Raw genomic sequence first — 56,528 nt, 5'->3', positions numbered from 1 at the left:
AATCTTGCGAAGGCGACCTATCCGACGAGGTTCGTGCCGCTGCCCGTGGCGCGCAGGAGCGCCTTGTGCTGAGGCGGGGCAGTGCTGCCGCGGACGATGAGGCTGACCTCGACCTCGGCCATGGCGATGATCGGCTCGCCCTGCAGGCGGCGCACGATATAATCGCCCGCCATCGCCCCGATCTGCTCGGCCGGAATGCGCAGCGTCGTCAGCGGCGGGACGAGATGGGCGGCATAATCGAGGTCGTTGAAGCCGGTGATCGAAATCTCGCCGGGAATATTGACGCCGAGGGAGGTCGCTTCAATAAGGCCGCCGAACGCGAGTTGATCGTTACCGCAGACGACGGCCGTCGGCCGATCGTCGGAGGCGAGGAGCGCGCGCATGGCGAGCCTGCCGTCGAGAATGCGGTACGGGTGTTCGACGACGAGCTGGGAACGGAGCTTGAGGCCGTGCCGCTTGAGGCTTGCCTTTATCCCCGCCACGCGGGCGGCCGCGCGATCGTTCAATTGCGTTCGGCCCATGATGGTGCTGATGTCGGTGTGGCCGAGGCCGACCAGATATTCGATGATCTGTCCCGCGGCCTTCTCGTTGTCGAAACCGACACAGGGCTTGTCCGCGGTCAGCGTCCATGTTTCGACGAAGATGGTGCCCGTCCGCTCGAGCATGGGCATGAGATGGGGATCGTGATGGTCGCCCACCAGAACCAGTCCATCGACGCCATGCGTCAGCAGCGCCGTCACCTCCCGCAGTTCGACCGCCGGATCGTAGCCGCTGCTCGCCAGGAGCAGGGTATAGCCGGCCTGCTCGATGCGCTTCTGGAGAGCGGCAATGGCCACTGCAAAGCCACTGTTCTCGATGGCCGGGACGACGGCGCCGATCGCGCGCGTGCGGCGTGAAGAGAGGGCGCGGGCGGCGCCGTTGGGCACGTAGCCGAGGTCGGAACAGGCGCGCTCGACCCGCTGCCGGATATCGTCGCTGACCTTCGCCGTTCCATTGAGAACCCGGGAAACACTGGCGATGGAGACTTCGGCCAGCCGGGCGACGTCCTCCAGTCCAACCGTGCCGTCCGGGCGTCTCAGCGGCCTGCCGGAATCCGATTTCGCCATGTGTCTGTCCTTAAGAGCGTCTATCCTTGAGAGCGTCTGTCCCTAAAAGCGTTCGACCCTGCTGACGTATCCCCGGTTCCATAACCATGGGGCGCCGTCCGGGTAAACCACCTTTTCCTCTATCCCGACATTATGCCTTCTCCCTCCCCGGTTTGCAGCGGCGTCCGACCGGTCAGAGCTTGCGGTAGGAATCCAGCCACGGCACCGCGTTCTCGAACGCCGCGCTCGCGCTCAGAACCGCGAAATCCCCGTGCCGCGGACCGACGATCTGCATGCCGACCGGCAGGCCGTCGGGCGTCAGGCCCACAGGCACCGAGGCGATCGGGTTGCCGGTGAGATTGAAGAGATAGGTGAGGCTCCAGCCGATCGTGGGGTTGACGGGCTGATCACCGATCTTCGAGGGGCCGAACGACTCGCCGAACGCCCCGGCGTTCGGAATCGCTGCGACGAGATTGGTGGGCGTCAGAAGCAGGTCGTACTTGTCGAACAGGCCGTTCACGGCATCCATGACGCCGGTCCGCTCGTGGTTATAGCCCTGGAAGGTCATTGCCGACATGCTGAAGCCACGATCGATCAGCGTGAGGAAGCTGGGACTGAGCAACTCCCGCTGCGGGGAATCGATATCGAACCCGAGGCCGCGGAGACCCTTGGCGGTATCCGCCGCAAAGACATCGTACAGGCCACCCCAGATCCGCTCGATATCGGTATAGTGGTAGGGAATGGCCGCGCCGATGTCCTCCACCTCCGCCCCTGCGGCCGCGAAGGCCGCGGCAGCGGCGCGAACCCGCGCATCGACGTCCGGGCTGGGCGTGAGCTCGCAGAGCCTCGGCGCGAAGGCGACCCGCAATCCCTTGAGGGTGCCCTGAAGCGCCCTCGCGAAGCTTTCCTTCGGCGCCGAGGGGCCGAACGGATCCGTCGGGAGGGGCTGTCCCATGACATCCACCATCACGATGGCATCGGCGACGCTGCGCGCGATCGGCCCCTTGTGGGTGAATGGCGTCAGGGTGCCGAAGGCATTGGGTCTGTTCGTCCATGGAATCTGTCCGAACGTGGGTTTGAAACCGTAGACGCCGCAGGCGGCGGCCGGAACGCGGATCGATCCTCCCCCGTCCGACCCGAGACCGATGGAAACCATGCCCGCCGCTGCCGCCGCGGCACTGCCGCCCGAGGAGCCGCCGGCGTTATGGCCGATGGAGAACGGCGTGCTGGTCGGTCCCACGACATAGTTGTCGGTGGTGTTCTTGTGGCCGAATTCGGACGTATTGGTCTTCCCGATAGGAATCGCGCCCGCATCGAGGAGCCGCTGCACGTGGTCTGCCGTGCGCGGCGCGACGAGATCGGCGAAGGCGCGGCAGCCGTAGGTGTTGCGCACCCCGGCAATGGAATCCGACAGGTCCTTCAGCCCGATCGGCACACCGAAGAGCCTCGGCAATTCGGCGGGGCGTTGCCGGAGTTCCGCTTCCTGACGGCGCGCCGTCTCAAAGGCCAGCTCCGCCGTGACGGTCACGAACGCGTTGATCGCCTTGTCGCGCGCCCCGATCATGGCGAGGCTGGCATCCACGACATCGACAGGCGACAGCTCCCCGGCGAGATAGTGCCGGTGGAGGTCGGCAATGCTGAGGTAGGCGATCTCTTCATGCTTGCTCATCGAACGACCCTCGTTGCTAGAGCGTGTTCCGGTCAGACAGAATCGTCTGATCGATAAGAATTCGCTCAAAATCAAAAACTTGGAGCATGTCATCGTTTCTGTGAAACGGTGACATGCTCTAGCGGACAATGATCACGCAATGCGCGGGATTGATGCTCATCGTGACCGGAGAGGAAACGGCATATCGATCGGTCGGCGGACGCCGGACGACGGCAGGCCCCCACGGGGCATTGACGACATACTCGATGAAGTCGCCGCTGAAAGTCGCTGCCGCAATCTCGCAAGGCCAGCTATTCACGCCCGTCGTGGCGCCGTGCCCCGCCGTCAGCTGGAGATAGACGGACCTGAGCGCGAGCAGGGGCTCGCCGGCCGAGCCCGCGGGGCGATTGTCCAGGGCGCGGATGCGCGTTTCCCGGGCGGTGACGAAATCGACCTCCCGGCCCGATCGGGTCGCCTCGTCGACCCGCCCCTCGACCAGATTGGCGGAGCCGATGAAATCGGCGACGAAGCTGTTGTTCGGGAAGTTGTAGAGCTCCTCGGGAGTCGATTCCTGCTGGATCTCGCCCTGCGACATGACGATGATCCGGTCCGACATCGTCAGGGCCTCCTCCTGGTCATGCGTGACATAGATCGACGTGACGTGCAGCTTGCCCTGCAACTCCTTGATCTCGTTGCGCATCTGAACGCGGAGATTGGCGTCGAGATTGGAGAGCGGCTCGTCGAAGAGGATGACGTTCGGCGAGAAGGCCACTGCCCGCGCCAGGGCGATGCGCTGCTGCTGGCCGCCGGACAGCGCCGAGGCGCGCCGTTCGCCGTATTGCTTCATGCGCACGAGATCGAGCGCCCAATCGCCCTGCCGCCGGACCTCGTCATTGGGCCGCTTGCGCACGCGAAGACCGTAAACCGCGTTCTCGAACGCGGTCAGATGAGGCCAGATCGCGTAGGACTGGAAGACCATCGACATGTTGCGCTTCTCGGCCGGAACGTCGATTCCCCGTGCCGACGAGTAGACGACGGTGCCGTCGACCTTGATCTCGCCGGAACTCGGCCGTTCCAGGCCGGCAATCGAGCGCAGGATCGTCGTCTTGCCGCAGCCGGAAGGCCCCAGCAGCGTCAGGAATTCACCACGCCTTATCTTGAAGCTCACTCCCTTCACAGCCGTATAGGCGCCGTATCGCACGACGAGATCGGTGACTTCGACGATGTGATCATTTCCTGCCTTCGCAGCAGTCTTGGCTGTCGCCATGATTGCGTTCCCCATCAAGATTCCAGCCGGCGCCATCCATCGCGCGACCTTCCGATTGGCTTCATTGCTAGAAAGTCTCGCGCCGGGTGAAGCGGAGCATCACCACCAGGGCGAGCAGCAGAATGACGAGCTGGATCACCGCGAGCGTCGCCGCCTGCTCCCGTCCGATGACCTGATAGGCCTCGACAATCGATGGCGAGATGACCTTCGAATTCGGCCCCACCAGCAGAATGGATGAGCCGAGTTCGCGCACGCTGACGATGAAAAGCAGGACCCACGCGGCAATCAGGCCCGGCTTGAGCAGCGGAACGGTAATCGTCCGCAGGTGATAGAAGCGCGAGGCGCCCGTCACCTTGGCCGCCTCCTCCAGGCTCTTGTCGAGCTGGAGGACCACGCTTGCGATGGTCCGCACGCCGAGCGGCAGGAACACCGTCAAGTATGCAAGCCACAGCAGCCACAGGGTGCCGTACATCTTGCCGGGGAACTGCAGCCACGCCCAGAGCAGGCCGAACGCGAACACGAGGCGCGGAATCGCGACCGGAACCATGACCATGTATTCGACGAAGCGCCCCACCCGCGGCGGCAAGGGCGACCGATAGATCACCCAGACCACGAACCCCATCAGCATGATGCCGGTGGTCGCCGTCGACACGCCGAGAATGAGGCTATTGACCATGCTGTCCCAATGATCGGCCGAGTTGAACACCTGGATATAGTTGTTCAGCGTCCAGACTGAGGTCGAAAAGTAGATCGTCGACAGCCGCTGGAAGGAGTTCACGACCAGCATCAGCACCGGCAGAACGACGGCGACGAACCCGTAAAGCAGCACGAGCATGAACAGGCCGGACCGGGACCGGCCCGTCTCGATCGCCGACATGCGATAGGCCTTGCCGGTGACCGTCGCGAAGTCCCTGTTGCTGAGCAGCCGGAAGTAGACGAACATGAGCGGCACGACGATCAGAAGCAAAGATATGCCGAGCGCCGCCGCCTCGCCGTATGCGGGCGGATAGGAACCGGCGAGCAGGTAGATTCGGGTGCTGATGGTCTGGATGTTGTCGGTCGCGCCCAGGATGAGCGGCTCCGCGAAGGCGCCGAGCCCTTCGGCGAGCACGAAGATCGTTGCGCTGAGGATAGCCGGGCGCATGAGCGGGATGGTTACCCGCCACAAGGTCTGGCGCTTCGACGCACCGAAGACCTGGGAGCATTCTTCCAGGGAGGGATTGAGGAGCTGCATCGCAGCGCCCATGATCGCAAAGGCGACGGCGCCGCCGGTGAAGGCCATCACGACGGCTATCCCCGTGAGGCTGGAAATGTTGACGAGCGGGCCGTCGAAGCCGAGCCGCATCGCGATCTGGTTGATCAGCCCCGATTGCGGCGCCGCGAGCGCGAGCCACGCAAGCGCGGGCACCAGCGGGGTGACATAGTAAGGCATGACCAGAAGCCGCTCGAAAAAGCGTTTGCCGGGAATATCCGTCCGGTAGACGATCCATGCGGCGAGGAAGCCGCATGGAATGGCAATCGCCGTGGAGATGACGGCGAGCGCGATCGTGTTGAAGATCGTGTCGACATTCCGCGACGAGAAGATCAGCGAGAAGTTGTCGAACCCGTAGCGTGCAGGCTCGTTCGGCGCGCTGACCCGCAGGGCCACCTCGACGAGGTAGACCATTGGATAAGCAACCAGCAGCACCACGACCAGCAGGGCGGCGTAGGCTATCAGTTGCTGCACCGACAATTCGCCCTTCAGACGGTTGAAAAGGGCCGAGGCCATCGAAAACTCCTCGCCAGGGGCCGCCTACTGGCCAAGAACCTTCTGCCAATCGCTCTCGAACGTCCGGCGCCTCTCCCCCATCGTGTCCCAATCCGGCACAAGGAACTTCACGCTTTCCGGCGCTCCGGAATTCGGCGGAGCCGCGACATCCGTTCGCGGGGAGAAGTAGTGCATCTCGCGCACGATGACCTCCTGACCCGCCTTGGACAGTAGGAAGTCGACGAGCAGGCGGGCGGCCTGCGGATGCGGTGCGCTCGCCACGACACCGACGCCTTCAAGCGTCGCAGGAACGCCGTCGTCCGGATAGAGGATTTTCAGCGGAGCGCCCTTCTCGATATACTGCATCGCGCCCGAGATCTGGCCGTTGATGGCGACCGTGTCGGCCCCCCCTACCAGCCGGTCGAACTGCTGCGTGAAGGAATCGAATGCGATCGGCTGCAGTTCGGCGATCCCTTCCGTCCAGTATTCCCGGCCGTAGATGTCCGCCAGGGTCGCCCACTGGGCGAATTGCAGGCCGGAGGTCGTGTTCTTCAGGCTTGCCTTGCGGCCCTTGAAGCGCGCGTCTCCGACAAGGTCCTTCCATCCGACAGGCGGGTTCTCGCCGATCGTCTCGGTGTTATAGACGATGGTCGTGGCCACGAGGCCCCACGAGGTCCAGTAACCATCGGGTTTGCTCTTCACGTTCACGTCCGTGTAGTCGGCCAGTGCCGGCGAGACGTAGTGAGCGAGAATTTCGCTCTTCTGGAAATCGTTCAGAAGCGTCGGGTCCGAGAGAACGAGCGTATCGACGAGGGTATTGTTCGTCTTCACCTCCTGCTCGACCTTTGCGAAGAGCGCACCCGTCTGCGCCCACACGGACTGAACCCGGATCTCGGGAAACAGCTTGTTGAACTCGTTGAGGACGGCGAGCTGCTGGGCCTGTCCGGCCGGTGCATAGAGCACCACCGTGCCTTCCTTCTTGGCGGCTTCGACATCGGCGCAGGTCAGGAAGCCCTGCACCTCGGTCGGCGTATCGCAGGCACCAGCTCCCTGTGCATAGGCCGCGCCGCCCGCGCCGGCCATCAGCATGGATGCAGCGCATGCCAGAATTCCCGTAACATGTGATTTTTTCATTCCGAGTCCCTCTCTGTTATGCAGTATTACGCTCTTGCAGCGTCACCATTTCTTGCCGGATGCTATCGAACAGCTCTTCTGGTTATCCTATCGCCATACAGGCCCGAACCCTTCGGCGCGGGATATTGCCCATCGGTTTCCGGACCGAACGCCCGGCTGCGCGCCTGCCTCCTTTCTCATTGCTGCGCGAAGACCATGCGGGGGTTGTCAATGAGGATGGTCTCGAGTTGCTTATCGGTGACGCCGTGCAACCTCAACCGTGGAACGAAACTCCTCAGGATATGGCCGTATCCGAACCCTCCGTATCTCACGAGCATCATCTTGAGGAAGACGTCGTGTGACAGCAGGATCCGCGACAGATACCCGGCATCGATCAGCCGTCGCACTGCGATCGCATTCTGCTCATCCGACGGTGCCTGCGCGTTCTTCTCGGCGAAGAAGAAATCGATCCCGATCATGTCGTAGCCGAGGTAGGCTCCCCGCGCCGCCAGACGATGCTGATATCCGACATCGTCCCAGCTCGGATTCATGTGGCAGAGGATCGTATGGCGCGGATCGGCGCCCTCCTCCTCCACGATATCCAGAACCCGCTCGCCGAAGCGGAGCCACCCCGGCAGGTGGATCGACAAGGGCACCCGCGTGCGCCCGGCCGCCCGCGCCGCCGCGCGCAGGCATTTTTCCTCGTCCGGCGTGAACTCGGGCGACACGCCCATTTCGCCGATGATCCCCGCGAGGACGCGCGGCCGCTCCGACAGCCCGCCGACGTCGTACATGATCTTTTCAGCCAGGCTGTCGACCGTGGCGTCGCGCACGTAGGCGGGATGCGACGCTTCGAGGTAGAAGCCGGAACCCATGATGATGTTGAGCCCCGTGCGGCGGGCGATCCGCTGCAGGGCGGCCGGATCGCGGCCGACCCCGACGTTCGTTGCATCCACCACCGTGTCGCCGCCGAGTTCCCGGAACTTCATGAGCTCCTCGGCGGCAAGGTCCACGTCGAGCAGCATGCAGTTGTCGCGGTTGCCGACCGGATTGAGGCGAAGCTGGCCGAGAATGTCCTGGGTGACGGGCTGCAACGCGAAGTGAAGTTGCGAGCAGTCGCAGGGCGGTTGCCACTTTTTCGAAGCATCCAGCAGGATGTGCTCGTGCGTCAGCGTGACCCCGAGCTGCGAGACCGGCACTGGTCCGAGAACCGTCATCGCGAACCCGCTGTCCACGCCGACGGGCAGCGGGTCCGGATGACGGAAAATGGAGGCGAGCGGCATGTCGGTCTCAACTCGGACGTCGAACGGGGCGGCCGAGCAGCCATGTATTGAACCAGATGGCCAGGACGATGATCAGGCCCGTGGCGATCTGGGTGTAATAGGGCGACACGTGCGCCAGGATCAGGCCGTTCAAGATCATCGAGATCGCGAGCGCTCCGAAGATCGTGCCGATTATGGACCCCCGCCCTCCGAAAAGACTGGTGCTGCCGAGAACGACCGCGGCGATCACATCGAGCTCGAACATCACGCCCTGGTTTGCGGATCCGCTGCCGAGCCGCGCGGTGAAGATGAGACCGGCCACGGCCGCCGCGGCGCCGCTCCAGACGTAAACCAGCGTCCGGATCTTCCGGATGCTCACGCCCGACCGGCGGACGCCCTCCGCATTCGAGCCGACCCCCGTCACATAGCGGCCGTAGCGTGTATGGTTGAACGTGATATAGGCCACCACGAGCGTGACGCAGGCGAGGACGACGGGCGTCGGAATGCCGAAGATCCATCCTCGCCCGAGGAACGCGAGCAGGCTGTCGGCGGGGATGGGAATCGAGTAGCCCTCGGTGATGAGCAACGCCACGCCCCGATAGATGAAGAGCGAGGTGAGCGTGACGATGAAGGGTGGAATTCCCTGAAACGCCACCAGATAGCCGTGGACCAGGCCGATGCAGGCGCCCACTGCGATGGCGAGCGCGATGGCCGGGACGGACGGGAGGCCCCAGCTGTACATCGCCGTCGCCGCAAGCACGCCCGCCACGGCGCCGACGGAGCCCACCGACAGGTCGATGCCCGCGGTCGTGATGACGAACGTCATCGCCGCGGCCACGATGCACAGCGGCGCTGCCTGTCTCAGGATGCTGAGGAGGTTGTGCACCGTCAGGAAGTTATCCGTCACAACAGAGAAAATCCCGGCAATGACGATGACGAAAACGGCAATGCTGATGACGCCGGGATAGTTGGTGATCGCGTTCTTCCAGAAGGACTGCTTGACATAGCGAAGACCGAGCGCCTTGCCCTCTATGGTGGTGGACATCGACATTCCCTCTCTCATGCGCGGGCTGATGCGGCCTCGAATTTGTGGCCAACAATCAGTTCGACGATTTCGGCGAGGCTCGTTTCCGACGTTTTCGGGGTAGAGACGTTGTTTCCCTCGTACATGACCATGATCCGGTCGCAGACCAGGAAGAGATCCTGCAGACGGTGCGTGACCAGGATCACGCTGACGCCCATCCGGCTGACGTTGCGGATGATCTCGAGAACCGCCTCCACCTCCGCGACGGCGAGAGCCGCAGTCGGCTCGTCCATGATGAGGACGAGCGGATCGAAGGAGATCGCGCGAGAGATGGCGATCGCCTGGCGTTGCCCGCCCGAAAGGTTCCCCGCGAGCGCATGGGTATCGGGGATGCGGATGCCGAGCCCCTGCAGCATCTGCTGGGCGCGGGCATGCATGGCCTTGTGGTCGAGAAGCGGAACGCCTGCGATCGACCGCGTGATCTCGCGGCCCATGAACAGGTTCCCGGCCACGTCCACCGTATCGCATAGAGAGAGGTCCTGGTAGACCATCTCGATCCGCTTTTTCCGGGCATCCGCCGGGCTGTTGAAACGGACCTCCTGCCCGTCGATGAGGATCTTGCCGCTGTCGGGAAGCACGGCTCCCGACAGCACCTTGGTCAAGGTCGACTTGCCCGCCCCGTTGTCACCCACCAATCCGAGCACCTCGCCCGGCGCAAGCGTGAGGTCGACACCGCGCAGCGAACGGATGGGGCCGTACGTCTTCGTGATACCACGCATTTCCACGCGCGGACGGTCGGGCACGGCGACTTCGATGTCACTCTGCATCGGCTTCCACCCCTACTTGAAGCGCGCGCGGAATTCGTCCACGTTGCTCTTGCTGACGAATGAGACAGGCACGCTCACCGTCTCCGGAATGGTCTTCCCGTTCAGGACATCGACAGCCGCCGCAACGGCCGTGGCGCCCATCTTGTAGGCCTCCTGCTGAATGACGGTGTCGATCCAGCCCTCGTCGATCCCCTCGATCACCTGCGCATTCAGATCCCAGCCGAACAGCTTGATCCTGTCGGTCGCGTTGCGCGCCTTCAGGGCAGCGATGACGCCGACAAGGGCAGGCTCGCCGGTGGCGTAGACGACTGCGAGGCCCGGATGGGCCGCCAGCAGCCCCTCCGATGCATTCTGGGCGATGTTCTGAATGTTCTGGCCGTCGACCGAGCCGACAATGCGCGCGTCCGGCGCCACTTCGGCCAGTCCCTCCTTGAAACCATCCATCCGCAAGTTCTGGATGAACGAGTTCAGCGCGCCGACAACTCCGACCTCGTTCTTGCCGGTCGATTTGATGTACTCACCGACGCGACGGCCGATGTCCCTTCCGGCTTCCCTGTTGTCGACGCCGACATTGGCAAGGTTCTTGCCGTCGACCACCGTATCGACGGCGAGAACCGGAACCCCCGCCTCCACCGCATCCTCGATGGACGGCTTGATGGCGTTGGCATCGATGGCGAGAACGAGAATGGCATCGACCCTGTCGTTGACGTAGGTCTCCATGGCATCGTTCTGCCAGGCGGGGTTGTTGTTGGCGTTGTATATTGTCAGTCCGACGCCCAGTTTCTTGGCCTCATCTTCCGCCCCTTGATTGAGATCGATGCGGAAACGGGATTCCTGGTGGGCCTGAACGAGAGCGATCCGCTTCTGCTGTGCCGAAGCCGATGTGGCAACGAGAAGCGCAAGCGCAGCAGTGGCCGCTATGCGTGCCGTAAATGACGTGATTTTCATCGCACCCTCTGGATATTTGATATTATTGAGTATTTTTTGAGACTATTTGAGCGGCAGTCATGCGGATCCCGCTCGCGGTTTGTCATCCCGACCCAATGCCTTGTCGGGCGAACCTGCCTTGCGACAAGTCATGTAAACGCTTTCAGAACGGTCAGTGTGCATGATGGCCCGGACCCTGTCAACATGCTCGCGATGCTCGTCGCGCCGAAAGATTCAGCTCCCCGATCGCCTTGCAGCGGCCGGAAACCAGTCTATCTGCCGGCCGCGGGACCGGCGAGTGCGACCGCCGCCCGAAAAAGAACGTTGCAGCCCGCCTCGAGATGCTCGGGCGCCGTGTACTCCGAAACGTGGTGGCTTATCCCGTCCTTGCTCGGCACGAAGACCATCGCCGTAGGCACCACTGCCGATAGCGGAATCGCATCGTGACCCGCTCCGCTCACCATGCGCCGTTGCCTGAGGCCGAGCGCGGAGGCTGCCGCCTCCAGCGCTTCCACGCACTGGGGAGCGAAGGTGCGCGGCGGGACAGTCCAATAGGGTGTCATGGTGTAGTCCAGGCCGCATTCTGCGGCGACCTCCTCGACGATCCGCTTGAGCCGCCGGGTCATCACATCGAGCTCCGCGGGCGACCGGTGGCGGCAGTCGGCGGTGAAGACGGCCTTGCTCGCGACGACGCTGCGGGCATTGGGTTCGACCAGGATCCTGGCCACCGTGGCGCGTCCATCCGGTTCGAACTCCAGAGCGAGCGCGCGGACCTCGGTGATACAGCGGGCCGCGCCGTAGAGGGCGTCCTTCCGGCGGGCGACCGGCGTGGTGCCGGTGTGGGCCTCGCGGCCGATCAGGGTGACGGTATAGCCGTTGACACCGACGGCCCCCTGGACGATGCCCACGGCATCCCCCTGTTCCTCGAGGATCGGGCCTTGCTCGATATGCCCTTCGAGATAGGCGCTGGCCGTCAGCGCGATCTCGGCGTCGCCCCTGTATCCGATGCGGTCCAGCGCCTGTCCGAGGCTGATACCGTGCTCGTCCTCGGCGGCGAGCCCCGCTTCGAGCGGAATGTGCCCGGCGGCCACTTCGGCACCGAGACTCGACGGCTGGAAACGGCAACCCTCCTCGTTGGTCCAGTTGACGATCTCGATCGGCGCCTCGGTCTCGATGCCCGCGTCGTTGAGCGTGCGGACGATTTCAAGCCCCGACAGGATGCCGAATGCGCCATCGAACCGTCCGCCGGTAGGCTGGGAATCGAGATGGCTGCCGATCAGAACCGGAGCCCGGGACCCATCCCGTCCCGCCCGCCGCGCGAACATGTTGCCGATCTTGTCCACCCGGACCGACAGTCCCGCGTCCGCGCACCAGCGGGCAAAGAGATCCCGCCCGGCCTTGTCCTCTTCGGAGGCTGCCAGCCGGCACACCCCGTCGCCCGGAATACGGCCCACTTCCGCGAGCGCCATATGGGCTGCCCACAGACGGCTCCCGTTGATTTGCGGCAATGTCGTCACGGCAGTCCTTTCGCAATAGGGTTATAGTCACGCAAGCCTCAGGTCCGGCACTGGAACTGGACGAGCTGGAGCTGGGTATCGCCGATATTGCGAAAGTAATGGGGAACACCCGGCGGAATCCAGATGCAATTGGAGGCATCGAGGGCGTACTGCCATTCGTATTCAGTCCCTGCCAGCTTCACATGAGCGATCGCGAAGCCTGCGGAGATGGTATAGACGCTTTCGTGTGCGGCGAAATCGGACGGCGCACTGCTTTCGTCCTCGGCGATCGTCATGCGGCGGCATTCGAGGCGGCTCAGAAGCCGAGACTGGTCCTCCGGCAGACAATCGCCCGGCTGGGCCTTGTACCCCCTCTCCGGTGGGCGATCGCCGATGGCCGCACCGATCAGGATGTGCTCCAGAACATCCTTGCCCGAATTCACCACATGATGCTCGATGCCCGTCGGAATGGCGACAGCGCTTCCCGGCCCGACGTCGACATAGGTATCGCCGAGGAGGACTTTTCCGCGACCGCGGCGGAAGTAGATGATCTCTTCCGTCGGGCTCTCGGCATGCACCGGTGAACTGCCCGAGGCGAAGTAGATCGACTGCTCCACCCCCATGATGTTGCTGTCCACGAGGTCACTGTTCGAGAAGACGACGCGGACAAGCCGATGGTTCTCGTTACGCTGTGGAGGAGTCGACAGCGAAGCCAACTTCATGAGCGTTCCCATTGTGTCTCCACCTTCCGTTCATCAATCGCCGGGCCCATGGCGCCGGCGATGCGCCGCACGGCGCGATAAGAAAACGCTTTCAAGCTTGCGCGACGAGGAGAGGCTTGTCAACCGGCCTGTCCGGACATTATCGTCTGCGGGCCCGACAGCCACTGCCGCCCGGGAAACACCGCCGCATCTGCGAAAAGCCGCAAATCCATGGCTGCTCAATGGTCCGCAAGCGCAACACCGACTCGATCTTTCGCCGGGAGACCCCGCCCGCGTGCCTGCCGCTACCGCTCGGAATCGCTTGACATCCCGGCGGGCGGTTTTTAGAGTTTTTTGTAAGCGCTTTCTCAGCCGTCGCTGCCCCATGGACGAGGACCTCTCCGGGGTGGTCTCATCCTCTCCTGTCACATCAGCTCCAGGCGAAGGGAAGTCATGAGCCGTTTCAACGCAATTCTGATCACGGGAGCCGCGGGCCAGATCGGAAGCGTCCTTCGCGACGCTCTGCGCCCGCATTGCCGCCTCCTGCGGTGCAGTGACGTCAAGGATATCGAGCCGCAGGCTCCACACGAGGAATCCTGCGCCTTCGACCTGAGCGATCCCGAGGGTGCGATGAAGGCGATGGAGGGGATCGACATCGTCTACCACCTGGGAGGAATCCCGCTCGAGGACACGTGGGAGAACATCCGCAACGTCAATATCGACGGGACATACAACATCTACGAGGCCGCCCGGGTGAAGGGCGCCAAGCGGGTCGTCTTCGCCAGTTCCAATCATGCCATGGGCTTCTACCGCCGAACGAGCACCATCGGACAGGGGGAGCCGCCACGGCCGGATTCCCGCTACGGCATCAGCAAGGTGTTCGGCGAGGCCGTCGGACGTCTCTACGCCGACAAGCATGGTATCGAGACCATCAGCCTGCGCATCGGCCAGTTCAGGCCGCGGCCGACGAACCGGCGGATGCTGAGCCTCTGGCTCAGTCCTGCCGACATGGGCCGTCTTGCCCTGAGTTGTCTGACCGCCGAGGACATCCACTTCGAGGTGGTCTACGGCATCTCGGCGAACAAGCGGGTATGGTACGAGAACCCCGGAGGCCGGAAGATCGGCTATGCGCCGCAAGACTGCGCGGAGGACTACGCAGCCGAGTTGAGCGAAGACGCCATGCGGGAAGACCCTGTCACGGCGGTTTTCCAGGGTGGCCCCTTCTGTGCGGCAGAGTTCGATGGATCGATCGACAGAATCAGTTAGCAAGGCCACGCGTGCAGAGGATTGCGGTGTGTCACAGCACGAAACGAACCTCGATTGCGCGGGGGCGGGTCTCCGGCCGGCCGACCTGAGCACGCCCGTCGCTCCGGTTCATGCCGCCACGCCGTCGCCGCGCTGGAGCCATATGCTGTCGCTCGACGACTTCGAACGCGCGGCGCATTCCTATCTTCCGCGGATGATTCGCGGCTTCATTGCCGGCGCCGTCGAGACGGGGGCCGCGATGCGCTGGGCCGCCGAGGCGTATGAGGACTATACCTTCGTTCCGCGCGCGCTGCGCGATGTCGCCGGCAGGGACACGAGCGTGACCCTCCTGGGGCATCGCTATTCCGTGCCGTTCGGAATCGCGCCGATGGGCGGCGCGGCCATCGCCGCCTATTGCGGCGACCTGGCGTTTGCCGAAGCGGCAGCACGGGTCAACCAGCCCATGATCATGAGCGCCTCCTCGCTGATCACCCTGGAGGAAGTGCGGCACCGATATCCGCGGGCGTGGTTCCAGGCTTATCTCGCCGGTGACGAACGCCGCATTGTTCCGATGGTCGAGCGTGTCGCCCGGGCAGGCTACGAGACCCTGGTCCTGACCGCCGACACGCCGGTGCCCGGCAATCGCGAGAACAACGTTCGCAACGGCTACAGCATGCCGATCAGGATCACGCCGCGCGTGGCGCTGGACTGCGCCCTGCATCCGCGCTGGCTGATCGCCACTCTCTGCCGCACCTTTCTGAACCGCGGGATTCCGCACTTCGAGAACATGGAGGCGGAAAGAGGCCCGCCGATGTTCTCGCGCAACCTCGTGCGCAACTTCAGCGACCGCGACCGGTTTTCCTGGGACCACGTCAGATTGATCCGCCGTCTGTGGCGCGGCACGCTCGTCATCAAGGGCCTGCTTCGCGTGGACGACGTCCGGCTGGCGCGTGAGATCGGAGTGGACGGGGTGATCCTCTCGAACCATGGCGGCCGCCAGCTCGACTATGCGCTGGCCCCCCTGAACGCGCTCGAGCGCATCCGGGATGCGATGCCAGGCCTGCCGATCATGATCGACGGTGGCATCCGGCGGGGAAGCCACGTGCTCAAGGCCCTGGCGCTGGGCGCGGATACCGTTTTCGTGGGCCGGCCATATCTCTATGCCGCGGCTGTCGGCAATGTGGAGGCCGTCGTTCACGCAAGCAGCATCCTGCAGGAGGAGGTGAGTCGCGACATGGCGCTTCTGGGGCTTAACGCGCTTTCCGAGCTCGATGCCGACTATCTTGCGCCGCGGCACGACAAGCGAAAACAGGACAACCGGAGGGAAAGCATATGACCGACGCAGTGATCATGATGAGCGGGTTTGCGCTTCAGAAAGCGATAGAACCGGTGATTATTCCTGCCTTCGAACGGGAAACCGGCGTCCGGGTCGATGCGCGGTGGAGCCCCACCACCCTGATCGTGAAGGGGATCGACGAGGGGGCCGAGGGCGATGTCGTCGTGCTTGCGGACGAAGCGATCGACGATCTTGCCGCACGGGGACTGCTCATCCCCGAGACACGCTTCGCTCTCGCGGACGCCACCGTGGGGCTTGCGGTGCTGGGCGGCCAGCCGAAGCCCGACATCGGCACGACCGACGCGTTCCGTCAGGCTATCCTGTCCTGCCGGGCCGTGGCCTATTCCAGGGCGGGAGCGAGCGGCATCTATTTTGAGAAACTCATCGAGCGCCTGGGCATCGCCGACGCGGTCCGGCAGAAGGCCGTGGTCATTCCCTCGGGGTTGACGGCGGAGAAGCTGGTGAGCGGAGAAGCCGATCTCGCGGTCCAGCAGATAAGCGAACTGACCATGGTGGACGGCATCGACGTCGTGGGTCCGTTCCCGCAGGAAATTGCCAGCGTCACCGGCTTCTCCACCGCCGTCCTGCGCTCGTCCCGGCGGCCGGAAAACGCGAAGCAACTGGTCGCCGCCCTGTCGTCCGCTGCGGCCATGGCGGCCTACACGGACGCGGGTTTGTCGCCGCGCCGATAACGCGCCTGCCGGGAGACTGAAATGGCACAGCCGCGGATCGTCCTTCTCCATGCCACACCGGTCGCCATGGCACCGGTTCAGGCGGCTTTCGCCTCGGACTGGCCGGAAGCCGAAACCGTCAATCTTCTCGACGATGGCTTGACCATCGATCGCGCCAGGGAGGCAGACACGCTGTCCGAGACGCTCATCGAGCGCTTCGTGGCCTTGGGGCGATATGCCCACCTCATTGGCGCGGACGGCATCCTCGTGACCTGCTCGGCGTTCGGCCCGGCGATCGAGCGGCTGGCGGACGCGCTTCCGATCCCGGTCGTGAAGCCCAACGAGGCGATGTTCGCGGCTGCCCTGGAACAAGGCAGCCGCATCGGCATGCTGGCGACATTCGGCCCCTCGGTTGCGACGATGGAAGCCGAATTCTCCGCCTATGCCGGCGGCCGCCGTCCCGACGCCAGCCTCACCACGATCCTCGTGGAGGCGGCCATCGACCGCCTGCGGCAAGGCGACCGGGAGACCCACAACCGTCTCGTGGCGGAGCGCGCGCCGGAGCTTAAGGACATGGACGCCATCATGCTCGCCCATTTTTCAACCTCGGTCGCCGCCGAGGCCGTCCGGGCGCGGGTCACCACTCCCGTGCTGACGGCGCCCCAGGCGGCGGTCCAGCAGATGAGGCGCCTCGTCACGCAGCGGACCGGCGGCAAGCCATGTTGATCGGCGTCATCGCGGACGACTTCACCGGCGCGAGCGATATCGCCAACACCCTCGCCAAGGGGATTGGAGAAGAGGGCGGGCTGCGCACCACCCTGTATCTCGGCGTGCCGCAGGAAAATCCCGGGCCGGACGAGGAGGCATGCGTCATCGCCCTGAAGAGCCGGTCGATTCCGGCGGCAGATGCCGTGACACAATCCCTCGCCGCGCTGGAATGGCTGCAACGCAACGGCTGCCGGCAGGCCGTTTTCAAGTACTGCTCGACGTTCGATTCCACGCCCCAAGGCAACATCGGTCCCGTCGGCGAGGCCCTGGCGGGGGCCATGGGGGTGAGCGGGGTCGTCGCGTGCCCGGCCTTCCCGGCGGCTGGCCGCACGGTCTATCAGGGCCACCTGTTCGTTCACGACAGGCTCCTCAATGAATCCGGCCTCGAGAACCATCCCATCAACCCGATGACCGACGCCGACATCCGGCGGTGGCTCCGGCGGCAGTCCGGCGCGCCCGTGGGTCTGGTTCCGGCCGGCGTCGTGTTCCATGGTGCGGAAGCCGTCGCGGCGGCCCTGGATGTGGCGGCCGGGGGCGGAGAAACGCTGGTGATTGTCGACGCCATTCGCGACGAGGACCTCGTCACGATCGGTGCGGCCTGCGCGGGCCGTCCGCTGGTCACCGGCGGCTCCGGCATCGCCATGGGCTTGCCCCGCAACTTCATTCGCTCCGGCGCAGCCCAAGGCAGCACGCCGCAGGCGTCGGCGGTTCCGGGACCCGAGGCCATCCTCGCCGGCAGCTGCTCCGGAAAAACGCTGGAGCAAGTGGAGCGTCACGCGCATCTCCATCCCGTCCGCGCCCTGGACGTGCATGCCATCATCGAGAACCGCCTGAACCCGTCAGATATCGTCGCATTCCTGCGGCAAAACGAGGGGCGAGCACCGCTGGTGTTCACGTCGGCCAAACCCGCTGCCGTCAGACAGACCCAGGCTCAGCATGGCGCGGCACGCGTCTCGGCGGCCATCGACGGATTTTTCGCAACCGTGGCGCAGCGGCTTGTTGCGGACGGGGTGCGTCGGCTTGTCGTCGCCGGCGGCGAGACGTCGGGTGCGGTGGTCTCGGCGCTCGGACTGGGGCCTCTCGCCATCGCGCGGGAAATCGATCCGGGAGTTCCGATCCTCATCTCGACTGGCAACCCCCGCATGGCGCTTGCCCTCAAGTCCGGTAACTTCGGCGACGTCGATTTCTTCGACAAGGCCCTCGCGATGATGGAGACGGCGGGATGACCGAAGCCGACCTGAGACAAGAGATCGCCCGGCTTGCGCGCTCTCTCTTCGAGAGAGGTTATTCCGTCGGTTCGGCGGGCAATCTGAGCGCCGCCGTTGCGGACGGCTACCTCATCACGCCGACCAATTCATCCCTCGGCCATCTCGACCCCGCCAGCCTTTCGAAGATCGACCGTGCGGGAAAGCACGTGGACGGCCTGCCGCCGTCGAAGGAGTTGCCGCTCCATCTCGCCTTCTATGAGACGCGCCCGCAGTCCAAGGCGGTGGTCCATCTGCATTCGACCTACGCCACCGCCCTCTCCTGCCTCGCGCCCGCCGACGAGGACGACTGTCTGGAACCCCTCACGCCCTATCCGATCATGCGCGTGGGCCGCCTGAAGTATCTCCCGTATACGATGCCCGGCAGTCCGGAAACGGGCGCGCTGATCCGCAGCCTCGAAGGACGCCATGCCGCCGTGCTGCTCGGCAATCACGGGCCGGTCGTCAGCGGTCCGGACTTCGCATCCGCCGTTTTCGCGGCCGAGGAGCTCGAGGAAAGCGCGAAATTGCAGATGCTGCTGCGCAGGGAAAGCCCGCGCCACCTGAGCGCACAGCAGATCGCAGCGCTTCGGGCCCGCTACGGCGAGCCCTGAACGCCGGCCCGCAAGGCGCAGACCCCAGGATCATCGTGGCAAGCCGGCGCAAGCACGTCCGCCTCAGGTATCCGGACCTGAGGGCGCCTTGGCGAGCAAGCCCGACAGCATCGCCTTCTTCTGGTACTTTATGTAGTCTTCGAGCTCGAAGATCTCCCTGATTTCACGCGTATGCAAGGCGATTATGTGGGCGGAGAACAGCACCTGCAAGGCGGCTGCGCGCGATGGAACCTTGCGGAAAACTCCCTGCTCGATCCCGTCGATGATGATCTTCTCGAAGAAACTGACGACATCCGACACGGTTGCCATGACATTGGAGCGCAGTTCCGGAGGCAAACGGCCGACCTCGCGGTAGAGGAGGCGGATGGGGCGACGCAGCCTGTCGACGATCCTGCAATAGCTGGCGAAGCCTATCTCCAGGGATCGGCGCGGGGACGTTTTCGAAAGTTTGGTTTCCTCCAGCTCGCGCTGGATGTTGTTCATCAGGTCCTGCGCAACTAGATAAAGTATGTCCTCCTTCGAGGAAACGTACATGTAGAGACTGGCGATATTGAACGAGCACGCCCTGACGATGTCCCGGATGGACGTATTGTGGAATCCGTGATCGAGAAAGAGTTTGGTCGCGACGTCGATAAGCTCGGTTCGACGATGAGCGACCCTTTCGGGATTCTTGATGGTGGTTGGAATATTGGCTGTCTGATTGGCGCTGAGGCTCGACAATTTTCTGGCGGACGTCTTGGCGGGCATGCCCGGTTCCCTTTGCGCGTTTCGGCTCGTCAGTCTGGCGTCATGCTCCACAGCTCTACGCCGCATCGGACCCGGCAGCGCGATACCGAGGTACCGGCGACCGTCCGACGAAGCCGCAAGCCAACGCAAACATCACCCCATGAATCGAGTCATGGCTGAACTCTGATGACACGCTTTCTAGAATACCGTAACACCAAAATCAATCAGCCTTTCGCATATCCTCTCCGTTCGAGCGCCCGCCGGAACGTCGGCCATGGCGCAGCCGCATCAATGGGCCGCCTGGCCGAGATAGGCCCGGATCACCTCGGGATCGCGTCTGATCGCGTCCGGCGGTCCATCGGCCGTCTTGGCACCATGGTTCATGACCACCACCCTGTCGGCCAGATCGGCCACCATCTGCATGTCGTGCTCCACCCATATCACGGTGGGCCGGAGTTCGTGGCAGATGCGCATCAGGAACCGGGCGAGGTTCTCGCGTTCCTCGCGGATCAGGCCGGTACAGGGTTCGTCCAGCAGCAGGAGCTTCGGCTGCATCATCAGGGCGCGCGCGACGCCGACCATCTTCTGGACGCCGTATGGCAGGGCCCCGACGGCTTCGTCCCGGTGCCGATAGAGTTCGAAGAAGTCGATGACCGCTTCCACCCTGGCCCGCTGCTCGATTTCTTCCCGCCGCGCAGCGCCATAATAGAAGCCGGCCGAAAACAGATTCGACCGGAACTGGCTGTGACAGCCCGTCAACAGGTTTTCCGTCACCGTCAGGTAGGGGAAAAGCTCGGCATGCTGGAACGCCCGGCCGATACCGAACTTGACCATTCCGTGCAGCGGCCGGCCGACGACGCTCGCGCCGTCCAGCCTGATGTCGCCTCGCGTCGGCCGGTAGATCCCGTTGATGCAGTTGAGCATCGCCGTCTTGCCCGCGCCGTTGGGGCCGACCATCGCCACCAACTCGCCCGGCTCCACCGTGAAGCTGACCGCGTTGATCGCCACGATCCCGCCGAAGCGCAACGTGACCTCGTCGATTTCCAGCCTGGCGCCGCGCGGTTTCGTCATCCCCACCACCTCCGCTTGCGCGAGTATTGTCTCAAGTCGCGATAGCTGCGCGTCGCGCCGCCGGAACCGCCCAGATAGAACTCCTTGATGTCGTCGTGCTTCATCAACCCGGACGCCGGACCCTTGAAGACGACGCGCCCCCCTTCCATCACGTAGCCGAACGACGCGATGCGCAGAGCGGCCATCGCATTCTGCTCCACAATGAGCATCGGCAATCCGAGATCAGCATTGATCATCTGGAGGATGCTCATGATCTCCTCGGTAACGATCGGCGCGAGGCCCAGGGAAAGCTCGTCGACCAGAAGCAATCTCGGTTCGCACATCAGCGCCATTCCGATGGCGAGCATCTGCTTCTCGCCGCCGCTGAGCAGGCCCGCCACCTGACTGCGGCGCTCCGCGAGACGCGGGAAATAGGCGTAGACCTGATCGCGAACGGCCCGGTTTCTGCGGGTGAGATTGAAATGGAGATTGTCCTGAACGCTCAGCGTTTCGAAAAGCTTCTGCCGCTCGGGGACGATGATGACACCGCGACGCGATATTTCGTGCGGCAGCTTCCCGGCGATCGACTGCTCGTCAAACCTTATCGACCCGTCAGTGATCGCGACGTCCTCGGAGGAGAGAAACCCCGATATCGCCCGCAGTGTCGTCGTCTTGCCGGCGCCGTTCGTTCCGATCAGCGCGACGATCTCATGCTGCGGAACGGATATGCTGACGCCCTGCACGGCGGTCGCCACGCGGTTGTATACCACCTCGAGCTGCCGCACATCGAGCAGCGGGGCTCCGCCAATGGTTTCGATGTCGGCCATCAGCGCCGCCCTCCCGGCTGGATCTCGCGATAGCGGAAAGGCCAGCGCTCGAAATACTCGGCCACGCGTCGGTAGATTTCGATCAGACCCTTGGGCTCGAAGAGAAGAAAGAAGATGATCGTGATGCCGATCGCCGCCTCCTGCAAGCCGAACGACGTCGTGCCGGGCCGCCACCCCCGGGGCAGCGCCGCAAAGCCGGCGTCGATCAGGAAGGGAAGCAGGGTGATGAACAGCGCCCCGAAGATCGAACCCAGAATGGAGCCCATACCCCCGACGATGATGATGGCAAGGGAAAGAATGGCAAGTTCGAGCGTATAGGCCTCCACGGTCACCACGCCGGTGAAATAGGCCCCGAGGCTGCCCGATAGCGCGGCGAGCGCAGCGCTGGTAACGAAGGCAAGCAGCTTGTATCGGGTGACATTCACGCCCATGGCGGCGGCGGCGATATCGCGGTCGCGGATCGCCACCCAGGCGCGACCGATATGGGACCGCGCCAGGTTGAGCCCGAAGAGCACGACGGCGGCGGCAATCGCGAGCAAGGCGTAGTACCAGGCCACCCCGCCGTAGAGATGGAAGCCGAACAGCGACGGTGCCTCGATGGATATGCCGGCGGTCGCGCTCGTGCCGATATTGGCCTGATAGGCCGTCAGCACGAAGATGATGGCGTAATGCATGGCGAGCGTCGTGATCGCAAGATAGATGCCGCGGAAGCGCAACGCCGGAAGACCGACCAGGAAACCGACCGCACCGCCTGCGACACAGGCGAGCGGGATCGCGAGCCAGAAAGGTGCGCCATAGCCTTTCACCAATATTGCGGTGGTAAATGCGCCGATCGCCATGAAACTCGCATGGCCGAGCGATACCTGCCCGCAATAGCCCGTCAGCAGATTCAAGCCGACCGCGCTTATCACGGCCAGCAGCGTGAGGTTCAGCAAATGGACCGTGTACGGGCCGGCCGGAACGGGCAGGACCAGCAACGTCACCATGGCCACGGCGACGAGCACCTTCTGGTAAGGCTCGCGGACGAGTTCGTTCGTCTCGGCGAAAGTGACACGAAGATACGGACTGGAAGTCAGCATGATGATGGGACTCCTAGACCCGGTTGAGTTCTTCGCGCGTGCCGAAGACGCCCCAGGGCCGCCATGTCATGACAACGAGCAGAATGATGAAAGGCACCGCTTCACTCAGAGCAGGATCGACGAGGCGCGCAGTCGCGTAGCTGAAGCCCGCGACGAGATAACCCCCGAGCAGCGCGCCACGGAAGCTGTCCAGTCCGCCAACGAGGGCGGCGGTGAGGCCGCTGAGCCCGATGATGATGCTCTGCGGGGTCAGGATCGAGCGCGCGCCGAACAGAACGCCCGCCAGCGCCGCCGAGAACACGGCGGTGCCCCAGGCAATGCTCAGGATCAGGTTGATATTGACCTGCCTCTGGCTTGCGAGCAGCGGATTTTCCGCCGCACCCCTGAAATGGCGGCCAAGACGCGTGAACCTGAAGAAGAAGAACATCGCGGCGAAGAAGGTGGCGCCGACTGCAAGCGTGATGACGTCCATCATCGTCAGCCGTCCACCGCCTTCGAAGACGACGAGCGTTTCGCGCACGATGTTGAGACCGACGCTGCGCGAGTTCCAGAACACCACGATCATCGATTTGAGGATGATCGCAAGGCCGATCGTCACCATCGCCGCGACGAATGTCGGCTGCCCGATGAGGCGCCGCATCAGCGCGGCATAGACCGCCAGACCGAAGACCGCGCTGACCAGGGCAGTAGCCGCGATCGTCAGCACGATCGATCGGCCCGGCATCATCAAGCTGACCGAATAGAAGACATAGGCGCCGACGATCGCCAGTTCGCCGTGGGCGAAGTTGACCACCCGCGACGCCTTGTAGATGACGACGATCCCTGCCGCCAACAGCGCATAGATGGTCCCAAGGACCAGCGTGCTCAGGACCAGTTCCATTGCAGCACCCTACTGTCCGAGGAATTCCAGCGTGTCCTGGCGATACCATTCGCCGGCACCGACCAGCTTTTCGCCATCCCACTTGTAGAGTTGCCAGAAGGTCGGGCCGTAGTGATCTTCCGCTGACATCTCGATAGGCCCGCCGGTCAACCCCTGCGTATCGAGCTTGACCTGCTGGATCGCCTTGTCGAGACCTTCCCGGTCGCAGTCCGCACCACAGATCTTGAGCGCCTCCTCGGCCACCATGCCGAGCGCCCAGCCGGTGACGTGCATGCTCGTCGGCGTGATCCCCGCTGCCGTGGCCGCCTCGCGAAGCGCGGCGATGCCGGGCGCATCGTCCGTTGCCGGCGCATAGCGTGAGACCATGTAAAGGTTTTCCGGATCGCCGGCCTGTTCGGCGGCCTGCCGCACCGTCGCCTCGGATGCGCCGTAGGAGGCGATGACATACGGGCCCGCATAGCCGGTCTGGCGCAGCGCCGCGATCACGCCGAGATTCTGCTCGGCGCCATAGTGCCCGACAACGATATCGGGGTTCATGGCGGCGATCGACTGGGCAAACGGTGTGAAGTCCGCCGTTCTTACGGGGAAGATCACTTCATCCCAGTCATAGCCCAGCTTCTGCGCCATCAGCCGGTTGTGTCGCAGCGCCGCCCGGCCCCCGACACTGTCGAAAGTGACGCCGACGACCTTGCCCTTTTCGGCAATCTGCTTGCTCAGCGTGCCGATCGCCTCACCGGCGACTTCGAACATGACGCCCGTGCTGTAGGAATAAGGCTGGGCCGGCGGCAGCGCATCGAGAATGCCGCTGAAGGACGTGACGACGGGAACGCCGGCCCGGCGCGTTTCCGCGAAGGTCGGCGCGTGCGTGGAAGACAGGCTCAGCCCGAAGATGCCGATGACCTGATCACGCTCGATCTGCTTCTTGGCTGCGGCGACGGAGCGGTCCGCCCGCAGCCCGTCGTCGTCGAGGAATGTCTCGATCTGCTTGCCGTTGATCCCGCCTGCCGCGTTGCGGGCCTTCATGTAGAGGTCGAACCCCTCCCAGACCGGTGTATAGGAGCCGGCGAGCGGACCGGACAGATCGGTGATATAGCCGAGTCTGTAGGAATCCGCGGCAGCCGGCGCGGCCAATGCCATGAGTGCCGCAAAGGCGGCCATAGATAGTTTCGTCATCGTTTCCCCCCGATGTTTGTCGTTGTTTCTGCCGCCGCATGGCGGTTGTGTCTTGTCAGACCGGTACCTTCTCCTCCCGATACATATCGTGGATCAGATCCCCGAACATTGCCTGCATGTGCTTCCGCTTCACCTTCCGAGTCGGCGTCGTATCCCCCTCCTCGGGATCCAGTTCCTTGGGGATGATGCGGAATTTCTTGACCTGCTCGACACGTGCGAGCTGGCCGTTCGCTGCTTCGATCTCCTTCTCGATGAGGGAGATCACTTCGGGCCGTTCCACGAGCGAGTTGAAACTCGTGTAGATCACCCGGTTCTGCCGCGCCCATTCGGAAACGGTCCCGAAATCGATCTCGATAAGGGCGCTGACAAATTTCATGCCGTCCCCGATCAGGATGGCCTCGCTGATATAGGGGCTTCCCTTCAGCAGGTTCTCGACCTCGCTCGGGGCGATGTTCTTGCCCCCGCTCGTGATCATGATGTCCTTCTTGCGATCGACGATGCGGAATTGTCCGGGAATCGCCTCTTCCGCGATATCGCCGGTACAGAGCCAGCCGTCATGCAGGGCGGCTTTGCTCGCGGCCTCGTTTTTCCAGTAGCCACGGAACAACCCCGGCCCCCGCACGAACAGTTCGCCGTCGGGACCCAATCGTACCTGACGCGGAGGGATCGGCGCGCCACCGCGCGCGGGATGGGGGAACGTGCCTGTCTGGCAAAGGACGTAGCCACCTTCGGTGATCCCGTAGAGATTGCGGACGTTCACGCCCCAGATCTCCCACAGTTCATGCACCTTCGCCGGCAGGGGCGCCCCGGCGCACAGGATGCTGCGGATCTTGGGCAACCCCATCTTGCGCAGCATCGGCTGGAACACGAGCGCCTGCGCGAGCCGGTAGCTTGCGGCGATTCCGGCGCCCGGCCGCCTGCCCTCCCACTGCGCCTGTCGATACCGCCGGCCGACCGCAACCGCCCATTCATAGGCGCGGCGCTTCGCCGGACTGCTTCGCTGGATGCCGGTGACCACCTGCGCGGAAAGCTTCTCGAGAATGCGCGGCACGACATTGAGGAACGTCGGCTGCACCTCGTAGAGAGTGCCCATCAGATTCTCGACCTCCTCGCCGATGTGCGGCACGACATCCGCGACCAGGGGGAGGCAGATCGACATTGACCGTTCGATCAGATGCGCCATCGGGAGATGCGAGATGGCCCGATGCGTCCCATCGTTCAGTTCCGGGAAAGCCTCCAGATAGGCATTGCCGAAACCCCACATCAGCGACACGTGGTCGTGCAGCGCACCTTTCGGGGCACCGGTCGTGCCGGATGTGTAGACGATCACCGCCAGGTCCTCGGCACGAACCCTATCGGCGTGCTCGCCGAGGAACTGCTCGTGGCCGCGACCTACCAGCCGCTCGCGGCCGCGTTCCATGACCTCCGCGAAGCTGATGATCCGCGGGTCGTCGTAGTGGAAGAGCGCGCGGACATCGAAGACGACGATATGCCTGATTTGCGGCATGCCATCGGCCGCCTGCAGCACCTTGTCGACGAACTCCTGATCTTCCGCGAGGAAGATATTGGCACCGCCGTCGATGAGCTGATGCTCCACCTCAGGGATCGAGCAAGTCGTATAGATGCCGTAGCAAATGGCCCCGCCGCTCATCGCAGCCATATCGGCGATGAGGAATTCGCGGCACGGGTCCGACATGGTCGCCACGCGGTCGCCGCGCTTGAGGCCCAGAGATTGCAGTCCGGCCAGGAATTCCGCCACGTCGCGGCGGTAGGTCTCCCAGGTCACTTCCTGGTAGAGGCCCATGTCCTTGTACCGGAATGCAACCGCCTCAGGCGTTGCGGCGCAGCGCTCGATGAAGAGCTGCGGAATGCTGCGCTCGTAGAGCGCCTGATCACGCAGCCTGTTGTAGCGCTTGGCCATCATGGTGCCTCGACTGCCGGATCATCGGACACTGACCCATACGTTCTTCTCCTGGGTGACCTCGCGCATGACGGCAAAGCCCATCTCGCGTCCGTAGCCGCTGTTCTTGTAGCCGCCGTAAGGAGCCATTGAACTGACCGCACCCCAGGTGTTCACCCAGATGTTGCCGGCTTCGAACGCCTGCACCGCCCGCATGGCCTTGCCTATATCGCGTGTTATCACCGAGGCAGCAAGTCCGTAGGGGTTGTCGTTCGCCAACGCCAGCGCTTCGCTTTCCTCCTTGAACGTGATGACCGAAAGCACAGGCCCGAAAATCTCCTCGCGGGCGATCTTCATGGAATTCTCGACCTGGTCGAAGATGTGTGGTCCCACGAAGTGGCCGCCCTGCAGGCCGTCCGGCACCGGATGTTCGTAGACGAGCCTGGCATCGTTCCTGCCATTGCCGATATAGCTTTCGACCCTCTCCTTCTGTTTGGCGGAAATGAGCGGGCCCATCGTCGTGTTCGGGTCCATCTGATAGCCGAGCCGTACCTTTCCGGCGCGTTCGACGATCTTCTCGAGCACCTTGTCGTGCAGGCTCTCGTGAACCAGCAGGCGGGAGCCCGCGGTGCACACTTGCCCCATGTTCGAGAAGATGGCGTTAGCCGCCACCGAAGCCGCCTGATCGACGGGTGCATCCTCGAACACGATAACGGCCGACTTGCCGCCGAGTTCGAGACCCACCGGCTTCAGCGTGCATGCCGCCTCCGCCGCGATGCGCCTGCCGGTCTCGGTGCTGCCGGTGAACATCACTTTCGCCACCATGTGGTGCTGGACGAGCGCGAGACCGGCGGTAGCGCCGAAGCCGGGCACGATGTTGACGACGCCTTGCGGAAAGCCGGCTTCCTGCACGAGCTTCCCGAGATACATCACCGACAGACAGGCCTGTTCGGCCGGCTTGATCACGACGGTGTTGCCGGCCGCGATGGCGGGAGCGATCTTCCAGACCGCCTGCAACAGCGGAAAGTTCCACGGAATGATGCCGCCGATGACCCCCAGCGGCTCGCGAAGCGTCATGTTGATATACGGGCCGGGCACCGGGACGGTGTCGCCCTGGATCTTCGTCGCCATCCCGGCGAAATACTCGAGCGCATCCACGGCCGTGACGGCGTCGATCGCCTGGGAATCCCTGATCGGCTTGCCGGCATTGAGCGATTCGAGCTCGGCGAGTTTTTGCGCATTGGCCTGCACGAGCTGCGCCAGCTTGTTCAACAGCCTCGCCCGGGCCGCGCCGGTCGTCCGGCGCCAGCCCGGGAAGGCCGCGAGGCCGGCCCGGACCGCGCGGTCGATATCCGCTTCGTCGCTGTCCGGCAGATAGGCGAGAATCTCGCCATTACCGGGATTGTAGGTGGGGAATGTCCGGCCGTTTTCCGCCGGCACGAACTCGCCGTTGATCAGCGCGCCCCAGGTTTCGGGTTTGGCGGTTTCGGCTATCGTTTGTGTTGCTTGACTCATGGCGCTGTCCTTTCTCATCGACCTGCGGGGCAGATCGGCCCGTTCGGTCCGGCGGCGACGATGCGCCGCGTCGGCGGGCCGTTTTCGACGTCAGTGGCGAAGCACACCAGTCTTGTCGACTTCGTTACGAAGAATTTCGAGTTCCTCCTTCGACGGCGGAGCGATACTCTCGACGTAATCCGCGCTCCTCACCTCGAAGCCTGTATTGGCCTTCACGTCGTCCACGGTTACGCCGGGGAAGAGCTTTGCCAGCCGAGCATCCAGTGTATCAGGATCAAAGTCGAAGATACACTTCGGCGTGACCATCCATTTCGGCCCGTCGCCGTCGAAGTCGTTCTCGCGACAGATCTTCTTGCCGGGATGCGAGATGAAATCGACCTTCTCGACGAGCCGGCGCTTGTCGTGCGCGGTCAGGAACACGTAAGTGTCCCGTACCCCCACGGCGATGTCGTTGATGCCGATCGTGCCCGGACCGCGGAAGGTCATCTTCTCGGCGCTGCCCAGCCCGATCATGTTGGTGTTGCCCCAGCGGTCCGCCTGGATGCCGCCGACGAAGAACTTGTCGGCGAACCAGAAATGGTTCACGTGCTGGAGGTCGCTGCCCTCCTCGTAATACCTGCTGCCGCCGGGCGCCCCATAGAACAGGAACGTGTCGGGATGATCGTGCACGGATTCGGCGTACCGGATGAGCTCGTAGCCCGTCGATGTCTTGGGAAGTTCGACGACATCTATGTCGACGACGTTGCAAAGCGTGACGCTTCCGCCAAGCTGGAGCTTCAGGTTCGGGGCGTGCATCTTCTGCGCCAGCATCGTTGCGGCGAAGAAGATTTCGGTGTGGGCGCCGGAGGTGATCTTGTTATGATCCTCGATCTCCCTCGCGAACACCACGGCCATCATTTCTTTCCAGGAATAGTCGCTCATCACCTAAGCCTCTGTCATTCTTGTTGTCCATGTGCCTTGCCGTGCATGTGCCGCAATTGGTGTGCTCACCAGTTCACGATCGGATGGGTATAGAGATCGAGCAGCTTGCGGATACCGACGGTTTCCAGATATTCGACGTGATCTTTCGGCCTGTGGACGTGGCGATCGAGGTATTCCTCCCACGTCTTGCTGTCGCCTTTGCGGTTGGCCTCGCTCGACTTCACGTAGTCCTGGATGAAATCCACGTCTTCCTTGTAGAAACCATGGGCGGCATAGGGATGGCCGCCGTAAGGCGCCTCGACGACGCAGTCGGCATAGGCGATGGTCGTCATGAAGGGGTTGCGGCGGATCACCGAATTCGGAACGATCCGCTCGGCCTGAACCATGATGCGGGCCGCCGCGCGGGCTATCCACCGGTCCCCGAAACGGGCGCCGAGATGCTGGCCGTTGCCGTAGCAGTCGGCCCAGCCGACATGGATGATCGACCAGTCGGGACGCAGCGGCGGCACGGCGAGGATCTTCTTCTTGCCGCCGATCGGATCGGTGAACTCGACGATGTCCTTGTTGAGTTCGGGAATGCTCGTGCCCACGCCGCCGCGCCAGGCGAAGAATTCGGATCCCGAGGCGGCTGCGAAGAAGCCGCCATAGAGGATGTACTCGCTGCACTCCCAGATTTCGAGCTTGCCCTCTTCGGCATATTTGCGGAAGTTGTGGCCGATCGGACAGTACATCTCCTGCCCGACATAGGGGGCGATGAGCTTTCTTACGCAGCCCGCCCCGATCAGCAGGTCGATTTCAAGGCCGGCGGTCGCCGAGGCAATGACAGTCAGGTCCTTGGTCCCGTTCCGGATGATCTCGCGCACGAGCGTCATGGGATGGTTGTCGGCGCCGAAACCGCCGATCGCGATTGTCATACCGCTCTCGATCCTGGCTGCAGCGTCCTGAATCGAGAAGACGACCTCTTTGCGTTTTCTGTTGCTCACTGTCTGCTTCCTTGATTCTGTTTCTGGTTGAACTTCGGTTGCGCCGCCTGAGAGGAAGCTCAGACCGACAGGATCGTGCAGGCGTAGACGGCGGAGTCCTGCCCCAGGAGAAGTCCTCCCTGGTTCTGCGCCATGGTCACCTTCGGGGGGCGTTCTATCTGGCGCGGTCCCGCCCGGCCGCGCATCTGCGACACCAGTTCGGCAATCTGGAGGAGGCCGGTCGCCCCTACCGGATGTCCGCGCGAGCAAAGGCCGCCGCTGGGATTGACGGGCTGCCGGCCGCCGATCCTGGTGACGCCTTCATCGATCAGGCGTGGCCCCTCACCCGGCCCGCAGAGGCCGAGGCGCTCGTAAAGCATGAGCTCGGCCGGCGCCATCGCGTCATGCAGTTCAATCGCCCCTATGTCTTGCGGACCGATGCCCGCCTGCTCATACGCCGCCTTCGCCGAGACCGCCGCCGAGTCCTCCCGGCCGTCGTCAGGCAGCCGGTAGGCGCCGGAGCGCAAGACGCAGGCGGCGATGCGTATGGGCCGGTCGCTGGTATAGCGGGGCGCAAGCTCGGCCGCGCACAGCACGGCCGCGGCAGCACCATCGGAAATCGACGAGCACATCAGCAGCGTCAGGGGTTCGACCACCACGCGCGATTGGACGACCTCCTCGATCGACAACCCCCGGCGATGCTGCGCAATCGGATTGAGCGCCCCGTTGGCGGAGTTCTTCACTGCCGGCTTGGCGAGATCCTCCATGGTCCAGCCATATTCCTTCATCCGGCCCTTGAGATTGATCTTGGGATGGATCGCGTAGCTCGTGGTGAATTGCATGCCCATCCGGGAAAGATCGATTTCCGACACCGCGCTCAACGCCGCGACGGTGCGCGCGGAATCGCCGATGAACATCTTCTCCGCACCCACGGCGAGCGCGACGTCGGCGGCGCCCGAAGCGACTTCCAGCCAGGCGCCACGCAAGGCCGTCGCTGCACTCGCGCAGGCATTCTCGACATTGACGACCGGAATGCCGGTGATGCCCGCATGCTGGAGCATGACCTGCCCGCGGACACCCTCCTGACCCGTCAGGAGACCGCCTAGGGAGTTGCCGACATAGGCAACCTGTATGTCCCGGGCACCGACACCGGCATCCGAGCACGCCTCTCTGATCGCGGAGAAGGCGAGGTCCTTCAGGGCTTTCTCCGGAAATCGGCCGCTCGGATGCGCGCCGACGCCCAGGATGACAACGTCACGCATGAGATGCCTTCCCGCCGGACCGGGTATCCGGCACATATTTGTAGGTCAGGGCCTCGCGATTTTCCGGCGTGTCGGCCAGCGGCTCGACGACAAGCCGCATGGCCATGCCGTCTTCGAGCACGCCATGCTCGACCGGGCATGCCGAACTGATCAGCGTGAAGATGCGCGGTCCCTCGGGCAGGTCGACGAAGCCCTGGAAATAGGGAGCCTTGAAGCCTGCCGGCGCGAAATGCGCGATCGTATGGCTGTAAAGCACGCCCCTGCGGCCGATCTCGGCCTCCTCCATCATGTCGTCACGGAGGCAGGACGGGCACACCGGCATCTGCGGGAATACCACCGTGCCGCAGTGGCCGCACTGGGCGCCGAGCAGGCAAGGCTCGGTCGATGCGTCGTCGAAGACGCGCAGGATTGTCGGATCGAGGAGTTTCATGGCTCTGCCCGAAAGTTCGGAACGGGGTGTCACACGCCAAGGTGGCGCTTCAGCGAGCGGAAGCCGGCATTGAAAACGCTGCGCATGAATGCAACGCCTTCATCCTCCTTGCCCGACTCGGTCTCGAACTCGGAAAACCACTCGCCCAGCGTGCCGTGCGTGTCGGTGATCGACCGCAGCTTCATGCCGGTCCGGATGTTCTTCACCGGAAGCGGCCCTTCGAGGACCGAGTAGAGGATCCGCCTGTCTTCCTGCGAGTATTCTTCCAGGCGCTCCCGAAGCGAGCCACCCGTCGCCAATTTCAGAGCACGCACCGCCCCGACCGAGGTCGGATCCTTGCCATCCTCGATGGTCGACGCCTTCATTCCCGGCATCCAGTCCGGAAGGCCGTTAAAGTCGCCGACGGTACGCCAAACTCTCTCGATAGGCGCGTTGATAACGGTGCTGACGAAAACCTGGGGCAAGTGACGACCTCCCTGCATGTCTTTGTTCTTTATGAAAGCAGAACCGGCGCACCGGCTCTGGAACTGCCGGTTCACTTAGAGCATGTGGAAACGCTGACATGCCCTAACTCTTTGTCTCTGAGCGAATTCTTCTCGATCGAATGTTTCCATTCGATCGGAACGCGCTCCAGGCTGGTCTTCCGATCTCGGGCCCCTCCCGGAGCGTCCGGATCGTCTCAGCAAATTTGGTATAACACTATTCTGTTTTTCTGGTCAAGCGCGAGAAAGAGTCGAGGCTGGATCAATTTATGGGATGGGATGGCGGCCGCCTGCTTCAGGCCACATCGGTGCTGACCGGTTCGAGCTTTCGCCTGCAAGCTGGGTTGTGGCGGCTCATGAGGTGTCGGGCCGCATCGTGAATGTCCGGCTCCGCGGCATTCCGGGGTTGCGTCCGCAGTTACAGACGGCCGCTCTCCGCCCAATGACGAAGCCGGTCACACCGCGCGAGCGGCCATGCGGCGCTCGCGCGGTGTGACCGGCGATAAGATGTCGCTGACGCGGGACGGAGCGGACCTTCCTCCTGATGGTCGGCAGCGCTCGCCCGTCTCGGCACGGAGCTCAAACTACAGTTTTGGGGTCAGGTCCGGACGTGTCTGGCAAAACTGTCGAGTATCGCCTGCCAGCCACCGCGCTGCTGTTCCAGCGGGTATTCGGTTTCCGGGTCGAAGGTCACGCGGACCAGAACGGCGTTGTCGGCCGGCTCGAACTCGACCGTCGCCGTGCGATCGCCGAATGTATAGTCGATGCGCTCGTGTTCCACGATTTTCGTGTAGGTTCCCGCGAAATCGAAGCCCGCGCTCCCGTCCTTCGCCTCCATGCGGGAGGAGAACGTGCCGCCTTCGCGCAGGTCCACGGTGGCTGCGGGACAGTGCCAGTCATCCGAGGCGGCATTCCATTGCATGATGTCTTCAGGTGTCGTGTAGGCCTGCCAGACCGTCTCGACCGGTGCGGCGACAGTGGTTTCGACGAAGATTCTTTCAAGGCTCATTGTCGCTCTCCCCTAGGCGGTTGAGGCGAGGCACACGTCCGCCCGCCTACTGATTGATTTCGGGCTCGACGAGCCTGGCGAGCTTGTAGAGGGAATCCTGCCAGCCGAGATAGCAGGCTTCCGGGGGGATCACGTCCGGCACACCCTGCTGCTCGATCTCGATTTCCGTGCCGACCGACACGGCCTTCAGGTTCACCGTGACCTTCATTTCGCCCGGCCAGCTGGGGTCATCGAACCTGTCCGTGTAGACGAGGCGTGCTCCCGGAACGAGTTCCAGATAGGTGCCGCCGAAGGAGTGGCCGTGGCCCGTGGTGAAATTCCGGAATGACATTCTGTGCTTGCCGCCGACTGTCGCGTCCAGCTCATGAACGGTACAGAGATACCCGAATGGCGGCAGCCAGCTCGCTACCGCATCCGGTTCGAGAAAGGCGCGATAGAGCTTCTCGGGCTTGGTGGCAATGACGCGGTGCAGACGGATGGTGTTGGGCATGGTTTTTCTCCCTGCGGTTCGGTTTCACTCGGGTTGTTCAGATATCTTCGGGCTGAAGAGCAGCTTCAGATACCGGTGAAGGTGATCGATACTGTCGACAGCGCGCTGCGGATCGCCACTCGCCTTGGCAAGAATGAACGCCCCCTGGAGGACGGCCTGCGTGTGCAGCGCGAGGCTTTCGGCCGTAAACTCCCGCACGACGCCATATCGGTCCATGGCGGCCTCGATGTCGGCAACCAGGGTGGCCGCATGGCCCGACATGCTGTCCCAGCACGCTTTCTGGATCGCCGGATTCGTGCCATAGGCCTCCTGCACCATCGTGCCGACGAGGCAGGTGAACTCCGGCAATGCGCCCTCAATCAATTGCTTGCGAAACGCGACATAGGCCAGCAGGCGTTCGAGCGGATCATCGGCGTCATGATAGGGTGCGCTTTCGAACAGACCGCGCGTGACTTCCGACCAATGGCCCGCCGCGGCGACGGCCAGATCCTCCTTGCTGGCAAAATGATGAAAGAACGCCCCTTTCGAGACGCCAGCCTCGGCGCAGATGTCGTCGACCGTGGTGGCGGCATATCCCTTGGTGCGGATGACGGCAAAGGCGGCTTCCAGCAATTTCGACCGGGCTGAGGGGTTCTGTTTTCGAGCCATTTCGCATTTCCTTTTTTACACCATACCAACCGGTCGGTATTGTGTCAAACCGAGATTTTGACGCGTGGTCGTTCATCGCTTGCAAGGAACGAGAAGTGACGGCAAATGCCAATGCCCTTCCGTCCCGGGCTCGACCGCGTCGCGGACCGTGTGAGATGGTGAACGCGATCTTCGGCAACGGCCGCTCGGGTGCGTCCCCGCAAGGGCGTCCGGGCACCCGGCCGTTGACGGCGCTTGAAGTATCTGGCCACGGGCCGGGAACCCCCGGCCGGCTTTCCTCGTTGGAACAGCACGCAAGCCGAACCCATTGCACATGATAGGAACGGACGATGCCTGACGCCGCGGAAATCCTCAAACTGGAACGTGAATACTGGCGCACGATGGCCGAAGGTGATCATGCCACCTCGGCGAAGATGCTGGCCGAACGGGCCGTCGTCGTCGGCAGCGAGGGCACGCACAGCTTCACTCCTGACGAATATCGCAAGATGGCCGACTCCACCGGGTGGGAGATCGTAGACTGGCGGATGTCTGAGGAGCGGGTCGTCTTTCCGACACCCGCTTCGGCCGTCGTGACCTATCGTATCCTCCAGACGGCGCGCCACGAGGGCAAGGAGCTGCGTATCGAGGCCTGGGACAGCACCGTCTGGCTGCGCGAAGGCGATAGCTGGAAATGCATCCTGCACACGGAAAGCCCGATCCGGGATGCTCGACAGGGCTGACGCCGGCATCGCCGTCGACCCGGCGCCGCACAGCCGCACAGCGCGGAGCGCCAGCCGATGATCGTCCTCAGGCCTTACCTTCGTCCGGCGGGGGCACCTGGTCGGATCCCGCCTTGCTCGCGGGACTGCCGAAACGCCACGGCGCTGCCTCCAGTGGTCTCGGCGGGATGAAGCCCCGCACCCGCAATCGTTCCAGGACTGCCAGGTTGAGCTGGCTGGTCACGGACATCGACTCCTGGATATTGCCGATGAAGCAAAGCATGTCGAAACGCATCTTGTTGTCCGCGAACTCCATCAGATAGGCGGTCGGTTCGGGTTGCGCCAGCACGGAGGGATGTTCCTTCGCGCAGTCGACCATCAGGCGGCGGACTTCGTTTTCATCTGCATCATAGGCGACGCCGATCGAAATGGTGATACGTCCCATCTTGCCTTTGTGGAGCCGGTTCTTCACGACGCCCGATACGATATTGGAGTTGGGGATGATGACGGAGGAGCGGTCGAACGTCTCGATTTCCGTCGCCCGCACATTGATGCGCCTGACGTAGCCCTGTTCGGTGCCGACGACGACCCAGTCCCCCACGCGTATCGGACGTTCCCACAGCAGGATCAGCCCTGACACGAAGTTGTTCACCACGGATTGAAGGCCGAAGCCGACCCCGACCGACAGTGCGCCGGCGACAAGGGAAATACGGCTGAGGCTCAGGCCAAGCTGCGTGGAGGCCAATGCCAGGGCGATGAAGAAGCCGATGTAGCCGATGGCCGTGCGGATGGAGTTGCGGATGCCGGCGTCGAAGCCCGTCGTCGGCAGGTACTTGTTCTCCAGCCACCGCTGCAACGCGTGGGTGACCAGGATCACGACCGCGAACGTCAGCGCGGCAGTCATGATATCGGCAGGCGAAATCGATATTTCGCCGATGCTGAAGCCCATCCGCAAGAGCTGCAAAGGAGCGTAGAGATCGTTTGTCTCCATGCCCCAGGGAGCGATGATCAGGAGGATCGCGACGGCCAGCAAGACGAGCTTGAGGATCCCGGCGGCGAGCACGCTGAACTGTTCCACCGCGCGGCGGCGCAGCCCGATGTTCGTCTGCAGGAAAAGCGACGTCCGGGAGTGGCGCGCCGGCAGTTTCTCCACCAGCTCCTCGGCAAAGACGCGCAGGACGAAATAGAGCCCCATCACCGTCAGAACCCAGACGACCTGACCGACGATGAACGATGCGAAGGCGACGTAACCGGTCGTCACGGCCAGCAGGATCGTGAACACCGTCACCCAGCAGATGGCGACCACGATACCCCGATAGTCGCTCTCCGGAGGTATGTAGGGGCCGAAATCATCGGCTTCCGCCTGCTCCTGTCTTTTCAGCCCCCACAGCGCCCACGCCAGAAGACCCGCGACCGCCAGCGCCCAGATGCCGTCCGTGAGGACGACGAGGGGGAGAGTGGCGCCGATCGCCGCTACCGTGGACTGGGCCAGCGTTCCCGCGAGAATGACGATTGTCCCCAGATTGGTGATCCGGGACATATGGCGGGCTTCGTCGTCGCCCACCTGGAAGAGCCGCCAGGTGGTCAGGTCGGGAGCAAACAGCGCGTCGGACAGAGCCCGCATGAACACCAGGAGCACGATGCCGGACAGGAACCATCCGACGACCGGCGCCAGGCGCCCGCCGAGCAGGTTTTCCGACTCGAGCGCCATGTAGAGAACAAGGTTCGCGCCGGCCACGGGAACCGAACGGCCGAGGATGATCCCAAGCGCCTTGAGCACCTTCTCGAACCGGCTCGGCTCCTCCCGGTCAGGATCGCGCCAGGTCAGACGCGGCAACACGCGCAATCGCAGCCAGTGCAGCAGCACGCCGACGAAAACGGCGGCAAGCACATAGCTCAGCCCCCCGCCCTCGAACCGCTGTCGCAGGTCCGAGGCCCAACCGCCGAATGCAAGGCGCAGGGCACGAAGATCGCCGGGCAGAGTCTCGCCCGCCGCGCGCCAGAGCCCGGGATTCCAGATGCTCGAACTGCGCGCGAACAGGGATCTGGTGAAAGCGGCGCTCCGCAGATCGCTGATGCGCGTCGAAATCTGGTCCGCATACACCATCAGCGCTTCCGCAAGCTTGATTCCGGTATTCAGCTCGGCGAGCGCGGCGGTCTTCTCCGCCCGTTCGTTGGCGATGCTCTCGCTTTCCGGTGGCGCGCCTTCTTCGGGTTTGGCGCCCAACTGCTCCAGCTGCGCGTTCAATGCCTCCGCACGGGGCGTCAAGTCGCCGATGATCGCCAGAATGTCGGCCCTCAAACCCTCCAGCGACCGGCGCAAGCGCGACAGGTCTGCATCCTGTTGGCCGGTAGCATCGAGTTCCTTTTCCATCGCCGTCAGGGAACTCCTGAGCGAATCCAGCTGCTGCGTCACGGACACGGGGTCGGTGGCGGGAAAGGCCTGAGAGGCACTTGCAAAGGCATAGAGAATGCACCCGATCAGCAGAAGCAGGCATTTCGGGAGGCGGGACTCGGCATGAGGCATCGCTTGAGCTTATCCTTGCAATTATGCACTTGGAGCATGTCATCATTTCACGGAAACGATGACATGCTCCAAGTTTTTGATTTTGAGCGAATTCTTATCGATCAGACGATTGGTCTGATCGGAAAGCGCTCTAGCTTCGGATCCGGATCAGGATAGTGGAGCAAGTCAGCATGGCAAGACAGCATGGCGAGAATAAAGCCGAGGACGATTGCTCCGCAACGCTGCCTTCGCCTCCGGAAAGCCTTCCCGCCGATGCTGCGCGCACCAGGGTCGAGGCGGCGTCGGAAGGAGCCGTCTCAGGGGTGCCGCCCCGACAGCAGGGAGCGTATGAGCACGGCGATGGTGGTTCCGTTGTGCAGCGTGGCGGTGGCGAACGAGGGCAGCAGCCCCGTCACCGCGCCGGCCAGAATGGCCGAGTTCACGCCCACGGCGACCCCGAAATTGGAGTGGATCAGCTTCATCGCGTCCTGCGACAGGCCGAGCACCGTCGCGAGGGAGGCGAGGTGGTCGTCGAGCAGGATGATGTCGGCCGTGGCGCGCGCGATGTCGGCGGCGCGCGGCATGGCGATGCCGACGTCCGCCATCATGAGCGCCGGCCCGTCGTTCACGCCGTCACCGACATAGGCCACGCGGCAACCCGCCGCCTTCAGATCGTCGACGATGCGGGCCTTGTCCTCCGGCTGCTGCTCGTAATGGACCTCGTCGAGCCCCAGAGCCTCGCCGAGCGCCAGCGCCTTGGCGCGATGATCGCCCGTGATCATGACCAGGCGTCCGATACCGGCTTCGCGCAGACGTCGGAGCGTGTCGCCCGCTTCCGCGCGCACCCGGTCGCGCAGGGCGAAGACGGCGAGCGGACGGTCGTCATATGCCGCATAGAGCAGCGACTTGCCCTGCGCCTGGAAGGCGCGCACCAGTTCCCGCTGGCGGGCAAAGGAGATATGTTCGTCGTCCTCCAGATAGTGCCGGCTGCCGAAGCGCACGACATTCCCGCCGATCGCGCCTTCCACGCCGTGGCCGACGATGAAGTTCACCTCCTCATGGTCGACATGGGCGAGCTTGCGCGCGCGGGCGAGTTCGACCACGGCGCGGGCGATCGGGTGGGTCGTGTGCTCGCCCAGCGAGGCGACCATCGCCACCGCCCCGTCCTCGGTCAGCCCGTCGGTGAGCGGCACGATATCCGTCACTTCGAGGGTATTGTGCGTCAGCGTCCCCGTCTTGTCGAAGACGACCGTATCGACACCGGCCAGTGTCTCCACGGTCTGGCCGCTCTTCACCAGGCAGCCCCGCCGGGCTGCGTCGTACATCGCCGTCTTGAGGGCGATGGGTGTGCCGAGCTTCACGGTGCAGGAATAGTCGACCATGAAAACGGATTCGATGCGCCGCCAGTCCCGCGTGACGGCAAAGACGCCCGCGGCCGAGGCCAGCGTGATGCCCACCCGCCGGTCCGCCAATGCGTCCGAGACGGACTGGATTTCCGCCGGGCGCTCCAGCGCCTCCTGAATGTAACGGGTGATGCGCCCCGTCGTCGTCGCCTCGCCCACGCGCTCCGCGCGGATGACGAGGCGTCCGTCTGTGAGGATGCTGCCCGCCAGCGCCTCGTCGCCCGGCGAACGGGGAATCGGCAGGCTCTCGCCCGTGACCGCCGACTGGTCGACATAGGCATCGCCCGACACCACCCGGCCGTCGACGGGGACGGTCTCGCCGAGGCCGACCGCCACGCGCTCGCCACCCTTCAGGCTCGCGAACGGCACCTGCGCCAGTTGGCCGCCGGGAAGCTCCACCCAGACATCGTCCGGCTTGCGGTGCAGCAGGGAGCGCAGCAATGCGTCGGAGCGCTCCACGGTGGTGGACTCGATATAGGTGGCGAGTTCCATCAGGAAGCGGGTGAAATTGGCGGTGACGAAGCGGCCGCGCAGCGTCGGCAGGCCGATGGCCAGAGCGTCGAGCACCTCAACCTTGAGGCCCTCGGTGGCGGCGGCACGGATGCCGCGCACCAACGTGCCCGCCACATTGGCGGCGGTGAGCACGCGCACGGCCTCACGCGGCAGAGCGAGCGAGGCCAGCAACGCCGCCCCCGCCAGCGCGAGCTGCGACCCTTCCGTGCCCGGCGTGGGCTGCACCAGCGGATATGCCGCCGGCGGCGGATCGGCGGCATCGGCCAGTATCCACGCCCGCACCCGCGGATCGCCGTCGTAGCGCACCACGAGCGAACCGCAGCCGGGGTTGATCCGCACCCGGGCAACACCGGGGATATCGCGCACGGCCGCCGCCGCGAGGGCGAGCCCATCCTCCGTCTCCGCCAGTTTCAGGCGCAGGCGTCCCGGCAGCTCATGAACGATCCGCACCATGCGAATGCTCAGTTGCCGGCTTGGAAAAAGCGCGGCGCAATCACGGGAGCATCGCTGTCGGCCGGCTGTCCGGACGGATCTGGCGCCGGCGCGGGAGCAGGCGCCTCGGCGCCAGTTGCATGGGCCGGCGCTTGGACAGGCTCTTGGGCCGGCTCCTGGGCGGCGGTCTGTGCTGCCGCGCCGGCCGCAGCTGCGGCGGCCGCTCCGGCGGCCACTTCGGCCTCGGCGTCGTGCAACTTTTCCTTCAGCTCCTCCACGCCGCCCTGGACGGCCGTCCAGAGCTGCACGGCCGTGCGCATGATGGTTCGCTGGGCGGTTTCGTTGGTGAGCAGATAAGCGGCGCCGGCCCCGATCAGGAGGCCCTTCACGAACGAGTCCGCGCCCGGATGCGCATGGAGGTTCGCCCCCGCGGGATCGGCCGCCGCCGGCCCCGCCCCGGCCGGGAAAGGGCCTCCGGCGAACGGGTTGGGGCCGAAGCCGCCCCGCTGCGGATCGCCCTGCTGCGCGTCCGCGCCCTGCTGCTGGCCGGCCGCGCCGGCGCCCGGTCCGTAAAAATGGTAGTGGTAGTGGATACCCTGCTGATCGTGCTGCCTGTTCGACATGATAGGCTCCCGGCTCCGTTGCGTCAGGTTGCGGGCGACTGCGGCTCGCGCGAAGGGGCAGCGGGCGCGGCGGCACCGCGGAAAGCACCCGCAACGGCGGCGCGCACGTCGGGACGGCTCGCCAGCACGACAAGGCCCGCCCCCAGTGCCGCACCGAGCCAGAAGTTCGAACCGCTGGCGCGGGCGATGCGCGTCAGGTTGGAGACGCTGAAGCCGTCCTTGAGCACGCCTTCCAGAACGTCGAGCGCGTCGATGCGCCGGCCCGGCCCCGGACCATAACCATTCCACCGATAGTTTTCCTGAGACATGACCGTCCTCATGTGCTGTGCCGAGGCGACGGATGCGCCGCCGGCGTGATGTGATCCCGGAGAATGGCGTCGATTTCCGCCCTGTCGCCCGTCAGCAGCCGCTCCCATACCGGCGCGGCAATCAGCCGGACATCGTACTCTATCACCGCCGACAGGGCCGCGGCATTGACCCGTATCGCCTTCACGCCCGGAATCCGTTGCGCGAGCGCGGCGAACGGCTCGGTATCGACATCCGGCAACTGCCCGAGCGCGGCGACGTCCAGCTTCAACCTGATCCTCCCCGGGACATGGTGGGCGATGGCGAGATACCGGCGCAACGTCATGAAGGGCGAGAGGTCGGCGGGCATGGGGGAATCCTTGCGGCTGCGACGACGAGCCAATTCGGCATCTTCGACGTGTATTCATCGTTCATATGACGAACCGTGCTTGTCACTCAAACTCGCCGTTTATATTGATGGAATGTTTCATAGTGTAGAATTCCACAAATCGGAGCGAATTGATCTATCGCAATATTCATGAATCGTTCCCTGTACTTTGAATCGGCAATATATGGACATCGCTCCAAGCGGCGGTGGGTGTGGATCGTCGCCATTGCGGGGGCGCTTTGCAGCCTGCCACGGCCAGCGGCTGTCGCTCAGGAGGCGATCGATGGCAGGCAGCTCTATGAAGAGGCCTGCGCCGGCTGCCATGGCCGCAACGGGCAGGAGACGGCGCGCGGCCAAGCCCGCCGGCTCGACTCGCTTTCTGCGGGTGACATCCATGACTACCTGACCGCCGCGCGCGCCATCGAGGCGCCCGCCCGGCCCTACCAGCGGCTCAAGAAGGGGCTGGGTGATGCGGAAATCGAAGCGCTCGCCGATTACATCGGGCAGTTTCCCGGGCATTGAGGCTGTCCTGTCCTGCGGTGGCCGGCGCTAAAGCAGCCCGGCCAGTTTCGCCTCGAGCCCGGCGATATCCACCGGTCCGACGATCTTCTCGACCAACCGGCCCTCGCCGTCGATCAGGAAGGACGTCGGCGCGCCGATCACCTGGTAGCGGTCGGTCGTGATCTTCAGGCTGTCGAGCAGCACGGGGAAGGAGACGCCGAGCCGGGCGGCCGCCCGCTGCACCGCCGCATCCGGCTCGCCCATGTTGAGCGCCAGCACCGTGAAGCCCCTGTCCCGGTTGGCGTGGTAGACGGCGTCGAGTGCCGGCATCTCGGCGATGCACGGCCCGCATCCGCCGGACCAGAAGTTGAGCAGCACCACCTGACCGCGGAACTGCGCGAGCTTCACCGGCGTGCCGTCGAAGGCAAGCGCCGCGATTTCAGCCACGGGTTTGCCCTTGGCCATCTCCTGCTCCGCCTCGCAGCCGGCAAGCAGCGCCGCAGCCACGAAGGCAAACAGCCAACCCGTTCGACGTTTCATGCGATCCTCCTGCCGTGCTGAAGCCGGACGATGTAATCGGTCTGGGCGCCCAGGTCCGGATTGTGGGTGACCAGAATGATCGTGCGCCCAACGGCCTGCAGCTCCCGGAACAGGCCCATGACCCGCTCCTCGTTGCCTTCGTCGAGGTTGCCCGTCGGTTCGTCGGCGAGGATGAGGGCGGGATCGTTGATGAGCGCGCGGGCGATGCACACGCGCTGCTGCTCGCCGCCCGACAGCTGCGAGGGCAGATGGTTGGCCCGGTCCGCAAGCCCGATGCGGTCGAGCGCCTCCAGCGCCTCCTCGCGGTCGGCGATGGAGTGGTAGTACTGCGCGAGCATGAGGTTCTCCACCGCGGTGAGGTAGGGAATGAGGTGGAACTGCTGGAAGACGAGGCCGATCTTCTCGCGGCGGACGACGACCTGCTCCGCCTCCGTCAGCCGCGCGGCCTCGACGCCGTCGAGCCGGTAGGAGCCGCCGGTCGGCACGTCGAGCAGCGACAGGATATTGAGCAGCGTCGTCTTGCCCGACCCCGACGGCCCCATGATGCCGACGAACTCGCCTGCAAACACGTCGAACGTGACGTTGTCGAGGGCGCGCACCGAACCGAACTCCTTCGTCAGACCATCGAGACTGATGACCTTGCGGCGCAGCGGGGCGATCTGGTTCACCGGGTTCATTCTCCTCTGAGCACGCGCGCGGGCACGACATTCACCGCGCCGCGGACGGGCAGTGCGGCCGCGATCAGCGCGGCGAGCAACGACACGCCGAGCGTGAGCGGCACGACGACGGGCCGGAAGGTGACCCAGGCGCCGAACACCGCCTGCCCCAGGAGCTGCGCGAGACCGAAACCCAGCAGCAGGCCGATCGCGACCGCCACGAGGCAGATCGCCGCCGTCTCGGCCAGTATCTGCGCGACGATGTCGCGGTTCGAGGCGCCCAGCGCCTTCTGCAGGCCGATCTGCGGCGCGCGCTCGGTGATCATGGCCGTCAGCGTCGCATTGACGCTGAGCGTGGTGATGCCGAGGATAATGGCCGCGACGACCGCCATCAGCCCCTCGATACGCCTCAGGATCTGACCGTCGTTTTCGGATACCTTGCGGATCGGGCGGGCGTCGAGTGCCGAGAAACGGTCCGTCAGCGCCGCAGTGACGGCGTCGGCCTCGGGTCCCTGGGCGGCTACGCTGGCCATGGCGAAATCGGCGCGCCCCGGCATGCCGAGGAGCCGCTGCGCCAGCCCGAGGTTGACGACGATCTGACTGTCCTCGTTTTCGCCGGTGTCCATGACGCCCTTCACCGTCACCCGCGCCTGCGCGCCGTCATTGCCGGTGATGGTGACGGTGCTTCCGGGCGCAAGCTCCATGCTCTGCGCCAGCCTGCGGCCAACCATGGCATTGCGGTCGTCGAAGTCCGCGCTCACCCACGAGCCCTCCACCTGCCAGTAGGGCGAGATGGCGTGAAGCTCGGCGAGATCCGCCCCCATCAGCACCGCATTGCCGAGATCGAGCCGCACCAGCCCGTAGAGATACGGACTGCCGCCGACCAGCCTTTCCCGCGGAATGGCGGCAATGGCCGCACGCAGCATCGCCTCGTCGATGCCGCGTCCTCCCGGCGCGTCCGCGGCGGCTTCCGCTTCGCGCGGCGAAACGATGAGGTTGGGGCCGAAGGCGCGCAACTCCTGGCTCATCTTGATCGAGATGTCGAAGTAGAGACTGGTCAGCGCGGAGACGATCGCCGCCCCGATCACGATGGCGCCGAGTGCGATCTCCAGCCGTCCGCCGCGCACGAGGAGCGACCGCCAGACGAGATGCGCGAACATGGCGAGCCGCGCGAACGGCTGCCTGCGGAGCGGGCGCGTGCGGGCCGCGGCCGGGACTGCGCTGGCGTTACCGTCGGCCATGCAGGACCTCGACCGGCAGCAGCGACGCGATCTCGCGCGACGACACGATCGACCCGACCAGCACCGTGATCACGGACGTCACCAACACCACGGGAACGGTGATCGGCCGCACGTCGACGCCGGTGTCGAACACGCTCCAGCCCACACCCTGCGCCATCAGGTAGCCCGCGACGACGCCGATCAGACCGCCGATCAGCCCCACGATCACGGCCTCGCCGATGAACAGCAGGTGGATCTGCCAGGGATCAGCGCCCAGTGCCTTCATCAGCCCGATCTCGGCCGCGCGCTCGGTGATCGTCGTCGTGGTCAACGCCGCGACCGCGACGGCGGCGGCGATGACCGCCGCGAGGCTCACCACGAACAGCAGGGTCTGGATGCGCCCGATCACCGCCCCCTCGCCCGCCGCCACCTGCCAGATGGGCCGCGCCGAGGCGCCGGCAATGGCCTCCTCGATCTGGTGGGCGATGGAAGTCACGTAGGCGGTGCAATACCAGATGTCGTATTCCTCCGGCGTCAGCGCTTCCGTGCCCCGGCTCGCCTTGCGGGAGAGGTCGTTCTCGGCCACCGTGAGGGCGCTGACATCGATGGACTGCAGCTTGCCCGGCCGGCCGGCGAGCCGCTGCACGAAGCCGAGCGGCGCCACCAGCGCCTGATCCTCGATGTCGCCCGTGGTGAGGATGCCCGTCACCCGGACGATGGCGATGGTGGCGCGCGGCGCCTCGGGATCGGCAAGCGCCAGCTCCGTCCCCACTTCCGTGCCGAGCCGCCGCGCCAGCCCGCCGCCGACGAGAATGCCGACCGTGCCCGCGACAGCCTCGTCGTCCGGCCACTCGCCAGCGACGTGCCAGAACGGGTTGACCGTGCGCACGCCGGTGCGGTAGGCGGGATCGTCGGGCAGCGGCACATTCCTGTCGAAATAGGTACCGATGAGGCTCGCCTCCAGCGCGCGCCCTTCGCCGCCCGCGGCAACGGGCAGCGTCAGGCGCGGGGCGAAGCCGACGATGTTGTGTCGCCAGAAGATGTCCTTGAGCTTCGGCAGGTCGGATTCGTCGATGAAATCGCGCCCCCGGAGCGGGTTGAAGTCCCGCCCACCGATGATGAGCGGCATGTTCTCGGACCGCGGCGTCACGCGGATGTTGGAGCCGTAAGCCTTCATCTCGGTCGCCATCTTGTCGCCGACGTCGACGGAGAGCGCAAACAGCGTCGTGATCAGCGTGGCCGAGAGAGCCACGGTGATCGTGGCAAGCGCCTTGCACTTGCGGTTGCCGGCGAACGACTGGCGCAGCATGCGCAGGAACATCGCTCACACCCCTCCTGGCTGCAAGGGCTTCGGCTGCAAGGGCTTCGGCTGCCCGGGCTTCGGCTGCCCGGGCTTCGGCTGCACGAAGGCGTCCGGCGTCGCGCGGAAGCGGTCGTAGGTGTCGCGGCTCTCGAAGAACCAGGTGCGCCCGTTGTGCTCGTACTGGAACGGCGCGCCGGTGTTCTTCAACGCCGCGCCGCTCACGGGGTCCGCGACCGCGATCTCGACGACCTCGCTGAAGTAGCGCGCGCCCTTCTCCAGCGTGGCAGCCTGGATGACGATGGTGCCGTCCGCGATCGCATGATCGAGCGGGATCGGGTTGCAGCCGCCGGGCTTGCCGATGGTCGGGCGGTACATGCGCACGTTGCAGGCGATGCAGATGATCTCGTCGCCCCGCTGGACATAGCCGCCCTCGCCGCAGATCAGGCAGGCGTCGAGTACGACGCCGATGCTCGCATGCGCCTCGTCGTAGCGGTTGACGAGGAAGAAGCGCACCCGGTGCCCGTCCGACGTGATGTAGGCGAAGCGGTGGAGGTTGCCGTCCTTCACCCGCTCGATGGGGATGCGGATGGTATCGCGCTCGTCGGGCACCATCGGCACGGCCTCGGAGAGACGCGGCGGGCGCGAGGCGTAGAGGTCCTGATAGAGCATGACGGCGAGCAGGAACGCCGCCGTGGCGGCCAGCCCGTTGCGCCAGCGCCGCTCGCCGAGGCCGCGTGCGCGCAGACGGCGGCGCTCGATGCGGTCGGCGACGGTTTCGGGGATGCGCAGCCGGCGCGCCAGGGCGATCGCGACGAGGCCAAGGACGACGACGAGATGGCCGTAGGCAAGCCACGGCGTGACGATCGACAGGCGCGCCACGACGGAGACGCGCTCGGCCGTCACCGGCACGAGGTCGATGCGCAGCATGCCGAGCAGCGCCTTCTCCGCGCCCGCGACCGCGAGCAGCACGAGCGACATGGCGAGGGCTACGGCGGAAGCCGTCCGCCCGGCGAGACGCGCCACGCGCACCAGCAGCAACCCGAAGGCGGTCAGGGCCGCGAGCGCGATGACGATGGCCGCGCAGTTGACGATGAGTTCGGTATTGATGACATCGGTAGCGGTCAGCGTGTGGTTGGCGCTCAGCCGCCAGGCATCGAACACGCCCTGCAGGGCCAGCGTCGCGATGAGCACGAAGCCCGCCACGGACCGCCACAGTCTCCCGCTGCTTTGCGACGCGCTGTTGACGCGGGCGGCGAAGGGAAGCATCAGCAGCCCCGGAAGAACCACCGCCAGCGCGCCCGTATGCACGAACGTGGCGATGGCGGTCGCGGAGCGCGGCGCGCCGGCAGCGGCGACGATCGCAATGAGCCCCGCCGCCGTGCCGGCCAGCAGCGCAAGCGGCGGACCGTTCCGCACGGATGCCGGCGCGGCGGTGACGAAGGCCCACAGCGCGGCGGCGAGCGCCACGACGGTGAGGGTCTGGGCCAGAATGGTGATGTAGTACGCCACCGCGATGCTCCCCGCCGCCGCGCCGCCGACCCGGCTTACTTCAGCGGCACGAAGGTGAAGTCGAACTCGACCTCGAAGGGCTCGAACCACTTGCCGACGCCGCTCGCCTGATCGGTGTGACGGCCGAAGCCCTGCCGGGACGGCGGCTCGACGTGATAGACGAGCTTGTAGTTGCCGGCGCCCGGCAGCTTGATGTTGGAACCGTAGTGCGGCCCGTCGACGGCGACCATGGGCATGAAGTTGCCGGACTGGACCCTGCCCGTGTCCTTGTTCTCGAGGCGGTAAGTGACGGTGAGGTAGGGCACGAACTCGCCGGCGCCGAAGCCGTTCGGATTGCCCTCGGTGGCGCGGATGTCGGCCTCGAGGTGGACGTCGGACTGCGAGGCCGGCAGGTCGATACCCGCGGGCTCCAGATCGATGGGCGCGAGGTAGACCGCAGCGACCTCCAGCGCGTTGACGACCTGGGGCTCGCCGATCGGATATTCGACCAGCTCGTGCGTGCCCTGATGCTGGGCTTGCGCACCGGCGGCCGCGACGAGGGCGAAACCGGCTGCGAGAACGGCAATCTTTTTCATGGTGTGACTCCTCGATGAACGGATCATGAAGCTTCCGGCAGCGCCGCGGCCTGCCGCTTGCCGCGCCGCCAGATGATCACCAGCGACAGCACGGTGACGGCGACGAAGAGAGCCTGCGGCAGCAGCGTCTCCCGATAGGGGAAGATGCCGAGCAGGGGGATTTCCGGCGCCCAGCCGACGAGGGTCGGCGTGATCACCTTGCCCTCGATGAGCTCGACAATGCCCTTGCCGACGAAGACGAAGGCCAGCAGATAGAGGATCCCGCCCGTCACACGGAAGAACGGGCCGATCGGCAGCTTGAGCGCACCCTTCTGCATCGCCCAGTAGATGACGACGAGCGCCAGCACGCCGACGGCGAAGCCGGCCAGGATGGAGAGCAGGCCCGCGGCATCGGCGTCGAGGGTCAGCGCCTGATAGAACAGCACCGTCTCCGCCCCCTCGCGATAGACCGCGAGGAACGAGACGAACCACAGCGCCCTGAGCGAGCCGGTGCCGATAGCGCCCTCCACCTTGCCCTTGATGAAGGCGCCCCACTGCGCCGCCTCGGCCTTGGCAAGCAGCCAGTTGCTGGTGAAGAACAGCACCACGGCCGCGAGCAGCATGGTCGCGCCTTCGAGCACCTCCTGGCTGGCGGCGGAAGTGCGGAACACGAGCTTCAGCAGGATCGCGGTGACGACGCTGGCGATAATGGCCACGACGACGCTGTTGACGATCACACCGCGCTTGTCGGCGTGCCCCGTCTTGACCAGATAGGCGATGATGGCGGAGACGATCAGGATCGCCTCGAATCCCTCGCGCACGATGATGAGGAGCGAGGCGAGGAACAGCGCGCTCCAGCTTCCCGCCCCCGCGCCGCCGAGAAGCTCCGCGGCCTGCGCCACGTCGGCATCGAGGCTGTCCGCCACCTCCTGCAGGGCGGCAGCCGGCACGCCGTCACGAACGAGTGCCATCAGGCGGCTGAAATGCCCTTCGATGCGGGTCTTGAAGGCGTTGTCGCGCGCCCCCACGCGCGCCTCCATGCCGCTCGCCTCGAACACATCGAAATAGGTGTCCTGCAGGGTGCCGACCGCGCCGGTCGCATCGCCCGCGGCCGCCTGCGCGAGCGCGCCCGCGACCTGATCGCGGATCTTGCGGGCAACCGCGTTCCAGTCGGCGGACGGCGCCACAGCCGCCGCCTGTTCCGCCGCCGCGCCGACGAGCGGCAGGCCGGGCAGCAGCGCGGTCAGGTCGTCCTTGAGCACCCGCGCCGAGCCGCGGATGAGGCGTGGCTCGCGGTTGTCGTTGACGAGGCCGACGATGCGGTTGAACTCCGCGTTGAACTCGCCGTCGCGCTTTTGCGACACGTAGCGGCGGACGGCCGTCTCCAGCAGGCTGTTCTTGTAGCCATCGAACTGGCCCTTGCGGATCAGCGCGCGCGCTTCCTCCTGGTTGCCGCGCTCTAGCGCGTCGGCGGCCTCCAGCAGGCGCCTGTTGATGGTCTCGACCGCCTGTTCCCAATAGGGTTCGACGGTCTTCGGCCCTTCGTCCGCCACCGGCGCGGGTTCGGCCGCCGGCGCGTCGTTGCCCGGCTCGGCGACGATGCGGTGCCCCTTTTCGAGCTGCGGCACGATGGCATCGAGCGCGGCGATATGCGTGCGGATGCGCGTCTCGACCTCTTCGATGGGCGCGCCTTCCGTCATCAGCCGCCGGATGGCGCCGAACTCGGACTCGAGCTGATAGCTGCGCCGCGCCGAGATATTGACGCGAATTGGGCCCTCGAGATTCTCGAATATTTCGAAATAGGAGCGCTGCACGGCCGTCTTCGCGGCGTCCACGCGGCCGGCGCGATAATCTTCGAGGCCCTGCGCAAGCAGCGCATCGATACGCGCGACGAGCGACGCGTAGTCGGGACCGGTCCGGACTTGCGTATCCTGAACCTGGGCATGCAGCGACCCGCTACCGACAAAAGGATCGAGAATGAAGAACTGCGCCGATAACAGTAAAATCGCCAGAAATGTCCGCATCAGGGTCTTCTCTTCTCCCGGAGGACATGCAATCCGCATCGATCGCCGCATCGATCGCCTGTCGCTCTGCGCGCCTTTCATCGACAATTTCGGCACCCCCGGTCGGCACCAGTCCGCAAGGCCGTGCCGCGACGCCGTCTTTTAAAGACATACCCCATACGGAATAGACATCGATTGATAGTAATCAATAAACTTCGGGATAGCAAAAATATTACCAACACTTACTTTATAATTATTCTTATAAATATTGACCGACATTATATCAAGTATGAGAAGAAGATGCATCGCCACCAGGAAGGAGCGCATGCCGGCGAGAAGGAAACAGCCTGCGCTCTTTCCGACGATTGTCCGGGTTGCCGCCATCCCGCTGCCTTGCGGTGGCGTCTTCTTGCGCGGCTTGAGCGGTAGGCATCGTCAACGGCGAGTCACCGTTTCGGCAACCCGTTGGCCGGTCTTCGGGAACCTCAGGAACGCCATCCCGCGAGGCGCAGGCTTTTTATCTTCTCGGGAGCAGGCCGGTTCTCCAGCCTCGCTCTGCAGCATCGGCCCCATGCCAGCGCCGGGCCGACGGCGTCCTGAATGAGCTTTGCCAGCGCGGGCAGATGCTCCATGCGCGGATCGGACACACGGCCGACCAACGCAACGTCCCGGCCCAGATCGGTATCGTCGAGGCTCGTGTAGGCAATCTGGCCGTCGAGCGTCCCGAGCGCCTGCGCGGCAAGCGCGGGTATGAGGGAGATGCCCTCGCCGGCGGCGACCATATGGCGGAGCATTTCGACGCCGGTGGCGCAGCGCGGCGCGACCCACGGCCCGAAACCGCAGGCGCTCAGCGCCTGATCGCGCAGGCAGTGTCCTTCGTCCAGCACCAGGATCGGCTGCCCCTCTTCCGCCAGCGGCCAGCGCGGCGCATGGTCGGGACGATGAACCAGCAGAAACGGCTCCAGAAACAGGGGCTGAATCGCCAGCCCCTCGCCGTTATCCGGCAGGCAGGAAAGAACGCCGTCGAGTTCGCCGCGACGCAAGGCGCTGAGGAGCTCCTCGGTCCGTCCCTCGGAGAAGACCAGATCGAGGTCGGGATAGGCATGCCGGATCGGCCGCAATGCGCGTGGCAGCAGATAGGGACCGAGCGTCGGAATAGCGCCGATGCGGAAGCGGCCGACGAGCTGGTTGACATGGCCCCGCGCCTTTTCGACGAGCAGCTGCGCTTCCCGCAGCACCGCATGGGCCTGCGCCACGACCGCTTCCCCCGGCGGCGTCACCGTGACGCGGCCGGGTGTGCGTTCGAACACGTCCATGCCCAGGAAGCGCTCCAACTTGCGTATCTGCGCGCTGAGCGACGGCTGGGAAACGGCGCACCGTGCCGCAGCCTGTCCGAAATGACGGCATTCCGCCACGGCAACCAGATATTCGAGATCCCTGAGCGACAGGCCGGCGAGGGACATGACACCCTCCGTAGCGAGGTCCCCTGATAGGCGATACCTATCTTCGATCATAGAGACAATGTCCTTCAAAAGGAAGCTTCACAGGCTGAAAATGACGCCACAGCATCCCCTCCCGGGGAATCCTGTTCAGACAAGAACTGTTCAAAGGAAACAAAGATGTTCCTGCGCGTCGACAAGCTTCAAATCTCAATGCCCTTGCCCAAGGAACCTGATCCGGCGGCGGCCGCTGCGGTCAACGAACTGATGGGCGGGCGTTTCGGCGAGATGACCACGCTCAATACCTACATGTATCAGAGCTTCAATTTCCGCCAACGCGAGAAACTCAGGCCGTTCTATGCCCTCATCGCCAATATTGCGACGGAGGAACTCGGCCACATCGAGCTCGTCGGCGCGGCGGTGAACGGCCTCCTGCACGGGGCGGAGCCGGATGGCGACGTGTCGAAAGGCGATGCCGTCTTCAAGGACCTGTTCGGTGGCGCGGCAGCCGCCGGACCCAACTTCCACATCAACGGCCCGCACGGCGTCATGGCGGCCAACGCGCTCGGCCAGCCCTGGCGTGGCGACTACATCTTCAATTCCGGCAACCTCGTCCTCGACCTCCTGCACAACTTCTTCCTGGAGAACGGGGCGCGGACGGTGAAGCTGCGCGTCTACGAGCTGACGAAGAATCCCGCGGCGCGCCAGATGCTGGGCTATCTCTTCACCCGCGGCGGCGTGCACGCCCATGCCTATGCGCTGGCGCTGGAGAAGCTCACCGGCGTCGACATGAAGAAGATGCTGCCGATCCCCAACATCGAAGGCGTGGAAATTCCCGAGAGCCAGCCGTTCCTCAATGAGGGCATGCACCGGCGGCTGTATCGCTTCAGCCCGGACGACTACAAGGAAATCGGCACGATCTGGGAAGGCGACGCGCTCGACGGCTCGGGTCCGCTGGAAGTCGTGGACGGCCCGCCCACCGGCGGCCCGCAATACGAGGCGGAGGGCGTGGCCAGCGCCTTCATACCGGACTACCACCCCGAAGAGATCCTCGAAATCGCCAAAAAGCTCTACGAGAAGGCGACCTGACCCGTCCGGGCCGGGATGCGGCGTTATGCACCGGTTGATTCGGGAGGAATCCGGCTGCATTATCGCCGCATCGATCCGCAGGCGCCGGAAGACGCGGACGGGATGGAAGATCGGGATTACCGTCAGGACTGCTGCATCGTCGGCGCCGGCCCGGCGGGCCTCATGCTGGGCCTGCTGCTCGCCCGCGCCGGCGTGCACGTGACCGTCGTCGAGAAACATGACGACTTCCTGCGCGATTTTCGCGGCGACACGATCCATCCCTCCACCCTCGAGGTGATGGACGAACTCGGTTTCCTCGACGAGTTCCTCGCCCTGCCGCACCGGAAGGCGGAAAGCCTGCATGCGGAGATCGACGGCAAGCCCGCAACAATCGCCGATTTCTCGCGCCTGCCGGTGCGCTGCCGGTATATCGCCTTCATGCCGCAATGGGATTTCCTCGCCTTCGTCGCGGACAAGGCGCGCGCCTTTGCCGGCTTCCGCCTCATGATGGGCTGCACGGCCACGGGTCTCGTCGAGCGGGACGGACGCACCGCCGGCGTGACGCTGCGCGACGCGGAGGGGCAGGAGCGCACGCTTGCGGCCGCTCTCGTCGTGGGCGCGGACGGGCGCGGCTCCGTCGTGCGCGGGGCGGCGCACTTCGACGTCACGGACCTCGGCTCGTCCGTCGACGTGCTGTGGATGAAGCTGTCGCGCCATCCCGACGATCCGCCGCAGGCCATGAGCCACGCCGGCCCCAGCCAGGGCATCGTCCTGATCGACCGCGGCGATTATTGGCAGGTCGGCTACGTGATCGGCAAGGGCGACTTCGGGCAGGTGAAGCGCGACGGCCTCGCGGCGCTGCGCGCGAAGCTCGCCGCCGTCGCGCCGCTTCCCCCCGACCGTTTCGAGGAACTGGCCGACTGGGACCGGATCCATCTGCTCGAAGTGCGCATGGATCGGCTGGCGCAATGGTGGAAGCCGGGCGTGCTGTGCATCGGCGATGCGGCGCACGCGATGTCCCCCATCGGCGGCGTCGGGGTCAATCTCGCGATTCAGGACGCGATTGCCGCCGCCAACATCCTGTCGCAGCCGCTGCGCGAGGGAACGCTGGCAGATGCGCACCTGCGCGCCGTGCAGGCGCGCCGGCAATTTCCGACCTGGGCGACGCAGAAGGTGCAGCTCATGATGCGCCGCAAGCGCAGGCCGGGCAAGGACGCCGCCACGGGTGGCCGGCCGCCTGCCTTCCTGCGCGCCATCGCCCGCTCGCGCCTCCTGCCCCATCTCACCGGCCGGCTGATCGGCATGGGCTTCAGGCCCGAACACGTGCGCACGTGATGGGGGCATGAGCGATGCGCCGCCTTTATCTCGCAGCCGGCCTCCTGTTCGTCGCGCTCGGCTTCGTCGGCGCCTTCCTGCCGGTGCTGCCGACGACGCCTTTCCTGATCGTTGCGGTGGCCTGTTTCGCGCGCTCGTCGCCCAGGCTGGAAAGCTGGCTGCTGGATCATCCGCGCTTCGGCCCGCTGCTGCGCCAATGGCGTGAGCGGGGCGCCATTCCCCGACGCGCCAAGCTGATGTCGCTCGCCGGCTGCAGCCTCGGTTTCCTGCTGTTCTGGATCGGGCACGATCCGGAGCCGGTTCCGGCGATCGCCGTGGCCTCGCTGATGCTCGTCGGCGTCACTTACGTGTTCTCCCGGCCCTCGGCATGACGGCGGCGGCACGAACACCCGCGCGATCGTGCCGACGCCAATAGCCCACGCCGCCGATTGCCGCCATGTCCGCCGAGGCCGGCCAGCGGGATCTTCCATTATATTATTGACTAAACATTCCAGAACATATATGGAGATCCGTATGGCGAGACCGAAGGCATTCGACAAGGACGAGGCGCTTGAGGCGGCGATCGGCGTGTTCCGCGAGCATGGCTTCGCGGGGACGTCGGCGGGCATGTTGACCGAGGCGATGAGGATCGGGCGACAGAGCCTCTACGACACGTTCGGGGACAAGTGGCAGCTCTATTGCTCCGCGGTGCAGCGATACGCTGCCACGGAAACGCAGGCTCACCTCGCGGCGCTGCGCAGCGGTTCCAGGGCGATCGAGGGTCTCGGCCGGATGATGGGGCGGGTCGTGACGGAGGCGCAGACACCTTGCCTGGGCACCGGCTCGATCAGCGAGTTCGGCAACGGGCGGGAGGATTTGACGACGATACACGCCGCCGCCGACCAGACGCTGCGCGCCGCCGTCGTTGCCCGCGTCCGGGAGGCGCAGCGCGACGGTGACATCGCGAAAAGCCTCGATCCGGAGCATGCGGCCGGCTTCCTCCTCGCCAACGTGGCGGCGATCCGCGTCGCGGCGCGCGGCGGCGCCGGCGACGCAGAACTGCGCGCCCTCGGCCGGCTCGCCTTGCGAGCCCTGCTGTAGGCCTTTTATTTGCTCAATTATGGAATGAATATTCAAAAATGGAGAAGACGAATGAAAGCGGTCGTGATGACCCGCACGGGCGGCCCCGAGGTGATCGCCTATGTCGAGCGGCCGGCCCCGATGCCGGGACCGGGTGAGGCGCTGGTCGAGATTGCCGCCGCCGGCGTCAATTTCATGGATACGGGCGTGCGGCGCGGCCTGATCTGGACCGGGATGCCCGATCCGAAGATCCTGGGCGTCGAAGGCGCCGGCAAGGTCCTGGCGGTTGGCGACGGCGTCCGCGACATCAGGCCCGGCCAGCGCGTGGCATGGGTCTACGCGCCCGGCAGTTATGCCGAAAAAGCCGTGATCCCGGCCGCCTCCCTCGTGCCCGTGCCCGACGGGATCGATGACCGCACCGCCGCGGCGGTGATGATGCAGGGGCTCACCGCCAGCCACTTCGCGACGGATTTCTATCCCGTGCAGCAGGGCGACATCGCCCTCGTTCACGCCGCGGCCGGCGGCCTCGGCCTGCTCCTCACCCAGATCATCAGGCTGAGAGGCGGCCATGTCATCGGCCGCGTGTCGTCAGCAGACAAGGTGGCGGTCGCCAGGGAGGCGGGGGCCGATCATGTGATCGTGGACACCGGGGGCCGGTTCGCGGAGGAAGCGGTGCGCCTGTCGGGCGGCGAGGGCGTCCACGTCGTCTATGACGGTTCCGGCCCCACAACCTTTCAGGGATCGCTCGACGCGCTCCGGCGTTCGGGGACCTTCTGCTGGTACGGGCCGGTGCTCGGCGGACCGGGGCCGATCGACATCATGAGCCTGCCGAAGAGCATCAAGATCGGCTACGCCGTCTTCTTCGATCATATCCATACGCCGGAACTGCTGCGCGCGCGTTCGGCCCGGCTGTTCGACTGGATCGCCGACGGCAGGCTCAAGGTCCGGATCGGCGGTGAATATGCGCTCGCGGACGCGGCGAAGGCCCATGCCGACATGGAGAGCAGGACGACCACGGGCAAGCTGGTGCTGATCCGAAGCTGGTGCTGATCCCATGAGCGGCAAGGGCGTTGCATTGATCTTCGGCGGGTCGCGCGGCATCGGCGCGGCCATCGCCACGCGGCTGGCGCGGGACGGCTTCGACGTGGCACTGACCTATGTCTCGCGGCCGGACAGCGCGAACACGCTCGTATCCGCCATGGAGAGCACCGGCCGCAAGGCCATGGCGATCAAGGCGGACAGCGCCGATCCCGCCGCGATCCGGTCCGCGGTTGCCCAGGCGGTAGCGCGGTTGGGGATGCTCGATGTCGCGGTCGTCAACGCCGGTATCCTGCGCCATGCGTCCATCGAGGCATTCAGCCTCGAGGACCTGGACCTGATGCTCGACGTGAACGTACGCGGCGTCTTTCTGGCGATCCAGGCATCCGTTGCCCGGATGCGCGACGGCGGCCGGATCGTCACCATCGGCAGCAACACCGCTATCCGCACCGCCCGGACGAGATCGCTGCGCTCGCATCCTACCTGGCCGGTCCGGACTCGGGCTACATGACGGGGGCGAGCCTCACGATCGACGGAGGTTACGTGCTCTGATAGGTGCCGCGAGGGCGGCGGCGGAGCCGTTCGTCAGGCAACCGTCAGTTCCACGCCGATATTGCCGCGCGTGGCCTTCGAATAGGGGCAGGTCTGGTGGGCCTCCTCGACGAGAATCCGCGCCACCTCCGCATCGATCCCCGGCAGGCTGACCCTGAGACTCGCCTGCAGGAAGTAGGCGTCGTCCGTGGTGCCGAGGTCGACTTCGGCATCAACGGCCGTTTCAGGCGGCAGTCTCAGCTTTCGCCTGCCGGCAGCCTTGCCCAGCGCGCCGATGAAGCAGGCCGACCAGCCGGCCGCGAAGAGCTGCTCCGGATTGGTGCCGGCCCGGCCGCTGCCCGGAGACGACAGCCTGACCTCCAGCTGCGCATCGTCGCTGCGCGAGAACCCGTCGCGCCCGCCCGTGGTATGGGTCCTGCCAGTATAAAGCACCTTGTCGATCGTCGTCATGGAAAACTCCGTTATAGGCCACTGCTTGCGGCATCTGCTGATGGAGAATGTTCTGAAGGGAGGACATGTCCGCCATGTTTCCGGAATTACCGGAAATGTAACAAACCGTATGCCCTGCCCGGAC

At 64.9% G+C, this 56,528-nt stretch carries 55 protein-coding genes; 14 read left to right on the top strand and 41 right to left on the bottom strand.

From position 1 onward, the window contains the following. Positions 1-17: 17 nt before the first annotated feature. The 11 genes from ACUSIJ_RS05325 to ACUSIJ_RS05275 form a co-directional block, all read right to left on the bottom strand. Positions 18-1,106, bottom strand: coding sequence for a LacI family DNA-binding transcriptional regulator (locus ACUSIJ_RS05325; RefSeq protein ID WP_449307341.1), 1,089 nt, complete (start codon positions 1,104-1,106; stop codon positions 18-20). A gap of 172 nt (positions 1,107-1,278) precedes the next feature. Further along, complete coding sequence (locus tag ACUSIJ_RS05320; RefSeq protein ID WP_449307340.1) at positions 1,279-2,754, bottom strand: amidase; 1,476 nt, start codon at positions 2,752-2,754, stop codon at positions 1,279-1,281. Positions 2,755-2,872: 118 nt separating this feature from the next. Beyond that, on the bottom strand, positions 2,873-4,000 hold the full coding sequence (locus ACUSIJ_RS05315) for an ABC transporter ATP-binding protein (protein WP_449307339.1): 1,128 nt from the start codon (positions 3,998-4,000) through the stop codon (positions 2,873-2,875). Positions 4,001-4,067: 67 nt separating this feature from the next. Further along, a complete protein-coding gene (locus tag ACUSIJ_RS05310) occupies positions 4,068-5,768 on the bottom strand; it encodes an ABC transporter permease (protein WP_449307338.1) in 1,701 nt (566 codons plus the stop codon). 24 nt (positions 5,769-5,792) lie between these two features. Next, positions 5,793-6,881: an ABC transporter substrate-binding protein gene (locus ACUSIJ_RS05305; RefSeq protein ID WP_449307337.1), complete on the bottom strand. Its 1,089-nt coding sequence runs from the start codon at positions 6,879-6,881 to the stop codon at positions 5,793-5,795. 176 nt (positions 6,882-7,057) lie between these two features. Then, the gene (locus ACUSIJ_RS05300; protein WP_449307336.1) at positions 7,058-8,143 is read right to left on the bottom strand and encodes a phosphotriesterase family protein; all 1,086 of its coding nucleotides are present in this window, start codon (positions 8,141-8,143) and stop codon (positions 7,058-7,060) included. A 7-nt stretch (positions 8,144-8,150) separates the two neighbouring features. After that, on the bottom strand, positions 8,151-9,167 hold the full coding sequence (locus ACUSIJ_RS05295) for an ABC transporter permease (RefSeq protein ID WP_449307335.1): 1,017 nt from the start codon (positions 9,165-9,167) through the stop codon (positions 8,151-8,153). Between the two features lie 14 nt (positions 9,168-9,181). Continuing rightward, the gene (locus ACUSIJ_RS05290) at positions 9,182-9,973 is read right to left on the bottom strand and encodes an ATP-binding cassette domain-containing protein (RefSeq protein WP_449307334.1); all 792 of its coding nucleotides are present in this window, start codon (positions 9,971-9,973) and stop codon (positions 9,182-9,184) included. A 12-nt stretch (positions 9,974-9,985) separates the two neighbouring features. Then, positions 9,986-10,921: a substrate-binding domain-containing protein gene (locus tag ACUSIJ_RS05285; protein WP_449307333.1), complete on the bottom strand. Its 936-nt coding sequence runs from the start codon at positions 10,919-10,921 to the stop codon at positions 9,986-9,988. A gap of 251 nt (positions 10,922-11,172) precedes the next feature. Continuing rightward, complete coding sequence (locus ACUSIJ_RS05280; RefSeq protein WP_449307332.1) at positions 11,173-12,417, bottom strand: M20 family metallo-hydrolase; 1,245 nt, start codon at positions 12,415-12,417, stop codon at positions 11,173-11,175. Positions 12,418-12,455: 38 nt separating this feature from the next. After that, positions 12,456-13,118 carry a cupin domain-containing protein gene (locus ACUSIJ_RS05275; RefSeq protein ID WP_449307331.1) on the bottom strand — a complete coding sequence of 221 codons (663 nt, stop codon included), beginning with the start codon at positions 13,116-13,118 and terminating at the stop codon, positions 12,456-12,458. 432 nt (positions 13,119-13,550) lie between these two features. Here ACUSIJ_RS05275 and ACUSIJ_RS05270 point away from each other — a divergent pair, with 432 nt between their 5' ends. Genes ACUSIJ_RS05270 through otnC form a run of 6 tightly spaced genes read left to right on the top strand, consistent with a single transcriptional unit; the run spans position 13,551 to position 18,975 of the window. After that, positions 13,551-14,363, top strand: a complete 813-nt coding sequence (locus tag ACUSIJ_RS05270) for an NAD-dependent epimerase/dehydratase family protein (RefSeq protein ID WP_449307330.1) — start codon at positions 13,551-13,553, stop codon at positions 14,361-14,363. 28 nt (positions 14,364-14,391) lie between these two features. Next, positions 14,392-15,678, top strand: coding sequence for an alpha-hydroxy acid oxidase (locus ACUSIJ_RS05265; protein WP_449307329.1), 1,287 nt, complete (start codon positions 14,392-14,394; stop codon positions 15,676-15,678). After that, positions 15,675-16,370, top strand: a complete 696-nt coding sequence (locus tag ACUSIJ_RS05260; protein ID WP_449307328.1) for a substrate-binding domain-containing protein — start codon at positions 15,675-15,677, stop codon at positions 16,368-16,370. The genes ACUSIJ_RS05265 and ACUSIJ_RS05260 overlap by 4 nt, the downstream gene beginning before the upstream one ends. Positions 16,371-16,391: 21 nt before the next feature. Further along, positions 16,392-17,075, top strand: coding sequence for an aspartate/glutamate racemase family protein (locus tag ACUSIJ_RS05255; protein ID WP_449307327.1), 684 nt, complete (start codon positions 16,392-16,394; stop codon positions 17,073-17,075). Continuing rightward, positions 17,069-18,343 (top strand): 3-oxo-tetronate kinase, encoded by a 1,275-nt coding sequence (gene otnK / locus ACUSIJ_RS05250; RefSeq protein WP_449307326.1) that lies wholly within the window; start codon positions 17,069-17,071, stop codon positions 18,341-18,343. The genes ACUSIJ_RS05255 and otnK overlap by 7 nt, the downstream gene beginning before the upstream one ends. Further along, positions 18,340-18,975: a 3-oxo-tetronate 4-phosphate decarboxylase gene (gene otnC / locus ACUSIJ_RS05245; protein ID WP_449307325.1), complete on the top strand. Its 636-nt coding sequence runs from the start codon at positions 18,340-18,342 to the stop codon at positions 18,973-18,975. Before otnK ends, otnC begins: the two co-directional genes overlap by 4 nt. Positions 18,976-19,038: 63 nt before the next feature. On the opposite strand, the gene ACUSIJ_RS05240 is transcribed toward otnC, so the two are convergent. From ACUSIJ_RS05240 to ACUSIJ_RS05165, 16 genes are all read right to left on the bottom strand, one after another. Beyond that, entirely contained in the window at positions 19,039-19,773 is a 735-nt protein-coding gene (locus ACUSIJ_RS05240; protein WP_449307324.1) for a TetR/AcrR family transcriptional regulator, read from the bottom strand. Positions 19,774-19,989: 216 nt separating this feature from the next. Continuing rightward, positions 19,990-20,772: an ABC transporter ATP-binding protein gene (locus ACUSIJ_RS05235; protein WP_449307323.1), complete on the bottom strand. Its 783-nt coding sequence runs from the start codon at positions 20,770-20,772 to the stop codon at positions 19,990-19,992. Then, on the bottom strand, positions 20,769-21,578 hold the full coding sequence (locus ACUSIJ_RS05230; protein WP_449307322.1) for an ABC transporter ATP-binding protein: 810 nt from the start codon (positions 21,576-21,578) through the stop codon (positions 20,769-20,771). The genes ACUSIJ_RS05235 and ACUSIJ_RS05230 overlap by 4 nt, the downstream gene beginning before the upstream one ends. Next, positions 21,578-22,657, bottom strand: coding sequence for a branched-chain amino acid ABC transporter permease (locus ACUSIJ_RS05225; RefSeq protein ID WP_449307321.1), 1,080 nt, complete (start codon positions 22,655-22,657; stop codon positions 21,578-21,580). Before ACUSIJ_RS05225 ends, ACUSIJ_RS05230 begins: the two co-directional genes overlap by 1 nt. 13 nt (positions 22,658-22,670) lie before the next feature. Continuing rightward, a complete protein-coding gene (locus tag ACUSIJ_RS05220; RefSeq protein ID WP_449307320.1) occupies positions 22,671-23,537 on the bottom strand; it encodes a branched-chain amino acid ABC transporter permease in 867 nt (288 codons plus the stop codon). A gap of 9 nt (positions 23,538-23,546) precedes the next feature. Continuing rightward, positions 23,547-24,710, bottom strand: coding sequence for an ABC transporter substrate-binding protein (locus ACUSIJ_RS05215; RefSeq protein ID WP_449307319.1), 1,164 nt, complete (start codon positions 24,708-24,710; stop codon positions 23,547-23,549). A gap of 55 nt (positions 24,711-24,765) precedes the next feature. Then, positions 24,766-26,634: an AMP-dependent synthetase/ligase gene (locus tag ACUSIJ_RS05210; protein WP_449307318.1), complete on the bottom strand. Its 1,869-nt coding sequence runs from the start codon at positions 26,632-26,634 to the stop codon at positions 24,766-24,768. An 18-nt stretch (positions 26,635-26,652) separates the two neighbouring features. Further along, entirely contained in the window at positions 26,653-28,125 is a 1,473-nt protein-coding gene (locus ACUSIJ_RS05205; RefSeq protein WP_449307317.1) for an aldehyde dehydrogenase family protein, read from the bottom strand. Positions 28,126-28,215: 90 nt separating this feature from the next. Further along, entirely contained in the window at positions 28,216-29,046 is an 831-nt protein-coding gene (locus tag ACUSIJ_RS05200) for a CoA-transferase (RefSeq protein WP_449307316.1), read from the bottom strand. 65 nt (positions 29,047-29,111) lie between these two features. Further along, positions 29,112-30,029 (bottom strand): CoA transferase subunit A, encoded by a 918-nt coding sequence (locus tag ACUSIJ_RS05195; protein WP_449307315.1) that lies wholly within the window; start codon positions 30,027-30,029, stop codon positions 29,112-29,114. Positions 30,030-30,088: 59 nt separating this feature from the next. Further along, the gene (locus tag ACUSIJ_RS05190) at positions 30,089-31,270 is read right to left on the bottom strand and encodes a thiolase C-terminal domain-containing protein (protein ID WP_449307314.1); all 1,182 of its coding nucleotides are present in this window, start codon (positions 31,268-31,270) and stop codon (positions 30,089-30,091) included. After that, positions 31,263-31,700 (bottom strand): Zn-ribbon domain-containing OB-fold protein, encoded by a 438-nt coding sequence (locus tag ACUSIJ_RS05185; protein ID WP_449307313.1) that lies wholly within the window; start codon positions 31,698-31,700, stop codon positions 31,263-31,265. Before ACUSIJ_RS05185 ends, ACUSIJ_RS05190 begins: the two co-directional genes overlap by 8 nt. Before the next feature lie 29 nt (positions 31,701-31,729). Beyond that, positions 31,730-32,164: an SRPBCC family protein gene (locus ACUSIJ_RS05180; RefSeq protein ID WP_449307312.1), complete on the bottom strand. Its 435-nt coding sequence runs from the start codon at positions 32,162-32,164 to the stop codon at positions 31,730-31,732. A 616-nt stretch (positions 32,165-32,780) separates the two neighbouring features. Then, positions 32,781-33,191 carry an SRPBCC family protein gene (locus ACUSIJ_RS05175; protein WP_449307311.1) on the bottom strand — a complete coding sequence of 137 codons (411 nt, stop codon included), beginning with the start codon at positions 33,189-33,191 and terminating at the stop codon, positions 32,781-32,783. Between the two features lie 46 nt (positions 33,192-33,237). After that, complete coding sequence (locus ACUSIJ_RS05170; protein ID WP_449307310.1) at positions 33,238-33,681, bottom strand: SRPBCC family protein; 444 nt, start codon at positions 33,679-33,681, stop codon at positions 33,238-33,240. A 24-nt stretch (positions 33,682-33,705) separates the two neighbouring features. Then, complete coding sequence (locus tag ACUSIJ_RS05165) at positions 33,706-34,329, bottom strand: TetR/AcrR family transcriptional regulator (protein WP_449307309.1); 624 nt, start codon at positions 34,327-34,329, stop codon at positions 33,706-33,708. Between the two features lie 329 nt (positions 34,330-34,658). Between ACUSIJ_RS05165 and ACUSIJ_RS05160 the strand changes: the two genes are divergently transcribed. Continuing rightward, positions 34,659-35,048, top strand: a complete 390-nt coding sequence (locus ACUSIJ_RS05160) for a nuclear transport factor 2 family protein (RefSeq protein WP_449307308.1) — start codon at positions 34,659-34,661, stop codon at positions 35,046-35,048. Positions 35,049-35,115: 67 nt separating this feature from the next. Here the strand turns inward: ACUSIJ_RS05160 and ACUSIJ_RS05155 are convergent, their stop codons facing one another. The 5 genes from ACUSIJ_RS05155 to ACUSIJ_RS05135 form a co-directional block, all read right to left on the bottom strand. Further along, on the bottom strand, positions 35,116-37,554 hold the full coding sequence (locus tag ACUSIJ_RS05155; RefSeq protein ID WP_449307307.1) for a DUF3772 domain-containing protein: 2,439 nt from the start codon (positions 37,552-37,554) through the stop codon (positions 35,116-35,118). 296 nt (positions 37,555-37,850) lie between these two features. Next, complete coding sequence (locus ACUSIJ_RS05150; RefSeq protein ID WP_449307306.1) at positions 37,851-39,902, bottom strand: heavy metal translocating P-type ATPase; 2,052 nt, start codon at positions 39,900-39,902, stop codon at positions 37,851-37,853. 8 nt (positions 39,903-39,910) lie between these two features. Next, positions 39,911-40,504 (bottom strand): hypothetical protein, encoded by a 594-nt coding sequence (locus ACUSIJ_RS05145; protein WP_449307305.1) that lies wholly within the window; start codon positions 40,502-40,504, stop codon positions 39,911-39,913. Positions 40,505-40,527: 23 nt separating this feature from the next. Beyond that, a complete protein-coding gene (locus ACUSIJ_RS05140; protein WP_449307304.1) occupies positions 40,528-40,812 on the bottom strand; it encodes a hypothetical protein in 285 nt (94 codons plus the stop codon). A gap of 8 nt (positions 40,813-40,820) precedes the next feature. Continuing rightward, positions 40,821-41,159 (bottom strand): hypothetical protein, encoded by a 339-nt coding sequence (locus ACUSIJ_RS05135; protein ID WP_449307303.1) that lies wholly within the window; start codon positions 41,157-41,159, stop codon positions 40,821-40,823. Between the two features lie 168 nt (positions 41,160-41,327). On the opposite strand from ACUSIJ_RS05135, the gene ACUSIJ_RS05130 reads away from it, so the two are divergent. Then, on the top strand, positions 41,328-41,699 hold the full coding sequence (locus ACUSIJ_RS05130; RefSeq protein ID WP_449307302.1) for a c-type cytochrome: 372 nt from the start codon (positions 41,328-41,330) through the stop codon (positions 41,697-41,699). A 27-nt stretch (positions 41,700-41,726) separates the two neighbouring features. Here the strand turns inward: ACUSIJ_RS05130 and ACUSIJ_RS05125 are convergent, their stop codons facing one another. The 8 genes from ACUSIJ_RS05125 to ACUSIJ_RS05090 form a co-directional block, all read right to left on the bottom strand. Further along, positions 41,727-42,218, bottom strand: coding sequence for a TlpA family protein disulfide reductase (locus ACUSIJ_RS05125; protein WP_449307301.1), 492 nt, complete (start codon positions 42,216-42,218; stop codon positions 41,727-41,729). After that, a complete protein-coding gene (locus tag ACUSIJ_RS05120; RefSeq protein WP_449307300.1) occupies positions 42,215-42,886 on the bottom strand; it encodes an ABC transporter ATP-binding protein in 672 nt (223 codons plus the stop codon). Before ACUSIJ_RS05120 ends, ACUSIJ_RS05125 begins: the two co-directional genes overlap by 4 nt. 5 nt (positions 42,887-42,891) lie before the next feature. Next, positions 42,892-44,115 (bottom strand): ABC transporter permease, encoded by a 1,224-nt coding sequence (locus tag ACUSIJ_RS05115; RefSeq protein WP_449307299.1) that lies wholly within the window; start codon positions 44,113-44,115, stop codon positions 42,892-42,894. Further along, complete coding sequence (locus ACUSIJ_RS05110; RefSeq protein ID WP_449307298.1) at positions 44,102-45,415, bottom strand: ABC transporter permease; 1,314 nt, start codon at positions 45,413-45,415, stop codon at positions 44,102-44,104. Before ACUSIJ_RS05110 ends, ACUSIJ_RS05115 begins: the two co-directional genes overlap by 14 nt. Before the next feature lie 3 nt (positions 45,416-45,418). Next, entirely contained in the window at positions 45,419-46,906 is a 1,488-nt protein-coding gene (locus ACUSIJ_RS05105; RefSeq protein WP_449307297.1) for a Fe-S-containing protein, read from the bottom strand. Between the two features lie 35 nt (positions 46,907-46,941). Next, positions 46,942-47,481: an iron transporter gene (locus ACUSIJ_RS05100; RefSeq protein WP_449307296.1), complete on the bottom strand. Its 540-nt coding sequence runs from the start codon at positions 47,479-47,481 to the stop codon at positions 46,942-46,944. Between the two features lie 23 nt (positions 47,482-47,504). Next, a complete protein-coding gene (locus tag ACUSIJ_RS05095; protein WP_449307295.1) occupies positions 47,505-49,484 on the bottom strand; it encodes an FTR1 family iron permease in 1,980 nt (659 codons plus the stop codon). Positions 49,485-49,948: 464 nt separating this feature from the next. Further along, positions 49,949-50,926: a LysR substrate-binding domain-containing protein gene (locus ACUSIJ_RS05090; RefSeq protein WP_449307294.1), complete on the bottom strand. Its 978-nt coding sequence runs from the start codon at positions 50,924-50,926 to the stop codon at positions 49,949-49,951. Between the two features lie 156 nt (positions 50,927-51,082). Here ACUSIJ_RS05090 and ACUSIJ_RS05085 point away from each other — a divergent pair, with 156 nt between their 5' ends. The 6 genes from ACUSIJ_RS05085 (at position 51,083) to ACUSIJ_RS05060 (ending at position 55,913) form a co-directional block, all read left to right on the top strand. After that, positions 51,083-51,991 carry a manganese catalase family protein gene (locus ACUSIJ_RS05085; protein ID WP_449307293.1) on the top strand — a complete coding sequence of 303 codons (909 nt, stop codon included), beginning with the start codon at positions 51,083-51,085 and terminating at the stop codon, positions 51,989-51,991. Positions 51,992-52,006: 15 nt separating this feature from the next. Continuing rightward, positions 52,007-53,305, top strand: a complete 1,299-nt coding sequence (locus ACUSIJ_RS05080; RefSeq protein WP_449307292.1) for an FAD-dependent oxidoreductase — start codon at positions 52,007-52,009, stop codon at positions 53,303-53,305. Positions 53,306-53,319: 14 nt separating this feature from the next. Then, positions 53,320-53,676, top strand: coding sequence for a YbaN family protein (locus ACUSIJ_RS05075; RefSeq protein WP_449307291.1), 357 nt, complete (start codon positions 53,320-53,322; stop codon positions 53,674-53,676). Positions 53,677-53,818: 142 nt separating this feature from the next. Next, a complete protein-coding gene (locus tag ACUSIJ_RS05070; RefSeq protein WP_449307290.1) occupies positions 53,819-54,385 on the top strand; it encodes a TetR/AcrR family transcriptional regulator in 567 nt (188 codons plus the stop codon). A gap of 51 nt (positions 54,386-54,436) precedes the next feature. Beyond that, a complete protein-coding gene (locus ACUSIJ_RS05065; protein ID WP_449307289.1) occupies positions 54,437-55,414 on the top strand; it encodes a quinone oxidoreductase family protein in 978 nt (325 codons plus the stop codon). Positions 55,415-55,418: 4 nt separating this feature from the next. Then, positions 55,419-55,913 (top strand): SDR family NAD(P)-dependent oxidoreductase, encoded by a 495-nt coding sequence (locus ACUSIJ_RS05060; RefSeq protein WP_449307288.1) that lies wholly within the window; start codon positions 55,419-55,421, stop codon positions 55,911-55,913. Positions 55,914-55,987: 74 nt separating this feature from the next. On the opposite strand, the gene ACUSIJ_RS05055 is transcribed toward ACUSIJ_RS05060, so the two are convergent. Continuing rightward, the gene (locus tag ACUSIJ_RS05055; protein ID WP_449307287.1) at positions 55,988-56,404 is read right to left on the bottom strand and encodes an organic hydroperoxide resistance protein; all 417 of its coding nucleotides are present in this window, start codon (positions 56,402-56,404) and stop codon (positions 55,988-55,990) included. Positions 56,405-56,528: the final 124 nt, after the last annotated feature.

It is taken from the genome of Pseudochelatococcus sp. B33, from assembly GCF_053570585.1.
The sequence above is the reverse complement of the archived record's forward strand: the minus strand, read 5'-3'. Positions and strand labels throughout refer to the sequence as shown.

Coding starts and splice junctions, on each gene's coding strand:
- otnK (WP_449307326.1), top strand. CDS start 17,069: ATGTTGATCGGCGTCATCGCGGACGACTTCACCGGCGCGAGCGATATC.
- ACUSIJ_RS05185 (WP_449307313.1), bottom strand. CDS start 31,700: ATGAAACTCCTCGATCCGACAATCCTGCGCGTCTTCGACGACGCATCG.
- ACUSIJ_RS05215 (WP_449307319.1), bottom strand. CDS start 24,710: ATGACGAAACTATCTATGGCCGCCTTTGCGGCACTCATGGCATTGGCC.
- ACUSIJ_RS05070 (WP_449307290.1), top strand. CDS start 53,819: ATGGCGAGACCGAAGGCATTCGACAAGGACGAGGCGCTTGAGGCGGCG.
- ACUSIJ_RS05325 (WP_449307341.1), bottom strand. CDS start 1,106: ATGGCGAAATCGGATTCCGGCAGGCCGCTGAGACGCCCGGACGGCACG.
- ACUSIJ_RS05110 (WP_449307298.1), bottom strand. CDS start 45,415: ATGTTCCTGCGCATGCTGCGCCAGTCGTTCGCCGGCAACCGCAAGTGC.
- ACUSIJ_RS05135 (WP_449307303.1), bottom strand. CDS start 41,159: ATGCCCGCCGACCTCTCGCCCTTCATGACGTTGCGCCGGTATCTCGCC.
- ACUSIJ_RS05155 (WP_449307307.1), bottom strand. CDS start 37,554: ATGCCTCATGCCGAGTCCCGCCTCCCGAAATGCCTGCTTCTGCTGATC.
- ACUSIJ_RS05190 (WP_449307314.1), bottom strand. CDS start 31,270: ATGCGTGACGTTGTCATCCTGGGCGTCGGCGCGCATCCGAGCGGCCGA.
- ACUSIJ_RS05200 (WP_449307316.1), bottom strand. CDS start 29,046: ATGAGCGACTATTCCTGGAAAGAAATGATGGCCGTGGTGTTCGCGAGG.
- ACUSIJ_RS05085 (WP_449307293.1), top strand. CDS start 51,083: ATGTTCCTGCGCGTCGACAAGCTTCAAATCTCAATGCCCTTGCCCAAG.
- ACUSIJ_RS05205 (WP_449307317.1), bottom strand. CDS start 28,125: ATGAGTCAAGCAACACAAACGATAGCCGAAACCGCCAAACCCGAAACC.
- ACUSIJ_RS05235 (WP_449307323.1), bottom strand. CDS start 20,772: ATGACGAAACCGCGCGGCGCCAGGCTGGAAATCGACGAGGTCACGTTG.
- ACUSIJ_RS05100 (WP_449307296.1), bottom strand. CDS start 47,481: ATGAAAAAGATTGCCGTTCTCGCAGCCGGTTTCGCCCTCGTCGCGGCC.
- ACUSIJ_RS05225 (WP_449307321.1), bottom strand. CDS start 22,657: ATGCTGACTTCCAGTCCGTATCTTCGTGTCACTTTCGCCGAGACGAAC.
- ACUSIJ_RS05175 (WP_449307311.1), bottom strand. CDS start 33,191: ATGAGCCTTGAAAGAATCTTCGTCGAAACCACTGTCGCCGCACCGGTC.
- ACUSIJ_RS05125 (WP_449307301.1), bottom strand. CDS start 42,218: ATGAAACGTCGAACGGGTTGGCTGTTTGCCTTCGTGGCTGCGGCGCTG.
- ACUSIJ_RS05115 (WP_449307299.1), bottom strand. CDS start 44,115: ATGGCCGACGGTAACGCCAGCGCAGTCCCGGCCGCGGCCCGCACGCGC.
- ACUSIJ_RS05095 (WP_449307295.1), bottom strand. CDS start 49,484: ATGCGGACATTTCTGGCGATTTTACTGTTATCGGCGCAGTTCTTCATT.
- ACUSIJ_RS05090 (WP_449307294.1), bottom strand. CDS start 50,926: ATGTCCCTCGCCGGCCTGTCGCTCAGGGATCTCGAATATCTGGTTGCC.
- ACUSIJ_RS05150 (WP_449307306.1), bottom strand. CDS start 39,902: ATGGTGCGGATCGTTCATGAGCTGCCGGGACGCCTGCGCCTGAAACTG.
- ACUSIJ_RS05080 (WP_449307292.1), top strand. CDS start 52,007: ATGCGGCGTTATGCACCGGTTGATTCGGGAGGAATCCGGCTGCATTAT.
- ACUSIJ_RS05060 (WP_449307288.1), top strand. CDS start 55,419: ATGAGCGGCAAGGGCGTTGCATTGATCTTCGGCGGGTCGCGCGGCATC.
- ACUSIJ_RS05230 (WP_449307322.1), bottom strand. CDS start 21,578: ATGGCCGACATCGAAACCATTGGCGGAGCCCCGCTGCTCGATGTGCGG.
- ACUSIJ_RS05160 (WP_449307308.1), top strand. CDS start 34,659: ATGCCTGACGCCGCGGAAATCCTCAAACTGGAACGTGAATACTGGCGC.
- ACUSIJ_RS05315 (WP_449307339.1), bottom strand. CDS start 4,000: ATGGCGACAGCCAAGACTGCTGCGAAGGCAGGAAATGATCACATCGTC.
- ACUSIJ_RS05275 (WP_449307331.1), bottom strand. CDS start 13,118: ATGAAGTTGGCTTCGCTGTCGACTCCTCCACAGCGTAACGAGAACCAT.
- ACUSIJ_RS05170 (WP_449307310.1), bottom strand. CDS start 33,681: ATGCCCAACACCATCCGTCTGCACCGCGTCATTGCCACCAAGCCCGAG.
- ACUSIJ_RS05305 (WP_449307337.1), bottom strand. CDS start 6,881: ATGAAAAAATCACATGTTACGGGAATTCTGGCATGCGCTGCATCCATG.
- ACUSIJ_RS05270 (WP_449307330.1), top strand. CDS start 13,551: ATGAGCCGTTTCAACGCAATTCTGATCACGGGAGCCGCGGGCCAGATC.
- ACUSIJ_RS05300 (WP_449307336.1), bottom strand. CDS start 8,143: ATGCCGCTCGCCTCCATTTTCCGTCATCCGGACCCGCTGCCCGTCGGC.
- ACUSIJ_RS05145 (WP_449307305.1), bottom strand. CDS start 40,504: ATGTCGAACAGGCAGCACGATCAGCAGGGTATCCACTACCACTACCAT.
- ACUSIJ_RS05310 (WP_449307338.1), bottom strand. CDS start 5,768: ATGGCCTCGGCCCTTTTCAACCGTCTGAAGGGCGAATTGTCGGTGCAG.
- ACUSIJ_RS05065 (WP_449307289.1), top strand. CDS start 54,437: ATGAAAGCGGTCGTGATGACCCGCACGGGCGGCCCCGAGGTGATCGCC.
- ACUSIJ_RS05285 (WP_449307333.1), bottom strand. CDS start 10,921: ATGAAAATCACGTCATTTACGGCACGCATAGCGGCCACTGCTGCGCTT.
- ACUSIJ_RS05255 (WP_449307327.1), top strand. CDS start 16,392: ATGGCACAGCCGCGGATCGTCCTTCTCCATGCCACACCGGTCGCCATG.
- ACUSIJ_RS05320 (WP_449307340.1), bottom strand. CDS start 2,754: ATGAGCAAGCATGAAGAGATCGCCTACCTCAGCATTGCCGACCTCCAC.
- ACUSIJ_RS05290 (WP_449307334.1), bottom strand. CDS start 9,973: ATGCAGAGTGACATCGAAGTCGCCGTGCCCGACCGTCCGCGCGTGGAA.
- ACUSIJ_RS05220 (WP_449307320.1), bottom strand. CDS start 23,537: ATGGAACTGGTCCTGAGCACGCTGGTCCTTGGGACCATCTATGCGCTG.
- ACUSIJ_RS05130 (WP_449307302.1), top strand. CDS start 41,328: ATGAATCGTTCCCTGTACTTTGAATCGGCAATATATGGACATCGCTCC.
- otnC (WP_449307325.1), top strand. CDS start 18,340: ATGACCGAAGCCGACCTGAGACAAGAGATCGCCCGGCTTGCGCGCTCT.
- ACUSIJ_RS05260 (WP_449307328.1), top strand. CDS start 15,675: ATGACCGACGCAGTGATCATGATGAGCGGGTTTGCGCTTCAGAAAGCG.
- ACUSIJ_RS05055 (WP_449307287.1), bottom strand. CDS start 56,404: ATGACGACGATCGACAAGGTGCTTTATACTGGCAGGACCCATACCACG.
- ACUSIJ_RS05295 (WP_449307335.1), bottom strand. CDS start 9,167: ATGTCCACCACCATAGAGGGCAAGGCGCTCGGTCTTCGCTATGTCAAG.
- ACUSIJ_RS05075 (WP_449307291.1), top strand. CDS start 53,320: ATGCGCCGCCTTTATCTCGCAGCCGGCCTCCTGTTCGTCGCGCTCGGC.
- ACUSIJ_RS05210 (WP_449307318.1), bottom strand. CDS start 26,634: ATGATGGCCAAGCGCTACAACAGGCTGCGTGATCAGGCGCTCTACGAG.
- ACUSIJ_RS05140 (WP_449307304.1), bottom strand. CDS start 40,812: ATGTCTCAGGAAAACTATCGGTGGAATGGTTATGGTCCGGGGCCGGGC.
- ACUSIJ_RS05165 (WP_449307309.1), bottom strand. CDS start 34,329: ATGGCTCGAAAACAGAACCCCTCAGCCCGGTCGAAATTGCTGGAAGCC.